Source organism: Kitasatospora sp. NPDC088861 (assembly GCF_044750105.1).
GTDB lineage: Bacteria > Actinomycetota > Actinomycetes > Streptomycetales > Streptomycetaceae > Kitasatospora.
The window spans coordinates 477,986-535,311 of sequence record NZ_JBIVJF010000002.1 but is presented as its reverse complement, the minus strand read 5'-3'; the positions used below and the strand labels follow the sequence as shown (position 1 = coordinate 535,311).

The 57,326-nt window shown below is 72.7% G+C and carries 46 protein-coding genes and 2 CRISPR repeat arrays (2 of these 48 running past the window's edge); of the genes, 23 read left to right on the top strand and 23 right to left on the bottom strand.

Going from position 1 to position 57,326, the window contains the following annotated elements; translation table 11 throughout:
- Together ACIP37_RS06075 and tdh are read right to left on the bottom strand one after the other, a co-directional pair.
- Window positions 1-200, bottom strand: partial view of a glycine C-acetyltransferase gene (locus ACIP37_RS06075; protein ID WP_400802855.1) — the start only. 994 nt of this gene lie to the left of the window's left edge; 200 of the gene's 1,194 nt are visible here — the first part of the coding sequence; its start codon is at window positions 198-200; the stop codon falls past the left edge of the window.
- 32 nt (window positions 201-232) lie between these two features.
- Window positions 233-1,261, bottom strand: coding sequence for an L-threonine 3-dehydrogenase (tdh, locus tag ACIP37_RS06070; protein WP_363586714.1), 1,029 nt, complete (start codon window positions 1,259-1,261; stop codon window positions 233-235).
- Window positions 1,262-1,728: 467 nt separating this feature from the next.
- On the opposite strand from tdh, the gene ACIP37_RS06065 reads away from it, so the two are divergent.
- Window positions 1,729-3,162, top strand: a complete 1,434-nt coding sequence (locus tag ACIP37_RS06065) for a serine hydrolase domain-containing protein (protein WP_363586713.1) — start codon at window positions 1,729-1,731, stop codon at window positions 3,160-3,162.
- Between the two features lie 80 nt (window positions 3,163-3,242).
- Here ACIP37_RS06065 and ACIP37_RS06060 read toward each other — a convergent pair whose 3' ends face one another.
- Window positions 3,243-4,304 carry an ATP-dependent DNA ligase gene (locus ACIP37_RS06060; RefSeq protein ID WP_400802860.1) on the bottom strand — a complete coding sequence of 354 codons (1,062 nt, stop codon included), beginning with the start codon at window positions 4,302-4,304 and terminating at the stop codon, window positions 3,243-3,245.
- A gap of 128 nt (window positions 4,305-4,432) precedes the next feature.
- Between ACIP37_RS06060 and ligD the strand changes: the two genes are divergently transcribed.
- Entirely contained in the window at window positions 4,433-5,440 is a 1,008-nt protein-coding gene (ligD, locus tag ACIP37_RS06055; protein ID WP_400802862.1) for a non-homologous end-joining DNA ligase, read from the top strand.
- A gap of 26 nt (window positions 5,441-5,466) precedes the next feature.
- On the opposite strand, the gene ACIP37_RS06050 is transcribed toward ligD, so the two are convergent.
- Together ACIP37_RS06050 and ACIP37_RS06045 are read right to left on the bottom strand one after the other, a co-directional pair.
- Complete coding sequence (locus ACIP37_RS06050; RefSeq protein ID WP_363586710.1) at window positions 5,467-5,988, bottom strand: hypothetical protein; 522 nt, start codon at window positions 5,986-5,988, stop codon at window positions 5,467-5,469.
- 83 nt (window positions 5,989-6,071) lie between these two features.
- Window positions 6,072-7,271, bottom strand: coding sequence for an 8-amino-7-oxononanoate synthase (locus ACIP37_RS06045; RefSeq protein WP_363586709.1), 1,200 nt, complete (start codon window positions 7,269-7,271; stop codon window positions 6,072-6,074).
- Window positions 7,272-7,442: 171 nt separating this feature from the next.
- Here ACIP37_RS06045 and ACIP37_RS06040 point away from each other — a divergent pair, with 171 nt between their 5' ends.
- Complete coding sequence (locus tag ACIP37_RS06040; RefSeq protein ID WP_400803799.1) at window positions 7,443-9,935, top strand: DEAD/DEAH box helicase; 2,493 nt, start codon at window positions 7,443-7,445, stop codon at window positions 9,933-9,935.
- A 61-nt stretch (window positions 9,936-9,996) separates the two neighbouring features.
- On the opposite strand, the gene ACIP37_RS06035 is transcribed toward ACIP37_RS06040, so the two are convergent.
- Entirely contained in the window at window positions 9,997-10,848 is an 852-nt protein-coding gene (locus tag ACIP37_RS06035; RefSeq protein WP_400802866.1) for a hypothetical protein, read from the bottom strand.
- Window positions 10,849-11,154: 306 nt separating this feature from the next.
- Between ACIP37_RS06035 and bioB the strand changes: the two genes are divergently transcribed.
- From bioB to ACIP37_RS06015, 4 genes are read left to right on the top strand one after another with little or no spacing between them, the layout of a single operon-like run.
- The gene (gene bioB / locus ACIP37_RS06030) at window positions 11,155-12,387 is read left to right on the top strand and encodes a biotin synthase BioB (RefSeq protein WP_400802868.1); all 1,233 of its coding nucleotides are present in this window, start codon (window positions 11,155-11,157) and stop codon (window positions 12,385-12,387) included.
- A gap of 22 nt (window positions 12,388-12,409) precedes the next feature.
- Window positions 12,410-13,714, top strand: coding sequence for an adenosylmethionine--8-amino-7-oxononanoate transaminase (locus tag ACIP37_RS06025; RefSeq protein WP_400802871.1), 1,305 nt, complete (start codon window positions 12,410-12,412; stop codon window positions 13,712-13,714).
- Window positions 13,711-14,469 (top strand): dethiobiotin synthase, encoded by a 759-nt coding sequence (gene bioD, locus ACIP37_RS06020; RefSeq protein ID WP_400802873.1) that lies wholly within the window; start codon window positions 13,711-13,713, stop codon window positions 14,467-14,469. The genes ACIP37_RS06025 and bioD overlap by 4 nt, the downstream gene beginning before the upstream one ends.
- Before the next feature lie 54 nt (window positions 14,470-14,523).
- Window positions 14,524-14,970, top strand: coding sequence for a hypothetical protein (locus ACIP37_RS06015; RefSeq protein WP_363586703.1), 447 nt, complete (start codon window positions 14,524-14,526; stop codon window positions 14,968-14,970).
- A 220-nt stretch (window positions 14,971-15,190) separates the two neighbouring features.
- Here ACIP37_RS06015 and ACIP37_RS06010 read toward each other — a convergent pair whose 3' ends face one another.
- Entirely contained in the window at window positions 15,191-15,418 is a 228-nt protein-coding gene (locus ACIP37_RS06010; RefSeq protein WP_363586702.1) for a hypothetical protein, read from the bottom strand.
- Window positions 15,415-15,753 carry a hypothetical protein gene (locus ACIP37_RS06005; protein WP_400802877.1) on the bottom strand — a complete coding sequence of 113 codons (339 nt, stop codon included), beginning with the start codon at window positions 15,751-15,753 and terminating at the stop codon, window positions 15,415-15,417. The genes ACIP37_RS06010 and ACIP37_RS06005 overlap by 4 nt, the downstream gene beginning before the upstream one ends.
- A gap of 107 nt (window positions 15,754-15,860) precedes the next feature.
- On the opposite strand from ACIP37_RS06005, the gene ACIP37_RS06000 reads away from it, so the two are divergent.
- Window positions 15,861-16,901: a Scr1 family TA system antitoxin-like transcriptional regulator gene (locus tag ACIP37_RS06000; RefSeq protein ID WP_400802880.1), complete on the top strand. Its 1,041-nt coding sequence runs from the start codon at window positions 15,861-15,863 to the stop codon at window positions 16,899-16,901.
- Between the two features lie 242 nt (window positions 16,902-17,143).
- Window positions 17,144-18,580: an aminopeptidase P family protein gene (locus ACIP37_RS05995; RefSeq protein WP_400802883.1), complete on the top strand. Its 1,437-nt coding sequence runs from the start codon at window positions 17,144-17,146 to the stop codon at window positions 18,578-18,580.
- Window positions 18,581-18,658: 78 nt separating this feature from the next.
- Here the strand turns inward: ACIP37_RS05995 and ACIP37_RS05990 are convergent, their stop codons facing one another.
- The 5 genes from ACIP37_RS05990 to paaK all read right to left on the bottom strand — a co-directional run bounded on the left by ACIP37_RS05990 (window position 18,659) and on the right by paaK (window position 23,286).
- Window positions 18,659-19,297, bottom strand: coding sequence for a hypothetical protein (locus tag ACIP37_RS05990; protein ID WP_400802886.1), 639 nt, complete (start codon window positions 19,295-19,297; stop codon window positions 18,659-18,661).
- Between the two features lie 127 nt (window positions 19,298-19,424).
- Window positions 19,425-19,892: a GNAT family N-acetyltransferase gene (locus ACIP37_RS05985; RefSeq protein ID WP_400802889.1), complete on the bottom strand. Its 468-nt coding sequence runs from the start codon at window positions 19,890-19,892 to the stop codon at window positions 19,425-19,427.
- A 66-nt stretch (window positions 19,893-19,958) separates the two neighbouring features.
- The gene (locus ACIP37_RS05980) at window positions 19,959-20,690 is read right to left on the bottom strand and encodes a 50S ribosomal protein L11 methyltransferase (protein ID WP_363586698.1); all 732 of its coding nucleotides are present in this window, start codon (window positions 20,688-20,690) and stop codon (window positions 19,959-19,961) included.
- Window positions 20,691-20,735: 45 nt separating this feature from the next.
- Window positions 20,736-21,761 carry a substrate-binding domain-containing protein gene (locus tag ACIP37_RS05975; protein WP_400802892.1) on the bottom strand — a complete coding sequence of 342 codons (1,026 nt, stop codon included), beginning with the start codon at window positions 21,759-21,761 and terminating at the stop codon, window positions 20,736-20,738.
- A gap of 268 nt (window positions 21,762-22,029) precedes the next feature.
- Window positions 22,030-23,286 (bottom strand): phenylacetate--CoA ligase PaaK, encoded by a 1,257-nt coding sequence (gene paaK, locus ACIP37_RS05970; RefSeq protein WP_363586719.1) that lies wholly within the window; start codon window positions 23,284-23,286, stop codon window positions 22,030-22,032.
- A gap of 431 nt (window positions 23,287-23,717) precedes the next feature.
- Here paaK and ACIP37_RS05965 point away from each other — a divergent pair, with 431 nt between their 5' ends.
- The 3 genes from ACIP37_RS05965 (at window position 23,718) to ACIP37_RS05955 (ending at window position 26,951) form a co-directional block, all read left to right on the top strand.
- The gene (locus ACIP37_RS05965; RefSeq protein ID WP_400802894.1) at window positions 23,718-25,355 is read left to right on the top strand and encodes a hypothetical protein; all 1,638 of its coding nucleotides are present in this window, start codon (window positions 23,718-23,720) and stop codon (window positions 25,353-25,355) included.
- A 20-nt stretch (window positions 25,356-25,375) separates the two neighbouring features.
- Window positions 25,376-25,525: a hypothetical protein gene (locus ACIP37_RS05960; protein ID WP_363586695.1), complete on the top strand. Its 150-nt coding sequence runs from the start codon at window positions 25,376-25,378 to the stop codon at window positions 25,523-25,525.
- 247 nt (window positions 25,526-25,772) lie between these two features.
- Window positions 25,773-26,951, top strand: coding sequence for an ROK family protein (locus ACIP37_RS05955; protein ID WP_363586694.1), 1,179 nt, complete (start codon window positions 25,773-25,775; stop codon window positions 26,949-26,951).
- A 187-nt stretch (window positions 26,952-27,138) separates the two neighbouring features.
- Here the strand turns inward: ACIP37_RS05955 and ACIP37_RS05950 are convergent, their stop codons facing one another.
- On the bottom strand, window positions 27,139-27,912 hold the full coding sequence (locus ACIP37_RS05950; RefSeq protein ID WP_363586693.1) for a GntR family transcriptional regulator: 774 nt from the start codon (window positions 27,910-27,912) through the stop codon (window positions 27,139-27,141).
- Window positions 27,913-28,188: 276 nt separating this feature from the next.
- On the opposite strand from ACIP37_RS05950, the gene ACIP37_RS05945 reads away from it, so the two are divergent.
- Both ACIP37_RS05945 and ACIP37_RS05940 read left to right on the top strand, forming a co-directional pair.
- Entirely contained in the window at window positions 28,189-28,995 is an 807-nt protein-coding gene (locus ACIP37_RS05945; protein WP_363586692.1) for an exodeoxyribonuclease III, read from the top strand.
- A 1,448-nt stretch (window positions 28,996-30,443) separates the two neighbouring features.
- Window positions 30,444-32,180: a CRISPR direct-repeat array (repeat unit 29 nt; unit sequence GTTCTCCCCGCACCCGCGGGGGTCAGCCG).
- Between the two features lie 159 nt (window positions 32,181-32,339).
- The gene (locus ACIP37_RS05940; protein WP_400843364.1) at window positions 32,340-32,576 is read left to right on the top strand and encodes a NaeI family type II restriction endonuclease; all 237 of its coding nucleotides are present in this window, start codon (window positions 32,340-32,342) and stop codon (window positions 32,574-32,576) included.
- 345 nt (window positions 32,577-32,921) lie between these two features.
- Here ACIP37_RS05940 and ACIP37_RS05935 read toward each other — a convergent pair whose 3' ends face one another.
- The 9 genes from ACIP37_RS05935 to cas3 all read right to left on the bottom strand — a co-directional run bounded on the left by ACIP37_RS05935 (window position 32,922) and on the right by cas3 (window position 43,609).
- On the bottom strand, window positions 32,922-33,683 hold the full coding sequence (locus tag ACIP37_RS05935) for a hypothetical protein (RefSeq protein ID WP_400843361.1): 762 nt from the start codon (window positions 33,681-33,683) through the stop codon (window positions 32,922-32,924).
- A gap of 349 nt (window positions 33,684-34,032) precedes the next feature.
- Window positions 34,033-34,353: a type I-E CRISPR-associated endoribonuclease Cas2e gene (gene cas2e / locus ACIP37_RS05930; RefSeq protein WP_400802902.1), complete on the bottom strand. Its 321-nt coding sequence runs from the start codon at window positions 34,351-34,353 to the stop codon at window positions 34,033-34,035.
- 43 nt (window positions 34,354-34,396) lie between these two features.
- Entirely contained in the window at window positions 34,397-35,320 is a 924-nt protein-coding gene (gene cas1e, locus ACIP37_RS05925; RefSeq protein ID WP_400803801.1) for a type I-E CRISPR-associated endonuclease Cas1e, read from the bottom strand.
- Window positions 35,321-35,385: 65 nt separating this feature from the next.
- Window positions 35,386-36,042 (bottom strand): type I-E CRISPR-associated protein Cas6/Cse3/CasE, encoded by a 657-nt coding sequence (gene cas6e, locus ACIP37_RS05920; protein WP_400328477.1) that lies wholly within the window; start codon window positions 36,040-36,042, stop codon window positions 35,386-35,388.
- Window positions 36,039-36,866 carry a type I-E CRISPR-associated protein Cas5/CasD gene (gene cas5e / locus ACIP37_RS05915; protein WP_400802906.1) on the bottom strand — a complete coding sequence of 276 codons (828 nt, stop codon included), beginning with the start codon at window positions 36,864-36,866 and terminating at the stop codon, window positions 36,039-36,041. Before cas5e ends, cas6e begins: the two co-directional genes overlap by 4 nt.
- On the bottom strand, window positions 36,863-38,032 hold the full coding sequence (gene cas7e, locus ACIP37_RS05910) for a type I-E CRISPR-associated protein Cas7/Cse4/CasC (RefSeq protein WP_400843358.1): 1,170 nt from the start codon (window positions 38,030-38,032) through the stop codon (window positions 36,863-36,865). Before cas7e ends, cas5e begins: the two co-directional genes overlap by 4 nt.
- A gap of 56 nt (window positions 38,033-38,088) precedes the next feature.
- Complete coding sequence (gene casB / locus ACIP37_RS05905; protein WP_400843355.1) at window positions 38,089-38,973, bottom strand: type I-E CRISPR-associated protein Cse2/CasB; 885 nt, start codon at window positions 38,971-38,973, stop codon at window positions 38,089-38,091.
- The gene (gene casA, locus ACIP37_RS05900; protein ID WP_400843352.1) at window positions 38,970-40,568 is read right to left on the bottom strand and encodes a type I-E CRISPR-associated protein Cse1/CasA; all 1,599 of its coding nucleotides are present in this window, start codon (window positions 40,566-40,568) and stop codon (window positions 38,970-38,972) included. The genes casB and casA overlap by 4 nt, the downstream gene beginning before the upstream one ends.
- A 215-nt stretch (window positions 40,569-40,783) precedes the next feature.
- Window positions 40,784-43,609: a CRISPR-associated helicase Cas3' gene (gene cas3 / locus ACIP37_RS05895; protein WP_400843349.1), complete on the bottom strand. Its 2,826-nt coding sequence runs from the start codon at window positions 43,607-43,609 to the stop codon at window positions 40,784-40,786.
- Between the two features lie 457 nt (window positions 43,610-44,066).
- A CRISPR array of direct repeats spans window positions 44,067-45,613; the repeat unit is 19 nt; unit sequence CCTCCCCGCACCTGCGGGG.
- Between the two features lie 378 nt (window positions 45,614-45,991).
- Here cas3 and ACIP37_RS05890 point away from each other — a divergent pair.
- The 9 genes from ACIP37_RS05890 to ACIP37_RS05850 form a co-directional block, all read left to right on the top strand.
- Complete coding sequence (locus ACIP37_RS05890) at window positions 45,992-46,309, top strand: hypothetical protein (RefSeq protein ID WP_400802919.1); 318 nt, start codon at window positions 45,992-45,994, stop codon at window positions 46,307-46,309.
- Between the two features lie 331 nt (window positions 46,310-46,640).
- On the top strand, window positions 46,641-47,471 hold the full coding sequence (locus ACIP37_RS05885) for a BTAD domain-containing putative transcriptional regulator (RefSeq protein WP_400802922.1): 831 nt from the start codon (window positions 46,641-46,643) through the stop codon (window positions 47,469-47,471).
- Between the two features lie 97 nt (window positions 47,472-47,568).
- Window positions 47,569-48,210, top strand: a complete 642-nt coding sequence (locus tag ACIP37_RS05880; RefSeq protein WP_400802925.1) for an NADPH-dependent FMN reductase — start codon at window positions 47,569-47,571, stop codon at window positions 48,208-48,210.
- Window positions 48,211-48,357: 147 nt separating this feature from the next.
- On the top strand, window positions 48,358-48,648 hold the full coding sequence (locus ACIP37_RS05875) for an ammosamide/lymphostin RiPP family protein (RefSeq protein ID WP_363586676.1): 291 nt from the start codon (window positions 48,358-48,360) through the stop codon (window positions 48,646-48,648).
- Window positions 48,649-48,662: 14 nt separating this feature from the next.
- A complete protein-coding gene (locus tag ACIP37_RS05870; protein WP_400802927.1) occupies window positions 48,663-50,450 on the top strand; it encodes a hypothetical protein in 1,788 nt (595 codons plus the stop codon).
- 4 nt (window positions 50,451-50,454) lie between these two features.
- The gene (locus ACIP37_RS05865) at window positions 50,455-53,001 is read left to right on the top strand and encodes a hypothetical protein (RefSeq protein WP_400802930.1); all 2,547 of its coding nucleotides are present in this window, start codon (window positions 50,455-50,457) and stop codon (window positions 52,999-53,001) included.
- Window positions 52,998-55,355, top strand: a complete 2,358-nt coding sequence (locus ACIP37_RS05860; RefSeq protein ID WP_400843346.1) for a lantibiotic dehydratase — start codon at window positions 52,998-53,000, stop codon at window positions 55,353-55,355. Before ACIP37_RS05865 ends, ACIP37_RS05860 begins: the two co-directional genes overlap by 4 nt.
- A gap of 8 nt (window positions 55,356-55,363) precedes the next feature.
- Window positions 55,364-56,845: a hypothetical protein gene (locus tag ACIP37_RS05855; RefSeq protein WP_400843343.1), complete on the top strand. Its 1,482-nt coding sequence runs from the start codon at window positions 55,364-55,366 to the stop codon at window positions 56,843-56,845.
- Window positions 56,842-57,326 carry the 5' portion of a lantibiotic dehydratase gene (locus ACIP37_RS05850; protein WP_400802937.1) on the top strand. The gene runs 1,849 nt beyond the window's last position, so the window shows 485 of its 2,334 coding nt (coding positions 1-485); the start codon lies at window positions 56,842-56,844; its stop codon lies off the right edge, out of view. The genes ACIP37_RS05855 and ACIP37_RS05850 overlap by 4 nt, the downstream gene beginning before the upstream one ends.

Below are 57,326 nucleotides of genomic sequence, written 5' to 3'. Positions count from 1 at the left end.
GCGGCGAGCACCTCGGGGTGGTCGGCCAGGCCGAGGTAGTTGTTGGCGCAGAAGTTCAGCACCTCACCGGGGCGGCCGCCGCCGGTGACGGTGACCGCGGCGCTCTGCGGGGTGCCGATGACCCGCTCGGGCTTGAAGAGCCCGGCCTCGCGGATCTCGTCGAGGGTGGTGGCGATGTCGGCGCGCACGTTGTCGAACACTGCGGGCTCCTAACGAGGACGAACGGGGGGGCTCAGGCGGTCCAGTCGAGGATGATCTTGCCGCAGCGGCCTCCGGCGGCCTCGTCGAAGGCGGCCGCGAAGTCGTCGGCGGCGTACCGGCCGGTGATCACCGGGGCGAGGTCCAGCCCGCCCTCCAGCAGCACGGACATCGCGTACCAGGTCTCGAACATCTCGCGGCCGTAGATGCCCTTGATGGTGATCATCGAGGTGACGACCGAGGCCCAGTCGACCGGGAACTGCTCGGCGGGCAGGCCGAGCACGGCGATCTTCCCGCCGTGGGTCATGTTGGCGATCATCGACTGCATCGCCTCGGGGCGGCCGGACATCTCCAGGCCGACGTCGAAGCCCTCGCGCAGGCCGAGCTTCTGCTGGCCCTCCTCGATGGTGTGCTCGGCGACGTTCAGCGCCAGCGTGACGCCGACCTTCCGGGCCAGGTCGAGGCGGTACGGGGAGACGTCGGTGATCATCACGTTGCGGGCGCCGGCGTGCTTGGCGACGGCGGCGGCCATGATGCCGATCGGGCCCGCGCCGGTGATCAGCACGTCCTCGCCGACCAGCGGGAAGGAGAGCGCGGTGTGGACGGCGTTGCCGAACGGGTCGAAGATCGCGGCCACGTCCAGGTCGACCGGCACCCGGTGCACCCAGACGTTGGAGGCGGGCAGGGCCACGTACTCGGCGAAGGCGCCGTCCCGGCCGACGCCGAGGCCGACCGTGTTGCGGCACAGGTGGCGGCGGCCGGCCTGGCAGTTGCGGCACTTGCCGCAGACCAGGTGGCCCTCGCCGCTGACCAGGTCGCCGACCGCGATGTCCGCGACGCCGGCACCGATCTCGGCGACCTCGCCGACGAACTCGTGGCCGAGCACCAGCGGGGTCGTGATGGTCTGCTGCGCCCAGCCGTCCCAGTTGCGGATGTGCAGGTCGGTGCCGCAGATGCCGGTCCGCAGCACCTTGATCAGCACCTCGCCGGGGCCGATCTCCGGCTTCGGGACGTCCACCAGCCAGAGCCCGGGCTCGGCCTTCTGCTTGACGAGTGCCTTCACGGGCGTCGGCTCCTGACGTGCGAGTGGGGCGGCCTTCGCGGGTGGGCAGGCCGAGTGGCCCCGGTGTGGCCGTTCCTGGCGGACGCGATCCGGGCAGGCAGAAATCTGCCTGGTGAGGGTGGGTTCGGTCCATCGAGGAATTCTTAAGGGCGGCCACAGCTGGGCTAAACGATCGTGCCCGAGCCGGGGCCGGGGGCGGGTGCGGCGTGCCGGTGCTCACCTGTTCGGCCGAGCGCGAGCCCGCTTTCGCGACACCAACCCCCCAGTGGGCAGTGGTCCTTGACAGCACGGGAGGCGATATGCGCCAGCCGGCTGGGGCAGTCGGCTGACCGCCGGTCCGTTCGGGTCAGCCCTGCGGCGGTCGACGAGCGGGGCCGCACCGGCGGTGCTTACGGTGGCGGCGCTCCCCCGTCGGCCTCGTGGAGCAGCGCTCCGGGGCCGTCCGCCGCAGAGAGGCGCCTCGACCTATGACCACGCTCCGACGGCCACATCCGGCCGCGTCCCGTTCCACCCGCCGAGCGGCCTGCGCCGCCCTGGCGCTGACCGGCCTGCTCGCGACCGCGGCCTGCTCCGGCGGGTCACCGCCGAAGCAGGCCGGCGGCGCGGCCCTCACCGCCGAGCCCGCCGCGCTCAGCCCGTCCGCGTCGGGCTCCAGCGCCGGTTCGGGCGCCGCGAGCGGCTCGGCGAGCGGCTCGGCCGGCGCGGTGGTGCCGCTGACCCCCGACGTCGCCAACCAGCTGGACGCCGCGATCAAGCAGGTGCTGAACCAGACCTCCACCCCCGGCGTGATCGTCGGGATCACCACCCCCGACGGCAGCTACCAGCGGGCCTTCGGCCAGGCCGACAAGTCCGCCGGCACCCCGATGTCGCCCGACCTGAACATGCGGATCGGCAGCGAGACCAAGACCTTCACGGCGACCGGCGTGCTGCGGCTGGTCGACCAGGGCAAGGTGGGCCTGGACGACCCGGTCTCCAAGTACGTGGACGGCGTGCCCGGCGGCGACAAGATCACCATCCGCCAGCTCGCCGGGATGCGCAGCGGCCTGTTCCCGTACACCTCCGACCCGGACTTCGTGAACGCGCTGATCAGCGACCCGAACCGGGTGTTCACGCCCGACGAGCTGCTCGCCTACGGGTACAAGCACCCGGCGAACTTCCCGCCGGGCAGCAAGTTCCAGTACAGCAACAGCAACTACATCCTGCTCGGCAAGGTCATCGAGAAGGCCGGCGGGGAGCCCGTGGACCAGTTCCTCAAGGACCAGGTGTTCAGCCAGGCCGGACTGAACGGGACGGTCTTCCCGACCGACGCGACCTTCCCCGACCCGCACGCCCGCGGCTACACCGACCAGACGCCCAACGGCCAGACCACGGACGCCACCGACTGGAACCCGTCCTGGGCCTGGTCGGCCGGGGCGGTCATCTCCAACCTCACCGACCTGCAGAACTGGTCGAAGTCCCTGGCCACCGGCTCCCTGCTGAAGCAGGACACCCAGTCCCAGCGGTTGAAGACCCAGCCGACCGGGGACCCCGGCGTCGGCTACGGCCTCGGGCTGTTCAACAACAACGGGTGGATCGGGCACAACGGCTCGCTGCCCGGTTACGAGACCGTGGCGGTGTACCTGCCGCAGTCCCAGGCCACCCTGGTGGTGCTGCTCAACACCGATGTGCCGTACCGGGGTTCGGAGCCGTCCTCGCTGCTCGCGAAGGCGATCACGCAGATCGTCTCGCCGAAGAACGTCTACTCGATCCCGCCGGTGAACAACACGGCCTCGCCGTCGGCCTCGTCCTCGGGGTCCGCGTCGCCGTCACCCTCGCTCTCGCCCTCGGGGTCGGCCTCGTCCCCGGCCTCGTCCGGCGCCCCGGGGTCCCCCTCCGGCGCGCCGTCCACGGTCAACGCCTGAGCTCCGGACCGACCGGGCGCCTGAGCGCCAGACCGCTTGAGGCCCGGCCCGGATCACCGGGCCGGGCCTCCGAGGTGTCGTCAACTGCCCAGCACGCGGGCCAGATCGTAGGAGACGGGCTCCTCCAGCTGCGCGTAGGTGCAGCTCTCCGGCGTGCGGTCCGGCCGCCAGCGGCGGAACTGCGCGGTGTGCCGGAAGCGGGTGCCCTCCATGTGGTCGTAGGCGACCTCGACCACCCGCTCGGGGCGCAGCGCGACCCAGGAGAGGTCCTTGCCGCCGGTCCACCGGCTGACCGCGCCCGGAAGCCGGCCCTCGGCGTGCGCCGCCTCGTCCGCCCAGCCGCCCCACGGGTGGCGGGAGAGGTCGGCCATCCGCAACGGGGCCAGTTCCTCGGCGAGTTCGCGGCGGCGGGCCATCGAGAACGCGGCGCAGACGCCGACGTGCTGGAGCCGGCCCTCGGCGTCGTTGATGCCCAGCAGCAGCGAGCCGACCACCGGGCCGCTCTTGTGCTCGCGGTAGCCGGCCACCACGCAGTCGGCGGTGCGCTCGTGCTTGATCTTGAACATGGTCCGCTCGCCCGGCCGGTACGGCTGGTCCAGCGGCTTGGCCACCACGCCGTCCAGCCCGGCGCCCTCGTACTCGGCGAACCAGGTCTGCGCCACGTCCCGGTCGGTGGAGGCGGGGGCGGTGAACACCGGGTCGCGGGCGGCGCCGAGCGCCGTCTCCAGGGCCGCGCGGCGCACCGACAGCGGCTCGTCCAGCAGCGCGACGTCACCGAGCGCGAGCAGGTCGAAGGCGATGAAGGAGGCGGGCGTCCGCTCCGCCAGCATCCGCACCCGGCTCGCCGCCGGGTGGATGCGCTCCAGCAGTTCCTCGAACCGCAGCCGGCCGTCCCGGGCGATCACCACCTCGCCGTCCAGCACGCAGCGCGGTGGCAGCTCACGCCGCAGCGCGGCGATCAGCTCGGGGAAGTACCTGGTCAGCGGTTTGCCGGTGCGGCTGCCGAGCTCCACCTCGTCGCCGTCGCGGAACACGATCGTCCGGAAGCCGTCCCACTTGGCCTCGTACTGCATCCCCGGCGGGATCTTCGCCACCGACTTGGCGAGCATCGGCGCCACCGGCGGCATCACGGGCAGGTCCATGGCTCCGATCCTCGCGCGCACGGCCGGAAGCCGCGCGGCGAAAGGGCCCACGGCGAAGAGGGCCCACCGCGGAAAGGGCCCACGGCGAAAAGACGCGCGCGGGACACGGCGCCCTTAGCGTGAGGGGCATGGGCTCAGCCGTGGAACTGGATGTCGCCGGGCGCAGCGTCCGGCTGTCGAATCCGGACAAGGTGTACTACCCCGAGCGCGGCTTCACCAAGCTGGACGTCGCGCAGTACTACCTGGCCGTCGCCGACGGGGTGCTGCGCGGACTGCGCGACCGGCCCACCACCCTGCAGCGCTTCCCGGACGGCGTGGACGGCGAGTTCTTCTACCAGAAACGCGCCCCCAAGGGCCTGCCGGACTGGCTGCCCACCGCCCGGATCAGTTTCCCCAGCGGCCGCTCCGCCGACGAGATCTGCCCCACCGAGCCGGCCGCCGTGCTGTGGGCCGCCAACCTGGGCTGCCTCACCTTCCACCCCTGGCCGGTCCGCCGCTCCGACACCGAGCACGTCGACGAGCTGCGCATCGACCTCGACCCGCAGCCCGGCACCGACTTCCACGACGCCGTCCGCGCCGCCCACGAACTGCGCGCCCTGCTGGAGGAGTACGGGCTGCGCGGCTGGCCCAAGTCCTCCGGCGGGCGCGGCCTGCACGTGTACGTCCCGCTGGTGCCCGAGTGGACCTTCACCGACGGCCGGCACGCCGTGATCGCCCTCGGCCGGGTCCTGGAGCAGCGGATGCCCGGGCAGGTCACCACCGCCTGGTGGAAGGAGGAACGCGGCAAGCGGATCTTCGTCGACTACAACCAGATGGCCCGCGACCGCACCATCGCCTCCGCCTACTCCCTGCGCGCCCGCCCGCGCGCCACCGCCTCGACCCCGCTGCGCTGGGAGGAGCTCGACGACGCCTCCCCCGAGGACTTCGACCTGCGCACCGTCCCCGCCCGCTTCGCCGAACTCGGCGACCTGAACGCCGAGATGGACGATCGGGCGTACCGCCTGGACGGCCTGCTGGAGCTGTACGACAAGCAGCTGCGCGACGAGGGCCTCGGAGAGCTCCCGTACCCGCCCGACCACCCCAAGGCGGCCGGCGAGCCGACCAGGGTGCAGCCCAGCCGGGCCCGCAAGACGTAGGCCCTGTCCGGCCGATCTCGCCGGGCTCACACCCCCGTCATGGCCAGCACGAACCAGAAGACGCCGCCCAGCACCATCAGGGTGAACAGCAGGACGCCCACGACCGCGCCGGAGAGCAGCAGCCCCCGGCCGACGCGCCGCGCGCGCAGGCCGACGCCGGTCAGCAGCACGCCCGCCACACCCGGTGCCAGGGCCAGCGCCAGCAGCATCACCGTCCGCGCCACCTCGGCGTCCGACACCAGGTGGCACTCGTCGCCCTCGCACACCGCCCAGACGCCCTCGCCGACCGGCGCGCCCGCCCGCATCCTGGCGTGCTCGTGCGCCGGGCCGCCGCCGTCCGGGCGGAACACGCCCCGGCAGTCCGAAGGAGGCGGGCCGTCCCCGTTCGCCGGGATCAGACACCGCTCCGCGCGGAACGTCCCGGGCGCCCCCACCAGCCCGGCCGCCTGCCCGAACTGCCGCACCGGCCCGCCCACCAGCCATCCTGCCAGCAGCACCAACAGCACCCCGGCCGCCACCGGCCCCCACCGCCGCACCGCCACCCCCATCGGCTCACCCCCGCTGGGGTGACGCCACCGACGGCCGGACGGTTGCACGGGCGGCCTGGCGGGCGGCCCTCCCGGCCCAGGTGTCAGCCGACCCGGGCGCCCTCCGGCGCCAGCTCGGCGATGATCCGGACCGCCTCCGCGAGCTGCGCGTCCGTCAGGTCCCCGCGCGCGGTGAGCCGCAGCCGGGACACCCCGTCCGGGACGGACGGCGGGCGGAAGCAGCCGACGGCGAGCCCGGCCCGCCGGCAGTCGGCGGCCCAGGCGACGGCGGCCTCCGCGCCCGGGGCGCGCACCGACACCACGGCCGCGTCCGGCTCGCAGGCCCGGAGCCCGGCGGCGGTCAGCCGGGCCGCGAGGCCGCGGGCCACCTCGCGGGTGCGGTCGGCGCGGTGCGGCTCGGCGCGCAGCAGGCGCAGGGCGGCGAGGGCGGCGGCGACGGCGGCCGGGGCGAGGCCGGTGTCGAAGATGAAGGTGCGGGCGGTCTCGGTGAGGTGGCGGATCACCCGGCGCGGCCCGAGCACGGCGCCGCCCTGCGAGCCGAGCGACTTGGAGAGCGTGACGGTGGCGACGGTGTCCGGCTGCCCGGCGAGCCCGGCCGCCGCGAGCGCCCCGGCGCCGCCGGGGCCGAGGACGCCCAGCCCGTGCGCGTCGTCGACCAGCAGCGCGGCGCCGTGCGCCCGGGCGGCGGCGGACAGCCCGGCCAGCGGGGCGGCGTCGCCGTCCACCGAGAACACCGAGTCGCTGACCACCAGCGCCCGCCGCTGCGTCCGGCGCTCCAGCGCCTCCCGGACGGCCTGCGGGTCGCTGTGCGGGGCCCGGTGGACGTCCGCGCGGGCGAGCCGGCAGCCGTCGATCAGCGAGGCGTGGTTGTAGGCGTCCGACACGATCAGCGTGTCCGGGTCGGTGAGCGCGGTCAGCGCGGCCAGGTTGGCGGTGTAGCCGGAGGAGAACACCAGCGCCGCCTCCACCCCGCAGAACGCGGCGAGCTCCTCCTCCAGTTCGGTGTGCAGCGCGGTCGTCCCGGTCACCAGCCGCGACCCGGTCGACCCCCCGCCCCAGCGCAGCGCCGCCTCGGCGGCCGCCTGCGTCACCGCCGGGTGCCTGGTCAGCCCCAGGTAGTCGTTCCCGGCCAGGTCGAGCACCGGGTCCTGCGCCGCGCGGCTGCGCAGCCGACGCGTCAGCCCGGCCTCGGCCCGCAGCTCGGCGGCCTCGTCGAGCCAGTCGAAGACGGCCGCCGGGGCGAGGTCGGTGGTGTGCGTTGCGGACGCGAGCGGTTGGACCATGCCCGGCACTCTGGCACGGCGCCGCCGCCGCGATCAATGGGCGGCCGCGCACAGCTTCGCGGCCGCCGGTGCAGCGATCCGGACAGTCCCGGGGCGGGTGCCGGCGGAGGGCGGGCTTTGCCCGGGGTGGCGGCGAGCAGGCAAGATAGCCGGGTGACCCTCCTTGATCTGATGCCGAAGCCCGCCACGCCCGATGCGCTGTACGAGACCTTCGCCGCGTGGGCGGAGGAGCGCGGGATCACGCTGTACCCGGCGCAGGAGGAGGCACTGATCGAGCTGGTGTCGGGGAACAACGTCATCCTGGCGACGCCGACCGGGTCGGGCAAGAGCCTGGTGGCGGCGGGCGCGCACTTCGCGGCGCTGGCGGAGGGGAAGCGGACGTTCTACACGGCGCCGATCAAGGCGCTGGTGTCGGAGAAGTTCTTCGACCTGGTCAAGATGTTCGGCACCGAGCAGGTCGGCATGATGACCGGCGACGCGAGCGTGAACCCGACCGCGCCGATCATCTGCTGCACGGCCGAGGTGCTGGCGCAGATCGCACTGCGCGACGGGCTCCGGGCGGACGTCGGCCAGGTGGTCATGGACGAGTTCCACTTCTACGCGGAGCCGGACCGCGGCTGGGCCTGGCAGATCCCGCTGCTGGAGCTGCCGCAGGCGCAGTTCCTGCTGATGTCGGCGACGCTCGGCGACGTGCGCCGCTTCGAGGAGGACCTGACCCGCCGGACGGGCCGCCCGACGACGGTGGTGCGCAACACGACCCGCCCGGTGCCGCTGTTCTACGAGTACCGCCGCACCACGATGCACGACACCCTGGAGGAGCTGCTGCAGACCGGCCAGGCGCCGGTCTACGTGGTGCACTTCACGCAGAAGGAGGCGGTGGACCGGGCGCAGTCGCTGATGAGCATCAACATGTGCTCGAAGGCGGAGAAGGACGCCATCGCCGACCTGATCGGCGGCTTCCGCTTCACCACCAAGTTCGGCCGCAACCTGTCCCGTTTCGTGCGCCACGGCATCGGCGTGCACCACGCGGGCATGCTGCCGAAGTACCGCCGGCTGGTCGAACGCCTGGCCCAGGCGGGCCTGTTGAAGGTGATCTGCGGGACGGACACGCTGGGCGTCGGGGTGAACGTGCCGATCCGTACGGTGCTGTTCACGGCGCTGTCCAAGTACGACGGCAACCGGGTGCGGATCCTGCGCGCCCGGGAGTTCCACCAGATCGCCGGCCGGGCCGGCCGGGCCGGGTTCGACACCGTCGGACAGGTGGTGGCGCAGGCGCCCGAGCACGTGATCGAGAACGACAAGGCGATCGCCAAGGCCGGGGACGACCCGAAGAAGAAGCGCAAGGTGGTGCGCAAGAAGGCGCCGGAGGGCTTCGTCGGCTGGACCGAGGAGACCTTCGACAAGCTGATCGGCGCCGACCCGGAGCCGCTGGTCTCCCGGTTCAAGGTGAGCCACGCGATGCTGCTGTCGGTGATCGGCCGCCCCGGCAACGCCTTCGAGGCGATGCGCAAGCTCCTCACCGACAACCACGAGGACCGCACCGCGCAGCGCCGGCACATCCGCACCGCGATCGCGATCTACCGCTCCCTGCTGCAGGGCGGCGTGGTCGAGCGGCTGCCGGAGCCGGACGCCGAGGGCCGGATCGTGCGCCTCACCCTCGACCTCCAGGAGAACTTCGCGCTCAACCAGCCGCTCTCCACCTTCGCCCTGGCCTCCTTCGAGCTCCTCGACCCGACCTCGCCCTCGTACGCGCTGGACGTGATCTCGGTGGTCGAGGCGACCCTCGACGACCCGCGCCAGATCCTCGCCGCGCAGCAGAACAAGGCGCGCGGCGAGGCCGTCGGCGAGATGAAGCGCGACGGGATCGAGTACGAGGAGCGGATGGAGCGGCTCCAGGAGATCACCTACCCGAAGCCGCTGGAGGAACTGCTCACCCACGCGTACGAGGTGTACCGCCGGGCGCACCCGTGGATCGGCGACCACGAGCTGAGGCCGAAGTCGGTGGTCCGCGACCTGTACGAGCGGGCGATGACCTTCTCGGACTACGTCGGCTTCTACGAGCTGGCGCGCACCGAGGGCATCGTGCTGCGCTACCTGGCGAGCGCGTACAAGGCGCTGGAGCAGACCGTCCCCGAGGACGTGAAGACCGACGACCTGAAGGACGTCATCGCCTGGCTCGGCGAGCTGGTCCGCCAGGTCGACTCCAGCCTGCTGGACGAGTGGGAGCAGCTGGCCAACCCGACGGACCCGCAGGCCCCCGAGGTGACGCTGGACGACAAGCCGGCACCGGTGACGGCGAACGCGCGGGCGTTCCGGGTGCTGGTGCGCAACGAGTTGTTCCGCCGGGTCGAGCTGTGCGCGCTGGAGCACTACGAGGAGCTCGCCGAGCTGGACGGCTCGTACGGCTGGGACGCGGACCGCTGGGCGGACGCCATGGACGGGTACTGGGAGGAGTACGACGACCTCGGCACCGGCCCGAACGCGCGCGGCCCCAAGATGCTGATCATCGAGGAGGAGGACTCCGCCTGGAAGGTCCGGCAGATCTTCGACGACCCGGAGGGCGACCACGACTGGGGCATCAGCGCCGAGGTCGACCTGTACGGCTCGGACGAGGAGGGCCGGGCGGTGCTGCGGGTCACCGCGGTGGACCGGCTGGGCGGCTGACGGACCGTCAACCCCGGCTTCGAAGTCGCCGGCTCCCGGAGCGGGGGGGGCCGGCGAGGCGTCACATCCAGACGAACGGCGCGCCCGCCGCGTAGGAGAGCGCGCGGGTCGCCTCCTCCAGGGTCTGCTCGGCGCTGGGCGCCGGGCCCGACGATGTCGCGGCCGGGGTGGACGGGGCGCCGGGGCCGGGCGTGCGGGCCTCGCTGAGCCGGGAGCCGGTCACCGTCACGTAGTGCCCGACCGCCTCGACCCGCGGCTCGGCCGACTTGGGCGCGCCGGACGACGGCGCGGGGGCGGTGTTGGCGTCCGGAAGGATGAAGGCGAGTGCGCCGGGCTTGCCGCGCAGGGTGTCGGCGGCCCGGGTGGCGGCGGCCTGGTCGCCGAAGCGCAGGACGGTGACGCTGCTGAGCACCGGGCGGTCGACGCCGGAGAAGCTGACGATCAGGTAGGCATGGCAGCCGCTGTCCCGGAACAGCTCCTGGGTGCGGTCCTGCAGGACCTCGGCGCAGTTCTCGCCCTGCCGGATGGCGCCACGCCGGGCCTTGTACCCGGCGGCCTCGACCGGCCGCTGGGCGGGGAAGAGGCTGTCGGCATTGAGGCCCTCGGAGTCGGTGTGCGGCGGCGGGGTGCCGACCACCGGGGGCGTCCTGGCCGCATCCTTGGTGGACGGGCCGAGCCCGGGTATGTAGTCGCCGGGCATCGGGCGGGTAATGATCCATCCGCCGGCGGCCACCACTCCCACCACGACGACCCAGCCCACCGCCCGGCGGGCCGTCAACCGCCTGCCCCTGCCGCCGCCCCGACCACCGATCAGGTCCGTGCCCGCGCCGGCGGGGGCCCCGCCGGTCCGCCGCACTGCCTGGCCGTTCTGGCCCTCTCCCGGAGTCGGGGTGCGCTCCCCCTGCGTGGTCATGGCGCAGATTCTAAGCAACCGTCGGGTGGCGTGGATCACTGGGTGGGCGGTTGCCGGTCACCGCCGCGCGCGGGTGTCCGCGACCGTCCGGCGCGCGTACCGACGACCGCCCCGCGCCGGCCTCCCCGGCCCCTCGCCACGACTACCTCCTACCGGTCGGTAACCTCCGATTCGCCCCGGCGTCAAGCTCGTGACCAGCGGCGACACCGTGAGCTTCGACACTGTGGCAAGTGGCACATCCTTCCGCCGATCTTCTGGCGGGTTCCCTCTGGCGCCATTCGAGCGCCACCAGGCAGGATCGGCCCCATGGATCTGCTCGATACCCTCACCGCCAAGGGCCTGCGCGGCGAAGTCCCGACCCGCGAGGAGGCGCTGGCCGTCCTCGCTACCACCGACGACGAGCTGCTGGACGTCGTCGCCGCGGCCGGCAAGGTCCGCCGGAGGTGGTTCGGCCGACGCGTGAAGCTCAACTACCTGGTGAACCTCAAGAGCGGGCTCTGCCCGGAGGACTGCAACTACTGCTCGCAGCGGCTGGGCTCCAAGGCCGAGATCCTCAAGTACACCTGGCTCAAGCCCGACCAGGCCGCCGAGGCGGCCCGGGCCGGGGTGGCCGGCGGCGCCAAGCGGGTCTGCCTGGTCGCCAGCGGCCGCGGCCCGACGGACCGTGACATCGACCGGGTCACCGACACCATGGCCGCCATCCAGGAGGCCGACCCCGAGGTCGAGATCTGCGTCTGCCTCGGCCTGCTCTCCGACAACCAGGCGGAGCGGCTGAAGGCGGCCGGCGCCGACGCCTACAACCACAACCTCAACACCTCCGAGAAGACCTACGGCAACATCACCACCACCCACACCTACGCGGACCGGGTGGACACCGTGAAGAAGGCGCACGGCGCGGGCCTGTCCGCCTGCTCCGGCCTGATCGCCGGCATGGGCGAGAGCGACGAGGACCTGGTCGACGTGGTGTTCGCGCTGCGCGAGCTGGGCTCGGACTCCGTCCCGGTCAACTTCCTGATCCCGTTCGAGGGCACGCCGCTCGCCAAGGAGTGGAACCTCACCCCGCAGCGCTGCCTGCGCATCCTGGCGATGGTCCGCTTCGTCAACCCGGACACCGAGGTGCGGATCGCCGGCGGCCGCGAGGTGCACCTGCGCTCGATGCAGCCGCTCGGCCTGCACCTCGCCAACTCGATCTTCCTCGGCGACTACCTGACCAGCGAGGGCCAGGCCGGGCAGACCGACCTCGACATGATCAAGGACGCCGGGTTCGAGGTCGAGGGCGCCGGCGAGGCCACCCTGCCCCGCCACCGCGCGGACGTCGCGGCGGCCTCCTCCGCCGCGTCGGCTTGCGGCACCGCCGCGTCGGCCTGCGGCAGCGGCGGCGGCTGCGGCCCGTGCGGCGGGCACGCGCACGCCCCGGCCTCGGAGGACACCCCTGCGTCGGCCGCGGAGGACACCGACGCCTCGGACGGGGAGCTGCGCAGCGACCTCGTCAAGGTCCGGCTGCGCGGCGCCGGCACCGAACTCGCGCCCAATGCCTGATAGTTCTGGAGACTGACGCATCATGCCCCAGCTGTCCGCGGACACGCTGCTCGCCCTCGACCGCGCCCACGTCTGGCACCCGTACGGGCCGATGCCCGGCACCGCCACCCCGTACGTGGTCGAATCCGCCTCGGGGGTCCGGCTGCGCCTCGCCGAGCCCGTCGCGGGCGGGCGGCGCGAGCTCGTCGACGGGATGTCGTCCTGGTGGGCGGCCATCCACGGCTACCGGCACCCGGTGCTGGACGAGGCCGTGCGCGAGCAGCTGGGGCGGATGAGCCACGTCATGTTCGGCGGGCTCACCCACGAGCCCGCCGTCCGGCTGGCGGCGACGCTGGTCGAGATCACGCCCGAGCCGCTGCAACACGTCTTCCTCGCCGACTCGGGCTCGGTGGCCGTCGAGGTCGCGATGAAGATGTGCCTCCAGTACTGGCAGTCCACCGGCCGCCCGGCCAAGCGCCGGCTGCTGACCTGGCGCGGCGGGTACCACGGCGACACCTTCCACCCGATGTCCGTCTGCGATCCGGACGGCGGCATGCACCACCTGTGGGGCGGGGTGCTGCCCGGGCAGCTGTTCGCCCCGCAGCCGCCGGCCGGGTTCGACGCCCCGCTCGACGCCGGGTACGCGGCCGAGTTCGAGGAGTTGATGGCCCGGCACGCCGACGAGCTGGCCGCCGTCATCGTCGAACCGGTGGTGCAGGGCGCCGGCGGGATGCAGTTCCACTCCCCCGCCTACCTGCGGATGCTGCGCGAACTCTGCGACCGGTACGGGGTGCTGCTCGTCTTCGACGAGATCGCCACCGGATTCGGCCGCAGCGGCGCGCTGTTCGCCGCCGACCACGCGGGCGTCTCGCCGGACGTGATGTGCCTGGGCAAGGCACTCACCGGCGGCTACCTGACCCTCGCCGCCGCGCTGTGCACCGGCGAGATCGCCGACGGCATCAGCCGCGGCGAGATGCCGGTGCTCGCGCACGGGCCGACCTTCATGGGCAACCCGCTGGCCTGCGCGGCCGCCAACGCCTCGCTGGAGCTGCTGCTGGGCCAGGACTGGACGGTCGGGGTCAAGCGCATCGAGGCCGGACTGGCCGACGGGCTCGCGGCCGCCGCCGGCCTCCCGGGCGTCCGGGACGTCCGGGTCCAGGGCGCCATCGGCGTCGTCCAGTTGGACCACCCGGTGAACGTCCCGGCGGCCACCGAGGCGGCCGCCCGGGCCGGCGTCTGGCTGCGGCCCTTCCGGGACCTGATCTACACCATGCCCCCCTACGTGACGGAGGACGAGGACGTGGCACGCATCGCCGACGCCGTGACCGCTGCGGCGGTGGCCGGATGAGCGCCCGCATCCTGTTCGTGACGGGCACCAACACCGAGGTCGGCAAGACCGTCGCCACCGCAGCCCTCGCCTCGACGGCGCTGCGCGGCGGGCAGAAGGTCGCCGTGCTCAAGCCCGGGCAGACCGGCGTCGCGCCGGGCGAGCCCGGGGACGCGGCCGAAGTCCGGCGCCTGGCAGGCGATCTGACGATTCGTGAACTCGTCCGCTACCCGGAGCCGCTGGCGCCCGACACCGCCGCCCGGCGGGCCGGGATGCCCTTCCTCTCCCCCGCCGAGGTAGCCACCGCCGTCGCCGAACTGGCCGCCGCGCACGACCTGGTCCTGGTCGAGGGCGCGGGCGGGCTGCTCGTCCGCTACGACGACGAGGGCCGCACCCTCGCCGACCAGGCCCGGGCCGTCCTGGACGCCGGGCTGCCGGCCGAGGTCCTGCTCGTCGCCTCCGCCGGGCTGGGCACGCTGAACATCGTCGCGCTCTCGGCGGAGGCCCTGACTTCGCGTCAACTCCCCCTTGCGGGCGTGGTCGTCGGCTCCTGGCCCTCCTCCCCCGGGCTCGCCGAACGGTGCAACCTCGCCGACCTGCCGCGCTCGGCCGGCGCCCCGCTGCTCGGCGCCCTGCCGGAACGCGCCGCAGCCGCCGCGGACTTCGCCGCCCTCGCGCTCGCCTCGCTGGCCCCGGAGCTGGGCGGCAGCTGGGACGCGAAGCACTTCGCGCACACCCATCGGCCCGAACAGGCCCCGCTTCGCTCGAAGGGGTGATTCCGGCGCCCGAACCCTGGGTTCGGACGCTACGGGCTCAATACCGTTCCTCCCATGACAGACGGGATGACGGTAGACGAGTCTCTTCGGGCCCTGGCCGCCCTGGAGGCTGCGTGGAAGGACGACGACGAGGCGCTGTCCGCCCTCGCCGCGGGCGGTGCGGACGAGCGGTCGCTCCCGGCGCTGGTCGCCGCGTACGGCGAGCACGCGATGGACACCCTGATGGCCCTGGCCTTCGGCCTGCGGTCCACCATGAGCGACGAGGAGATCGCCGAACTCTCCGACGCGGTGAGCTCCAACATCGGCGCCCGGATGAGCGCCCTGCTCACCCAGGCCCTGAAGACCTGGGGCGCCCTCGCGCCCCCGGACGACCTGGCGGTGACCAAGGCCATCGCCCGCGCGGTGATCGACTCCATGCGCGCCGTGACCGAGGACCCGAGCCAGACCGAGGTCCTCCCCCTGCTGGCCACCTTCCGCACCTACGCCCTCAACGGCGCCTGACACCGGAACCTCGGCGCGGGCTTCGAGACCTCTCGAAGCCCGCGCCGTCATGTCTGCACCCTCATCCACCCTGCGGCAAGCGCGAATCCCCCCGTCGAGGAGGCGAAGAGGATAAGGACGAACACCAAGGCACTCGCCTCCGTGGGAACACGCTCAGGAATCGCGAGGAAAACCACACCCGCGAGCGCGAAGCTCCCGATGGCGATGGCGCCGGAGGCGATTACGGTCGCATTCCCCTGCGGAGGACGACGACCAGCCGCTCGATGACGTCCGGCCGAGCGGCTCCGAGGTCGATCAGGATGACTCCGGTGGCTTTGGCCGAGCGCCAGTCGATGCCGAGGGAGGGCAGTTTGACCTCGGCGGCGCTCAGGACGGCCTGGAGGTCGTCGAGGATGTCGGCCGCGGCGCGACGGTCCTCGGCCGTGACCTTGTCGATCATGCTGCTCATGGGGCATCGCACTCTTCGCTGTTCGTGATCCAACGCGCTTCGGTGTCCCACTCCACGCCACCTCCGACGGGCCGGAGGAAGGCCAGCCCGTGCTGCCACCCCATGAAGACGGCCCAGCACCCGGAGCGGACGTCGTAGACCCGCTCGCCGACAACGGCCGGCCGGTAGGGCTCGGACGGCGGCGTCACCCGCCGCACGGGCGGCGCCGCCGGGGCGATGGCGCCACTGCCCATCCGCGCCTCGGGAACGGAATCGCCGCACTGCGGGCACCGGCAGGGCGGAAAGTTCCGCCGCAGGACGATGCTTTCGCCAGATTGAACGTTCGTCATATCCACGGAATAACTCCTCTCTGTTGCTAACTCCTCACCAAGAGTGGCCAATCGCGGCTAGCATCGGAAGAGCTTCACTTTGACAGCGAGCACTGTGGAAATGGGTGGTTGCCATGCCTCAGCGGGAAGTAGACCCAACCTCATCTCCGAACGCAGCCATCGGCGTTCAGCTCCGGCGCTTCCGCAAGGCGAGAGGGCTCACTCAGATCGAGCTCGGGCGGCGGACCAACTACAGCGATTCACTCATCTCCATGATCGAGAACGGAGACCGTCCCGCGCCGCTGAACCTCGTCCGGCGATGCGACAAGGAACTCGACACCTGCGAGGCGCTTGAGCTCCTGTACTGGACCGCCAAGAGCACCACCTTGATCGGCGGGTACCTCGCGTACATCGAACACGAGGCCAAGGCCACCGCCTTCAAGATCTTCCAGCTGAACGTCATCCCGGGGCTGCTCCAGACGCGGGGCTACGCATCGGCGCTCATCAACGCCGCAGCCCAACGAGGTGAGATCCCCGAGGACAAAGTCATCGAACGCCTGAATGTCCGCATGGCGCGGCAGGCCCTGCTGTACCGCGAACCACCCCCCTCCATCCACATCGTCATGGAGGAGAGCTGCCTGCGAACCGTTGGCGGCCCCTTCGTCATGGCCGAGCAGCTTCGCCGGCTCGAGAGCGTGGCCGGCCTTCCGCACGTCATGCTGCAGATCGCGCCGTCCAGTCTCGGTGAAGGCCTCCCGGCGACCACGCCGTTCACGCTGCTGACCCGCCCGGACGAGAAGTGGATGGCCTACCTCGAAACCATCCAACGGGGCTACGTCGAGCGCGAGGACGAGAACAAGATCCGTTCCCTCGCAAGGACTTACCATTGGCTCCAGGCCCAAGCCCTCTCATGCGAGGACTCGTTGGCCCTCATCCACGCCCGTCTCAAGGAGTTCCACGCCATGTTCCCCATCGCGACGGTCAAGCCCACCTCCTGGCTGAAGTCCTCGTACAGCAACGGTGGCGGCGAATGCGTCGAGGTCGCACCCGGACTCCCCGGCATCCTCCCCGTCCGCGACAGCAAGGACCCCGAGGGCCCTCAGCTCGCCTTCGGCGCCGACGCCTGGCAGTCCTTCGTCGCCGGCGTCAAGTCCGGCGACTTCGGCACCGTCTGAGATCCTCGGCTGCCGACCAGCCGGGTCCGGTCGGGGCGCCGTACTTGATCCAGGCCGCCGGGTGGCGTTGTCGTTGCGCAGGTGGAAGGCCTGGCCGCCAGGCAGGTCGGCCGGTTCCGCGAGGCGCCTACCCCTTCTCTTCGAACTCTGCTCGATATACCGTACATAACGCTTGTTACGTACCGGGCAGGTCAGCGTAGCGAAGCACCTTGCATCCACCACCCTCACCTGGAGAGTCTGCTGTGACCGAACCCGCCGAGACCATCAAGTACCGCAAGAACGGCCTCACCCGCGGCGTCACGGACGAGCTCGCCGAGAACATGAAGCAGGGCTGGGCCGACACCGAGCGCAGCGCCCTGGAGCCGATCCCGCAGGCCGCGCACACGGCCCGCCGCCGCGCCGAGCTGTCCGCGGCCTTCCCCGGCGAGCTGCTGGTGATCCCGTCCGGCAACCCGAAGGTGCGGGCCAACGACACCGACTACCCGTTCCGCCCGTCCTCCGACTACGTCTACCTGACCGGCGACCAGTCCCAGGACGCCGTGCTGGTCCTGGAACCGACCGGCGACGCCGGCCACCGGGCCGCCGTCTACCTGCGCGACCGCTCCCGGACCGACAACGGCGAATTCTGGCTGGACAACCACGGCGAGCTGTGGGACGGCCGCCGCAACAGCCTGACCGAGAGCGAGCGCCTGCTCGGCCTGCCCTGCCGGGACGTCCGCACCGTCCACGCCGATCTGCGCGCGGCCACCGGCCCGGTGCGCGTGCTGCGCCGCCACGACGCGGGCGTGGAGCAGTCCCTCCAGGGCCGGGCCGTCGCCGAGCGGGACGCGGAGTTCGAGGTCTTCCTGTCCGGCCAGCGCCTGGTCAAGGACGAGTTCGAGATCGCCGAGCTGCGCTTCGCCTGCGAGGCCACCGCCCGCGGCTTCGAGGACGTGGTGCGCATCCTCGGCACCGACACCGAGACCCCCGAGCGGCTGATCGAGGGCACCTTCTTCGTCCGGGCCCGGATCGAGGGCAACGACATCGGCTACGGCAGCATCGCCGCGGCCGGCCCGCACGCCACCACCCTGCACTGGGTGCGCAACAACGGCCACGCCAAGCCCGGCGACCTCCTGCTACTCGACGCCGGCGTGGAGACCAACCGCCTGTACACCGCCGACGTCACCCGCACCCTCCCGGTCAGCGGCCGCTTCACCGACCTGCAACGCAAGGTCTACGACGCGGTGTTCGCAGCACAGGAAGCCGGCATCGCCGCGGTGAAGCCCGGCGCCGACTTCCGCGACTTCCACCACGCCGCCCAGCGCGAGCTCGCCGAACACCTCACCTCCTGGGGCCTGTTCGGCGACCTCACCGCCGACAAGGTGTACGAGCTGGGCCTGCACCGCCGCTTCACCCTGGCCGGCACCGGCCACATGCTCGGCCTCGACGTCCACGACTGCGCCCACTCGCGCACCGAGGAGCACGTCGACGGCCCGCTGAAGCCGGGCATGGTGCTCACCGTCGAGCCGGGCATCTACTTCCAGCAGAACGACCTGACGGTGCCCGAGGAGTACCGCGGCACCGGCGTCCGGATCGAGGACGACATCCTGGTCACCGAGGACGGCAACGAGAACCTCTCGGCCGGCCTCCCCCGCACCTCCACCGAGGTCGAGGCCTGGCTCGCCGAACTGCGAGGCTGAGCCCCCGGAACGACAGCTGCGGCACCCGGGAACGCCCGGGTGCCGCACGTCGCAGTGCCGCGTGCAGAGCGTGAGGCGTCAGAGTGTCGGCAGCGGTTCGTCGAGCCCCGGCTCGCGCCCCTCGGTCAACCAGAAGACGTAGCCCCGCAGGTAGTCCTCCAGCCCGTCGTCCAGGTACGCCGCGTACCCGCGCAACGCCTCGGGGTCGTTGCGCCCGTCGGTGTCGGCCAGTTCGGCGGCGATCCACTCCCGGACGGCGTCCCGCCCGTGCCACCACGCCCGGACGGTCTCCGGCGTCCAGTAGTCGCCGCCGTCGCAGTTGAAGCCGCCGATCGGCTCCATCTGGGCGACCCCGACGAGGGCCGCCAACTCCCGGAGTCCGCCAGGCTGGCGGTAGACGAACTCGCAGTGCTCCTCGCCGGAGAGGACGTGCGCGGGCAGGTAGAACGGCCCGTTGAGGCCGGTGTCCGTCATACCGGCGTAGAACGGTCCGGGCACGCCCAGCCGGCTCCGGTCCTCCCAGCGCCCGTCACCGACCCCGCCGCCGGAGAGCCGGACGGCCGACAGCGGGTCCCAGTAGGCGACTTCGTCCCAGGGCCCGTCGGCGGGGTAGTTCAGCAGGTCGCCGTGGAACCGCTCCAGCGACCTCTGGAGCCCGTCCTGGAAGGCCTCCTCGCCGTGGTCCGGCCGACGGAACCACCGCCTCGGCATTCGCATACGTCCCACGGTATCCGGCCGTCGCGCGCCCTCCCGCCGCCGGGGCACGTCCCGGCGGGCTGCGGCTACTTCAGCTTCCCCAGCGCCGTCCCCACCCGCTGGACGGCGTCCACGGACGGGGGCGGGATCAGGCGGTCAGCGGCTTGACCCAGCGGCTCCACTGCGGTTCGGGACGGTAACCGGCGGCCGCCCAGGTGCGGTGGCCGAGGGCGTTGTCGTCCAGCACCATGGCGTCCGCGCGTCGGCCGCCGAGCGCGGCGAAGCGCTCCTCGGCGGCGGCGAGCAGGGCGGCGCCGATGCCCCGGCGGCGGTGGTCGGGGTCGACGGCGAGCCGGTAGAGGTGACAGCGCCAGCCGTCCCAGCCGGCGATCACGGTGCCGAGGACGGCGGCCGGGTCGCCCGCCGGGGTGGCGACGATCAGGCACTCCGGATCCCGGGCGAGCAGCGCGGCCACGCCCGGGGCGTCGTCCGTGATGCTGGCGCCCTTCGCCGCCCGGGCCCAGAGGGCGAGCAGGGCGGGAATCTCGTCGGGGGTGGCGGTGCGCAGGGCGATCCCGTCGGGGGCAGCGGTGCGCGGGGCGATCTCTTCGGTCATGGCGGCCTGTCTAGCAGGCGGTTCCGCCCGACGGCCGGGAATTCCGCAGCCTGGACGGACGGGCCGTCAGCCCAGCCGCCACACCGTGGTGGTCTTGACGGCGGTGTCCTCCAGGTCGGCGACGACCGGCACCTGGTAGGCGGCGAGCGCGGTGAACCGCTCCCGGGGCAGGTAGGCCCGGCCGGGGTCGCCGACGATGACGGTGGCACCGCGCGCGGCGGCCCGTTCCAGGAAGGGCAGGAAGCGGGCGGCCATGGCCCGTTCGTAGAAGACGTCGCCGGCGAGCACCACGTCGGCCGGGGCGCCGTCGCCGTCCACCAGGTCCACCAGCGCGGCCTCCACGCGCACGCCGTTGGCCTCGGCATTGAGGCCGATGGCGGCCACCGCGTAGGCGTCGATCTCGGCGGCACGCACGGACGCAGCGCCGCTCAGCGCGGCCGCGACGCTGACCACCCCGCCCCCGGCGGCCACGTCGAGCACCGCCCGCCCGGCCACCAGCTCGGGGTGGTCCAGCACGTGGCGGGCGACGGCCACCCCGCCCGCCCAGGCGAACGCCCAGAACGGCGGCGGCAGTCCGACCTCCCCCCGCGCCCGCTCGGTGGTCTCCCACAGGGTGATCGCGTCCTCGGCCATGTGCAGGCCGACCTCGGGGACGAACGGGACGGGCTTCAGCTCAGTCTCGCGCCGGATGAAGGCGAGGTCGGCCTCCGACGGATCGGCCTCCGACTGGTGGGTCTCCGACTGGTGGGTCTCCGGCTGATCGGTCTCCGGCTTGAGAGTGCGCAGCTCACTCGGCATCTCCGCAGCATAGGGCCCGCACGGGGGTGCTCACGCCCGCCGCAGCTACTGGAGGCCGGCCGCGGAACAGGCGGCGGCGTAGTCCGGCGTGCAGATCTGGGCGACGGTGAAGAGGCCGTCGGCGACCACGGTGGCCTTGATGTTGTCCTTGGTGAGCGCGACCGGGGCGATCAGGCCGGCCGGCACCTTGTCGCTGCTGCCGCTGGTCACCGTGGTCGGCACGAGGGCACCGCCGATTTCCTGGCCGTAGGCCAGGTCGACGGCCAGTTGCGCGGCCACGTCGGCCTCCGACTTGAAGGGCTTGTAGACCGACATGGCCTGGGCGCCCGCCAGGATCCTTTGCACGCCGTCGAGTTGGAAGTCCTGGCCGGTCAGCGGGACACTCCGGCCCGACACCTCGGAACCGGACGCGCTGGAGTCGACCGCGCTGGGTGCGGCAGCGTTCGGATCAGCCGTGTTGGGGTCGGCCGCGTTCGGGTCAGCCGTGTTGGGGTCGGCCGCGTTGGGATCGGTGGGCGAGCCGTTGGTCGTGATCGTCTCGCCGCCGTCCGCCGTGCCGTCCACCGCCGCCGCGGCCTGGCCCCGCAGTTCGACGACCTTGCGGTTGTCGAAGGACACGTAGGCGTCGACCGGCCCCTGGGCGAGGCGGTCGTAGGCGACCACCTTGACGCCCGCGTCGTGCGCCTTCTGGATCGACGCCTGGATCGACTTGGCGTCCACCGCGTCCAGGATCAGCACCTTGGCGCCCTTCTTCACGGCGGCGTCGATCTGGGTCTGCTGGACGGCGGCGTCCTGGCCGGCGTCGTAGTAGTCGATCTGCGCGTCCGGCGCCAGCTCCTTGATCTTCTTCTCGATCAGCGGCCGGTCGAACTGCTCGTAGCGGGTCGTCGTGGCCTCCGGCAGCAGCAGGGCTATCCGCCCGGCTCCCCTCCCGGCCGCGGCCGGGAGGGGAGCCGGGCCGCCGCCGGAGCCGCCGCTGGACGACTGCGTCGCGCTGTCGCAGGACGCCGCGCCCAGGCCGAGGGAAATCGCTGCGGTCACCGCGAGGACGCGGCGCAGCCCGATGCTCATGAGGATGCCTTTCCGATTGGTTGGGTCCACCCCTCTTTCGTTCGAGTCTGGGAACCTTCGGCCGCGACCACGATCCCGGTGCGCCGAATGGGTCTCAAGCTTCCGTCGGCGGGTGTCCGTCAAAAGGCGTCCGCGAGGCGGAGGCTGGCGGGACAGCAGGCAGCGGCCGGGGGCCGGCGGGACGGCGATAGACGCCGGAGGCGTAGGGCATCCCCCCGGACAGCCCTACGCCTCCGGCAGGCCCCAGGGCTGCGGGCCCCCGTCGGCCTCACCCCCGTTCGTCGACCACCCGCCGGATCTTCCCGACCGAGCGCTCCAGCGCGTACGGCTCCACCACCTCGACCGCGACCGTGACGCCCACCCCGTCCTTCACCCCCCGGACGATCGCCTCCCGCGCCGCAGCCCGCTGCTCGGCCGGGGCGTCCGGCCGCGCCTCGACCCGGACGGTCATGCGGTCCAGCCGTCCCTGCCGGGTGAGCCGCAGCTGGAAGTGCGGCGCGACGCCCGGGGTCCGCAGCAGGACCTCCTCGATCTGGGTCGGGAAGACGTTCACCCCGCGCAGGATGATCATGTCGTCGCTGCGGCCGGTGACCTTCTCCATCCGTCGGAAGGCCGGCCGCGCGGTGCCGGGCAGCAGCCGGCTGAGGTCGCGGGTGCGGTAGCGGATGACCGGCAGCGCCTCCTTGGTGAGCGAGGTGAAGACCAGTTCGCCGCTCGCACCGTCGGGCAGCACCTGGTCGGTGAACGGGTCCACGATCTCCGGGTAGAAGTGGTCCTCCCAGATGTGCAGCCCGTCCTTGGTCTCCACGCACTCCTGCGCGACGCCGGGGCCGACCACCTCGGAGAGGCCGTAGATGTCGACGGCGTGCAGGTCGAGCCGGTCCTCGATCTCGCGCCGCATCTCCTCCGTCCACGGCTCGGCACCGAAGATGCCGATGCGCAGCGAGGTGCTGCGCGGGTCGACGCCCTGCTTCTCGAACTCGTCGAGCAGGGTGAGCAGGTAGGAGGGGGTGACCATGATGATCTCGGGACGGAAGTCCTGGATCAGCTGCACCTGCCGGGCAGTCATGCCGCCGGAGGCCGGGATGACGGTGCAACCGGCCCGCTCGGCGCCGTAGTGCGCGCCCAGGCCGCCGGTGAACAGCCCGTAGCCGTACGCGATGTGCACCTTGTGCCCGGGCCTGCCGCCGGCCGCGCGGATCGACCGGGCGACCACGTCGGCCCACATCGAGAGGTCGTGCTCGGTGTAGCCGACGACGGTCGGGCGCCCGGTGGTGCCGCTGGAGGCGTGGAGCCGGCGGACCCGCTCCATCGGGACGGCGAACATGCCGAACGGGTAGCCCTCGCGCAGGTCGGCCTTGGTGGTGAAGGGGAAGCGGGCGAGGTCGGCCAGGGTGCGACAGTCCTCGGGGCCGACGCCGGCCGCGTCGAACTTGCGGCGGTACAGCTCGACGTTGTCGTACGCGTGGCGCAGGGTGGCCCGGAGACGGGTGAGCTGGTGGGCGCGCAGCTCGTCAACGCCCATCCGCTCGCCGGCGTCCAGCAGCGCGGGCGGGATCGGCTCACCCAGGCGCCGGGCGGGCACTTCGCCGCAGGCGGGCGCTTCACCGTAAACGGGCGCTTCGCCGTAGGCGGGCTCATCGCCGTACGGGCGCGGGGCGGGTGCGCTGCCGGTCATCGTCGCTCCTCCGCAGGTCGGCCAGGACGGGCGCACCGACCGATCGTTCGGTCAGGACGACCCCCACGCCAAGTAACCCAGCGCCCGCACCGACTGTCAAGGGGTCGCACACCGGATCCGGAATGTGAAGTTCCGACCACTTCGGGTGGAGATCGGACCCCCACCTTGGCTGTCCGATATGAAAATCATTACAGAAGTTTGACCCGTGCACGGCATCACCCGGCCCGACCGCGTGGTTCAGTAGTGCGGCTTCTCCCCCGCACCCCGGAGTGATCACCGTGCCCACGACTCCAGCCCTGGTCAGCGCGCTGCGCGAACTCGGCGACCGACCCGCCGTCGTCGCCGACGGGCGCGCGATCAGCGGCATCGGCCTGCTGCTCGGCGTCTCCCCGCCGGGCGGCCTGCCCCGGGCCCTCGCCCAGCGCGTCGCCGCCCACGCCGCGCTGCCGCCCTCCGCCGCCCGCACCGCCGAACAGCGGCTGCGGCACTGGGCGGGCGTCCTCGGCCCGCCGCCCATCCGGCACACCGTGCTCCACCCCGCCACCGACCTCGCCGTCGAACTGGCCCTCGCCACCCTGCTCGCCGGCGGGACCGTCCACTGCGGCGACCCCCGGCAGGACCCCGAGCGGCAGCTCGTCGACCTCGCCGCCAGCGCCACCACCCACCTCAGCCTGCCCTCCACCCTGCTGTGGCGACTCAGCCGCCGCCCCGACCTGGCCGACCACGACCTCGGCGCCCTGCGGCTCGTCCTGCACGTCGGCCCCGAACCCCGACAGGACGACGTGTACGCCGCCGTCGACGCGCTCGGCGCCGTCCTCGCCCACGTCCGCGCCCCGCACAGCCACGCCGAAGCCGCCGACCGGCGACTGCGTACCGCCGCCGACGCCGCCGACGCCATCGCCTGGAAGCACGCCATAGGCGTCACCGCCGAACAGGTCCAGGCCTTCGGGACCCACCTCGACCACGCCGTACTGTCCGCGCTGCTGCTGACCCTCCAGCAGAGCGGCGTCCTCACCGACCCCGGGCGCGGACACACCGAGGCCGAGATCCTCGCCGCCGCCCTCGTCACCCCCGCCCAGCGGCCCCGGGTCGGCCGCTGGCTCGACGCCCTCACCCGGCACGGCCTGATCACCCGGCACGGCGACGTCCACTACGGCCGACCCGAGCTCACCGCGGCCGAGGTCCGGGAGGCCTGGCGGCCCGCCGTCGAGGCCTGGAACGACGGACTCGGCCCGGTCTCCGCCCTGGACCGGATCCGGCGCGGCGCACTACGGCTGCCCCGGCTGATCACCGGCGAGGAGGCCCCCCGCCCGGCCGCCGCCCCGATCCGCTGGACGGCCGCTCGCGGCTACCTCGGCGCCGCCCTCGGCGCGCTGGTCCGCGGCATCGCCGAGACCCACGACGGGCCGCAGCCGCTGCGCATCCTCGAACTCGGCCAGGACGACGCCGACTCCACCGTCACCCGGGCCCTCGCCACCCGGCCCCGCCCCGGCGCCGACCACCACCAGCTGCCCGACGGCGGCCGATACGACCTCGTCGTCGCCACCGTGACCGGCCACCCGGACACCGTCGTCCCGGAGGTGGTCGACCAGCTCGCGCCCGGTGGGCAGCTGCTGCTGCTCGCGCCCACCGGCGAACAGCTCGACCTGCTGATCACGGGGGACGCCGAGGCCCGCACCGACTCCCCGGCCTTCCCCGCCTCCCCTGTCCACCCTGCCGCTCCCGTCCACCCTGCCGCTCCCACCTTCCCGGTGTCCGCCGCTGCCCCCGGCTTCCCCGCCTTCCCGGCGCTCCCCGCCGAGCGCTGGCGGGCCGCCCTCACCTCCGCCGGCTGCCCGACCGTCCTCGCGCTGCCCGAGGACGGGCACCCGATGGGACTGCTCGGGCAGCGGCTGTTCGCGGCGCGGATGCCCTGAGCCGCCGCTACCATCGGGCCGTGCCCGACTCCCCCGTGGCGGCCGGCTCCGTGCTCAGCGCCCTGTCGGCCGGCTCCCGGCTGAGCCTCGGCTCGCTGTTCTCCGCCCGTTCCCGCTGGTCGGTACGGTCCCGGCGGCCCGGCGGCGGGCGGCCCGTGGCCGGGCCGTGAAGCCCGGGTCGTGCACCACCACCCGATGCGTACCATTTCGATACCGAAGCCTGGATGAGCTGCAGGGATTCTCGCCCAGCGGGCCCACCCCCGGGTAGGCTCCGCTTGTCCTCCGGCCCTGGCGCAGGCGGCCCCGCGCCGCCGTGCCGCGTTCCGGGGGTGGCACACCCCCGCGGGCCATTCGGTGGGCACCGCGCACTCGACACCGCGCGCCAGGGCAGTCGCGCGAACGGCGAAGGGCATCGCATTGGCGGATCGGCTCACCGGAGGAGACTCCTCGCTGCTGCGGCGGATCAACGCGGCGGTCACGCTTCGGGCGCTGCGGACCGGCCACTCCGTGACCCTCACCCAGCTCGTCGGCGAGACCGGGCTCTCCCGCCCGACCGTCGAGGGCGTCATCGAGGGTCTGGTCGAAACCGGGCTGGTCGCCGAGGTCGACCAGCCCAAGGAGGACGGCCAGCCCGGCACCGGCCGGCGCGGCCGACCGGCCCGCTGGTTCCGCTTCCGCGCCGAGGCCGGACACATCCTCGGCATCGAGGTCGGCGTGCACGACATCCACGTCATCCTCGCCGACCTCACCGGCGAGGTGGTGGGCAGTCACTTCAAGCCGGTCGACGAGACCCTGGACGCCGAGGACCGGCTCGCCGCCGTCCGCACCGCCGTCGCCGAGGTCCTGCGCAAGGCCGGCATCTCCCGCGACAACCTCTGGGCCGTCGGCATCGGCACCCCCGGCATCGTCGACCGCGACGGCACCATCCAACTCGGCACCGCTATGCCCGGCTGGACCGGCCTCGACCTCGGCGCCCGGCTGCGGCGCTCCTTCCGCTGCCCCGTCCTGATCGAGAACGACGCCAACCTCGCCGCCATCGCCGAACACTGGCAGGGCGCGGCGGTCGGCGCCGGTGACGTCGTCTTCGTCATGGCAGGCCTCAGCCCCGGCGCAGGCTCCCTCATCAACGGCAGGCTGCACCGCGGCTACGGCGGGGCGGCCGGCGAGATCGGCGCCCTCCACCTGCTCGGCCAGGAGGTCACCCCCGAGCGGCTCCTCTCCACCACCGGCAAGCCGCTCAACCCGCTCGACGAGGCCGCCGTCGCCCGCGTCCTGCGGCTCGCACGGGAGGGCGACGAGGTCGCGAAGGTCGCCATGGACCGCTTCCTCACCCGCCTGGTCCAGGGCGTTGCCGCGCTCGTCCTCGCCATCGACCCACAGCTCGTCGTGATCGGCGGCTGGGCGGCCGGCCTCGACGGCGTCCTGGAGCCGCTGCGCGAGCGCCTCGCCCAGTTCACCCTCCGCGCGCCCGAGGTGGCGCTCGCCGCGCTCGGCTCCGAGGTCGTGGCGATGGGCGCGCTCCGCGTCGCCCTCGACCACGTCGAGGACCAGCTGTTCGCCGTCGACCCGCCGACCACCGGCAACGGCCGCGCCTGACGGCCCCGGACCGCCCCGCCCTGGGTTGAACCCGGGGCGGCGGTCCGGACTCAGCTCCGCCCGGGCAGCGGTCCGGACCCAGCTCCGCCCGGACCACTCCGCCCACACAACTCAACCCACACAACGGCCGAGGCCCGGACGCCAGTTGGGCGTTCGGGCCTCGGTCTGAGGGTGTCGGAAAAGTGGTTCAGGAGGCGGTGCGGACCTCGGCCGCAGCCCCGACCGGGGTGACCTCGACCAGCCCGGTCGAGCCGAAGGTCAGCTTGCAGGTGTCGGCCCGGTAGGTGGCGACGGCGAGCGCCACCAGGCGGCCGGCCGACGCGTACTGGGTGGTCATCACCAGCACCGGCGAACCGGGCGGGCGCTCCAGCAGGGCGGCCTCGTCGGCCTCGGCGACACCCAGCTCGACCGCGCGGGACTCGCCGTCCACCTCCAGCCGCTCCAGCTGGCGCAGCACCGAGCGGGCCCGGTCGCTCTCTGCCCGGAAGCCGGGCAGGTGCGGCAGCGCGGCGGCCGGCACGTGCAGCGACTCGGTGGCCACCGCCCGGCCCTCCACCAGGCGAACCCGGCGAACGGTGTGCACGGTGGCGCCCTCGGCGATGCCGAGGCCCTTGGCCAGCTGCGCCGGGGCGGGGGCGGTGGTGCAGTCGACCGTCCGCCAGGCGTGGCTGCGGCCGACGCCGGGCCAGCCCTCCTCCTGCCGGTTGACCGGGACGCCGACCCGCGGGGCGGCGATCAGGGTGCCGATCCCCCGGCGACGCACCAGGCGACCCTCCAGCTCCAGCTGGTCGAGGGCCTGCCGCAGGGTCGCCCGGGCGACTCCGAAGCGGGCGGAGAGCTCGCGCTCGTTGGGCAGGACCTGGCCGGTGGAGAACTCCGAGTCGATGGCCCGCAGCAGCACCGTACGCAGGTGCCAGTACTTCGGTTCCGGCACCGCCGAAAGCTGTCCAGTCGTCCCCACCGTGTCCTCCACCCTGCTTCGTCCACCCTGCGGTAAGGAGGGCGGATCCCGGGCCCGCTGTCCGCGGATGCGGCAGGTGGGAGAGCGGGCTTTTATCCGTCCTTCTTTATTAAAGGTCTTTGCAGTAAGCGACCCTAGGGGCATCGTCCGGAGATGGTCAAGACCAATGGCGCGGCTTGGTGCGACTGTCGCACACATTCATGCCGCGTTCACGTCATCCCGCGGCGGCGCGCGTCACGCTTCGGCGCAGGCCCCGGCACTCGGTAGGCTGCCCGGGTGATCGTGGTGACGAGTGTGAACGTGAACGGAATCCGGGCGGCGGCCAAGAAGGGCTTCGTCGAGTGGCTGGCCGGCACCGAGGCGGACGTGGTCTGCCTCCAGGAGGTGCGCTCCGAGCCGGAGCAACTGCCCGTCGAACTGCGCGACCTCGACGGCTGGCACGCGGTCTGGGCCCCCTCCGTCGCCAAGGGCCGGGCCGGCGTCGCCGTCCTGTCCCGCCAGGAGCCGCAGCGGACCGTCATCGGATTCGGGTCCGAGGAGTTCGACAACACGGGCAGGTACGTCGAGATCGACCTGCCGGGGCTGACCGTCGCCAGCCTCTACCTCCCCTCCGGCGAGGTCGGCACCGAACGCCAGGACGAGAAGGAACGCTTCATGGCGGAATTCCTCGTCCACCTCACCGCCCTCCGCACCCGCGCCGCCGCCGACGGCCGCGAGGTCGTCGTCTGCGGCGACTGGAACATCGCCCACCGCCCCGAAGACCTCAAGAACTGGAAGGCCAACCAGAAGTCCGCCGGCTTCCTCCCCGAAGAACGCGCCTGGCTCTCCCGCGTCTACGACGAAGCCGGCTACGTCGACGTCGTCCGCACCCTCCACCCCGACCGCACCGGCCCCTACTCCTGGTGGTCCTACCGCGGCCGCGCCTTCGACAACGACTCCGGCTGGCGCATCGACCTCCAGGTCGCCACCCCGGGCCTCGCCGCCCGCGCCACCGACGCCCGCGTCGAACGCGCCGCCACCCACACCGAGCGCTGGTCCGACCACGCGCCCGTCACCGCGGCCTACGACCTGGGCGACAACTGACCCACAGGCAGCCACAGTTGAGCAGAGCCCAGGGGCGGCCTCGACCGACGGCGCCTCCCCGGGTTCAGGGCCGCTCGGATCACCTGACGAGGCCTGCCAGCTCGCCCGGGCCGGTTTGACAAGTCAGTTCGTTTCACCGCTTCTCGACGATGGCAGCTTCAGACCGCCCGTCGTCCGACAAATCTCCCGCGCTCCGGACGGCGCCGCCGAACGGTCTACCCGGGTGCATCCGCCTGTCCGGGGTCGTCGCGGGGCCAGGTGCCGCGGGCGTGAATGGTGGCAGGCGGGGAGTTCGGCGGCGAGGACACCGACGTGGGGCGCGCGGTCGCCGATGACGTAAAAGCGGCGTTTGACGCGGCTGGCGGCGACGTCGAGGAGGTCGGTGGTCCAGGCGCTGAGGCTGCGGCAGGTTCCGCGGGCTTCGCGGCCGAGGGCGCGGAAGGGGCGATGACGCGCAGGCGTTCGGGGGTGGCGCCGTGGCAGTCGAGTTGCCGAAGGGCGGACGGCGTCGGCGTCCTCGTCGTCTCCACGCTCGGGGCGTCCCACAGGGCGGATTCGTAGCGCAGGTCGGAGATCAGCTCGTCCAGTCCCCTGTGGGGCAGGCCGGCGGCGCGTTCGACCGCGATGTGCAGGACCAGGGACAGGGACAGGGACAGTTTGGCCCAGACCCGGGCGAGTTCGGCGAGCTGGGCGGGGTCGCCCTACGGCCGGTGACCCGCGGTGACGGTGCGCAGCAGGGCGACGGCTTCAGGCTCCGGCAAGGTGCCGGGGATGAGGCGGCGGGCGCCGTCGCACACGGCGAGGCCGGAGAGCCGGCTGCGGCTGACAACGACTATCCGGCTGCTGGCGCTGCCGGGTAGCAGGGGGCGAACCTGGCTGACCGTGGCGACGTTGTCGAGGACGACCAGGACACGGAGTTCGGCGAGCAGGGAGCGGCAGAGGGCGGCGGCTGCGTCAAGGTCCTGTGGGGGGGGGACTGGGTGCGGCCCCCGAGGGAGGTGAGGAGGCGGTGGCGGCCCGGACAGATCCTTTCACCACGCCTGGCGCACAGCCGGCCCACCTGCCGAAGGCGCCAGCCGCAACAACCACTTCCGAAACCGCCACGGGAAGCACGAACTGTTCCCGATCGGACCCACGCCAACCCTGGTTCCGCGCACCTCACGTCACCTCCTCCACGGCCTCGCGCACCCGCTGCGCCCGGATCCCACTCGGCCCAGCAGGCGCAGTCCACACCTCCCAGCGCTTACGAAACTGGGCGGTCCGCGGGCCCGGCGGCAGCGAACCGTACGTATAGGGCGATCGGCCCCGCACGTCACCGACACGTGGGATGATTCGCAAGCCCTTTGACACCTCAACACCTCGCCAGCGACGTTGAGACGTCCCCACAACAACGCGCCAAGCCACGCAAAGAAATGGCAAAGCCGCCACAACGTCCCAGGTCGCGAAGGGTTCTCCCCGCACCCGCGGGGGTCAGCCCTTGCCCTTCTCCCGCTCCCCCCATGCCTGCAGGTTCTCCCCGCACCCGCGGGGGTCAGCCGTATCTCGGACTTCTTCCCGGCGCCGAAGCGGGGTTCTCCCCGCACCCGCGGGGGTCAGCCGGCGTCGGCCGGGAAGATGAGGGTAGGACCCTCGTTCTCCCCGCACCCGCGGGGGTCAGCCGTACTCCCACGAGGCATTGCGGATGGCGTCGAGGTTCTCCCCGCACCCGCGGGGGTCAGCCGGGCCACCTCCGGCGGACGGGTCCCGACCCTGCGTTCTCCCCGCACCCGCGGGGGTCAGCCGCTCATATAGGCCCGGTAAACGCCAGCCTCAGGGTTCTCCCCGCACCCGCGGGGGTCAGCCGGTGCCCGGTGGTTCGGATGTTCTTGGTGATCCGTTCTCCCCGCACCCGCGGGGGTCAGCCGCCCTTGCCGCGTGAACACCCTTGATCCATAGGGTTCTCCCCGCACCCGCGGGGGTCAGCCGGCCGTACGCCCGGGACTACAAGGACCGTCCGAGTTCTCCCCGCACCCGCGGGGGTCAGCCGGCGCCCAAGAGCGACCCGCCGCCGAACCCGCCGTTCTCCCCGCACCCGCGGGGGTCAGCCGTCGGGCAGCGTCGGGCGCAGCCCGTTCTACGAGTTCTCCCCGCACCCGCGGGGGTCAGCCGGGGTGACGGGCTGGGCGTGCGGGTCTTCGGGCGTTCTCCCCGCACCCGCGGGGGTCAGCCGTCGAGATCGCAGCCGGTGCCGCAGTCGGGGCAGTTCTCCCCGCACCCGCGGGGGTCAGCCGGCCGCCATCGCGGTGCCGAAGGCCTTGCCGGAGTTCTCCCCGCACCCGCGGGGGTCAGCCGAATCTCGGCGGGAACGCCCGCGAGACGGCCGGGTTCTCCCCGCACCCGCGGGGGTCAGCCGGCGACGACCCCCGCGGCGTCTAGCGCTCGGGCGTTCTCCCCGCACCCGCGGGGGTCAGCCGAGGTCCAACTGCATGACCTCGCCTGTTGCCCGGTTCTCCCCGCACCCGCGGGGGTCAGCCGTTGTGGGCGTTGCGCATCACGTCGCTGACCTTGTTCTCCCCGCACCCGCGGGGGTCAGCCGGTGCTCGACTGGCACCTGTCCCGGTACGCGGCGTTCTCCCCGCACCCGCGGGGGTCAGCCGACGCTCGGCCCGGTGGGGATCGGCTCACGGGCGTTCGCCCCGCACCCGCGGGGGTCAGCCGCCCCGTGCGCGGCCAGGACCGGACCACCAACGGTTCTCCCCACACCCGCGGGGGTCAGCCGTGGTCGTACTCGGACCGGGGCCGGTTAGTCATGTTCTCCCCGCACCTGCGGGGGTCAGCCGTCCCCGGCGAGGTCCCGCGGGGCCCGCGGCAGGTTCTCCCCGCACCCGCGAGGGTCAGCCGTCGTCGATCTCGTTCTTGAGGTGGGTGATCTCGTTCTCCCCGCACCTGCGGGGGTCAGCCGCAGAGCCAGCCGGCGACGTTGGCACGGGCCGCGTTCTCCCCGCACCCGCGGGGGTCAGCCGGTCGCCGACGCCCTCGGGTCCTGCGACTTCGTGTTCTCCCCGCACCCGCGGGGGTCAGCCGACGCAGTTGGGGCGGGGGCACCGGTTGAAGCTGTTCTCCCCACACCCGCGGGGGTCAGCCGGATCCGGCGCGCGCGGGTCAAGAGCGGCATGAGTTCTCCCCGCACCCGCGGGGGTCAGCGGTCATCGGGATCGCTCGGAGCGATGTGGACGCCCGTACCGAGGCAACGACCGTCATAGCTATCGAGCCGCCACCGAGAGCGGTGATGAATCTCGCCACCACAGCCGATACTGAGGATAGGAGAACTCAACCCATACGGGAGGGTCTGACTGCTACTGCCGGTGCTGGAGCCCTTCGCCCACGGGCTTGATGTGGCGTGGAAGTTCAGCTTCAGTTCCAGAGGTTGGACGTTCCCTTCGGAGGCTGTGGGCCACATCTGTCTCATGCTCTGGGCTGGCGACAGGATGCCTCGGTGGAGCACAGGGCCCTCTCGTGAAAACTCCCTGGACTTGACTAACAATCAAAACTTGCCTGTTAACAGGGCGTTGGCGTCCCACGGTCGTCTCGGCGCGGCCTGAAAGCGGCGCGAACCGCCCCTCCGGGAGGACAGGGAGGCGGTGATGAACACCAGTTCCTCCCGCGAGTCCGCGTCCGCCTGCGTGACGCGGACGGGCGCGGTGCCGAATCCTTGGGGCTCTCTGTCCCCAACCGCTCGGAGCAGGTGAGTGCAGGCCTCCGCGCCCCTCGCTCAGAGACTGGCACAGCCGTGTGTCGTTCGAGGCGGCCAACCTGCCGGCCGAACTGCAGGAGGCACCCGCCGGAGGCGGGCAGGGCGAAGCGGGCGACCGCGCAATCGCGCCGGGACTCGCCGTCGCGTGTGGCGTTCTCCGGTTCCTCGTGGCTGCGGGTGGGCTCGGTCCGGTTCAGGTGTCAGTGGGCAGCCTCAGGTAGCCGATGCCCGCGCTGGTGATCCACTCGGCGGTGGCGCCGTCGAGCTCCCACGGCGCCCTCAGGAGCGTCGCACGCAGGGCGCTGCGGTCCTGGAGGGCGGGCGGTTCTGGTGGCAGTCGTTCGCGGTACTCGACGTTGGGGCCCCAGTGGTGGTCTCCGGGCCGGTCGAGAACAGCGGTGAACTGGTCGACTCGTGCGGGCCAGGACGGGTGGCCCCACCACTGCGGGCACGCCAGTGCACCGTGGCCGGCCGTGTACAGCAGTCCGAAACGGACGCCCTTGTCCTCGATCTGCGCGACGAAGCCGCGCAGGCTTTGGTCGGCGTGCTCGATGTAGTCGTCGAGGTCGGCGTCGGTCTTGACGAGATCGCCCAGCGTCGTACCGGTCGCCAGCTTGCGTGCGGGGTTCGTCAGCCAACGGTGGAGCCGGAAGGCGAGCGCGTCGGCGTCCTCGATCGTGAGTGCGGCCAGCCCTTCACCGGTGCCGGACCTGACGCCGTGTTCCCTGGCCCATCCGCGGAGCCGCTGCCGCACCCCGTGGGTGGTGTGGCTGTTGATCCGCATCATGTCACCGTCGGACAGGCGCCCTTCGGCATGCCAGTTCTCGACGCAGCCGTTGCGCCAGGCACCGTTGGTGAGGCCGATCGCCAGGAGGTCCAGCAGGACGGCCAGGTCGGCGGGATCGGCTCCCGCCTTCGACCGCAGCATCTCCTCGAAGACCTCTTCGGTCATCATGGCCCGGGCCTCGTCGACACGGCGTTGGACCTCGACACGGCGTTGGACGTCGCCGGGGTGCTGCTTGCGTCGGTCATCGACTTCCTTTCGGCGTGATCGGTACTCTGCTCACTGATACCAGACAGTGCAGAACAGCTGGGTGCCGCCTGTTGTCACAGGCTGTTGTGTGCCGCCATGTGCCAGCCGTCCTTCCATGCGCTCGTGCCGTCGGGGCTGGCCGCGGCCCCGCCCACCACCTCCGTGCCAGTGCCCACCACGGGCCGAAGCAGTTCACCCGGGGCAGAACCGGGCACGACGTTGTCCGGGGAGGACCCGACGGCCGGCCCTCACTGCCCGAACTGCGACGTTCCTACGGCCTTGCCTCTTCCTGACCGTCCGTGAGCTGTGGGCGGACCATCGCGACCAGCGTCATGCCGTCGAAGTCGACGGGCTTCCTCCGTTGCTCGCCGGCTGTTCGCAGCTCGAAGCCCTGCTCGTTGGCGGCGGGGTGGACCAGGACGGCAACGCCGGTTCCGATGCATCCGCTGACGGCCTGCCACAGTTCCTCGCGTACCTTCGCAGAGATGGTGCCGACGTAGAGCTGGGGTGTGACCTCAAGGAGCCAGCGGGTGAGAGCGCCTCGTACGTGGTCGGGGACGGCAGTGGCGGACAGGACGGTCATGGTCGCCATGGCCACTCCTCGGCGAAGCGCGAGCGGAGAGTACGGAAGCGCTTCACGGCAGTTCCTCTCCCGCGTAGTTGACCCCGCCCGGGATGGGGCCGGAGACCGGGTCCCACAGGTCGACGAGTTGTTCCTCCGGGTCCGGGACGGTGATGTCCTGGTCCGGAGCGAGCAGGCGCTGGATGTCGGTGACGATGCGCGGCAGGAGGCGGAACAGGCGCAGGCCGTCGCGGAAGCCGCGGCGGGCGTCGGCTTCCGGTTGTGGGGAGGCGTGGAGGGAGAAGGCGAGCGGGATGGTGAGTTCGGCCTTGTAGAGGTCGGCGACGTCGTAGACGAAGGCCTGCTGGTTGCCGCTGTGGACGAAGCCGAGGGCCGGTGAGCAGCCGAGGGCGAGGATGGCCGCGTGGACGATGCCGTAGAGGCAGGTGTTGGCGGAGGAGAGGGCGAGGTTGACGGGGTCCTGGGTGTCCCAGGAGTCCGGGTCGTAGTTGCGGCGGAAGCGGCCGATGCGGTGTTGCTGGGCGAGGAGGCGGTAGTGGGCCTTGATGCGTTGGCCTTCGAGGCCTCGGAGCTTGTTGAGGTTGCTGCCGGCCGGGACGGTGCCGCGGCCGAAGCGTTGCTCGTACATGGCGGTGGCGACGGCGAGGCGGGTGCTGTCGTCGGCCCAGGTGCGGGCCTGGCGTTCGAGCCAGGTGGTGGTGAGCGAGTCGGGGAGAGTGGCGGCGTAGCAGCGGACGCCGCCGGATCCGGCGATGACGACGGTGGTGCCGTGGCGGGCGAGGGTGGCGAGGGCCCGGGCGGTGATGGAGGTGCCGGGACCGAGGAGGACACAGCTGAGGGCGGCGGTCGGGAGGTAGACGGTTTCGGTGCCGCGGTGGGGGCTGGTGACTTCGGCGCAGACTCCGGTGTCGTCCTGGACGATGCGGACGATGTCGAGGTAGAGGAAGGAGAGGGAGTCGGCGACCCGGGGCAGCATGGCGACGGTGGGGGCGGCCAGCTTGCGGCGCGCGGCGCCGGGGTCGGGGTCGGGTCGGCGGCCGGTCACTGTGGCCCCCGGTGCGGGGCGATGCTGAGGAGGCCGCAGCCGTAGGCCTTGCCCTTGCCGATGCCGTCGGTGAGGCGGGTGCGCAGGCGGTCGGCGTCGGTGATGACGGCCGTGCCTTCGAACAGGACGCGGTCGTGTTTGACGGGCCGTTGGTCGCTGCGCCGGTCTCCCCGGGCGGCGTCGAGCGGGGTGGAGTGGAGGGTGCCGAGGTTCAGTCCCGACGACTCCGCTTGGCGGGCCCACCAGTCGTCGGCGGCCGCGCCCCGGAGGGGGACGACGGCCTTGAGCTGGTAGAGCTCGCGGGTGGTGCGGCTGGGCTTGCGGATGGGGTTGGCGGCGATGCGGTAGCGGAGGTGCAGGCCGGGCCGGAGAGCGTCCAGGAGTGGTGTGAGGGACTTGGCCGCGGCCTGGCCGTATCCGGTGGGGAGGCGGTTGAGGTCGGGCGCTTGCGCACTCTGCAGGAGGATCTGGTCGCCGACGGGCGTGGACTCGCTGCGGAAGAGGACCCCGAGTCGGCGGCGCGGTTCATCGGCGGCGACGCGATCGGGGAAGAGCGACATCATGCGGTGGTGCAGGTCGACGGCGCCGGCGTTGTCGCGACGGGCCTCGCGGCTGCGCGGGTCGGGGATGATGCGGGTCAGCCACAGGGTCATGCGGGGACGCTTTCGGGACGGATGGTGTGCTGGTCGAGGTAGTCGCCGAGGGCGGTGAGGTAGCCGGCGGCGAGGCCCTTGCAGCGGCTGGCGGGCAGGATGAGGGTGCGCTGGTAGCGGGGGCGGGCGCGGTAGGTCCGCCGCCGGGGGTGGAAGGTGAGCGGGTCGTCGGTGACCTCTCCGGCGGCGGCGCTGCCGTCGTCGTCCCCGGGCTGGGAGTGGTCACCGAGGCGGTCGAGCGGCTGGTCGCCGTGGAAGACGGTGTCGACGGTCTCGGTTTCCGTAGGGACTCGTCGGGCGATCGGCAGGTGGACGAGGTGGTACAGGGGGTCGTCGACGAGACCGAGCAGCAGCGGCCCTTCGGGCGGGCAGGAGCGTCGGCCGAGGTAGGGGGGCCAGTGCGGGTTCCGGAGTGCTTCCGCCCACTCGGCGAGCTGCCCCGGGTCCGCGGTGATGACGGCGGTGAAGGCCGCGTCGGCGAGGTAGTAGCGGTGGGACAGCAGCGTGGCGGTGGCGCCGGAGCGCTTCTTCCCCTCTGCGGTGGTGACGGTCCGCGCCGCAGGCAGCCCGCCACCGACGGTGTGCAGGTCGCGCAGGACGACGCCCGCGCGGTCGGTGCGCACGGTGAGCGAGAGGGTGGCGAGATCGCTGATGTCGTCGCCGCGCTTCCTGCCGAGGGCCGCCGCGAGCAGGCCGATGACGCCGGAACGGGTGGGGAATGGCGCGGTGTCGCGTTCGTTGAACTGGCTGGTCTCGCCCCAGGACTGCAGCGGTGCGGCCAGACGCAGCAGCAATCCGCAGGTGTCGGTGGCCGCGGGGTTCATACGCCGGCCTCGGCGGGGGCGGTGGTGAAGGCGGCGTCAACGGCGGTGTCGATGAGCTGCGGGAAGGAGTCGACGCGGGCGCCCAGGCCGTCGAGGTCCTTGTCCTCAAGGCTGGCCCAGGCGGCGGTGACGGTGCCGCGGTTACCGAGGAGCTTGTTGGCGGCGGTGGCGTAGCGGGCGAGGGCCGCGCGGGAGGCGGGGGCGTAGCCGCCGTTCTCCTGGGAGGGGACGGGCTGTTCGAAGGCCGCGGCGTAGGAGAGGGGGCGGTCGCTGCGGACGGCGATGTGGACCAGGTCGGGGATGGTGTGGGGGGCGGTGGCGGTCTTCTTGGCGCGCGGGAGGGAGAGGATGAAGGCCTCGGCGAATCCGGCTGCGAGTTCGCGGGCGGCGTCGTGGTCGCCGCCGAGGTTGCGTTCGAGGTCTGCGAGGTCGACGGTGGCGTAGCGGTAGAAGACGCCGGCGCTGAACTCGGCGTGGCCCATGTGGGCGCTGCCGGTGGCGTCGCCCCAGGCGGAGGTGACGTCGTCCACTGCGGAGAAGTAGTCGAGTTCGACGTCGGTGCCGTGGGTGGTGAGGGCGTGGGCGACCTGGACGGCGCCGTCGACGCCGGCGTCGTCGACCTCGGCCAGCATACGGCCGAAGAGGTTGATGACGCCGTTGCGGCTGCGCAGGATCGCGTCGATGGCGTCCTTGGGCAGGACGCTCTTGTCGCTGGTCTTCTTGATGTCCTTCGCGTTTTCGAGGTCGGTTCGGTGCTCCTCGGCGAGGTCTGCCAGTTCGGCGACGGCGGTCTCGGGCACGTAGACCATGGCGTTGGTGGTGATGACGGGCGAGTCCTTGGTCTCGAACTTGATGCTGCTGCCGGCGGCGACGTGCTGGCCGGCGCGCTGGGCGAGCTCGGCGAGCCAGCCGCGCTCCTCCTGGAGGAGGCGGGTGACGCGGGCGCCGATGCGGCGGGTGCGCAGGGCCTGCTCGCCGAAGCTGTCCTGGAAGTACTCGCGAACGGCGCGCTTCCAGGACTGGCTGCTGACGCGGGTGCGTTCGGTGCCGCCGTAGCACACGGTTTTGACGGAGTTGTTGTCGTCGCGGTTGAGGTTGGCGAACGGGACGCTCTGGACGACGTGGATGTCGAGGAAGCGGGCGGTGGTGCGGTCGGGGCCGGGCATGCTCTGCTCCTTGGGGTTGGTGTGTGTTGGGGGTGGGGGGTAGGGGGTCCGCCCGGTCAGGCCTCGGGCTCGGGCTCGGGCTCAGCGCTGTCCGGGCCGACGGCATCGGCCTGGTCCGCGTCGTGCTCGCGGGCCCTGCGCTCGCCGTCCGCCTGCAGGGCCCGGTAGTAGTCCTGGAGCCAGGTCCGCTTGATGGCGCCGGACCGGTGCCGCCACTGGCAGAGGTCGACAAGGAGCTGGGCCCAATCGATCTCCACGTCGCAGCCGCGCAGTTGCCGAACGGCTCCGGGCAGGTGGCGGTGCAGTCCGTCGACGCTCTGACGGGTCAGCAGGTTGAGGCGGGTCTCGGCCGAGGACTCCCGCAGGCCGGCTCCGTGGCCTCCCTTGAGGACGCCGTCGGCGAAGGCGTGGCCGAGACTGCGCGACGGGATCCGCTTGGCGGTGGCGGGCTCCGTGCCCTCCGCGCGGCCGACCGGGTCGCCGAGGAGGTCCGGCGCCGCCGCGTCGTTCCTCGGTTCTTCGCTCTTCGGCTCCTCGTTCTTCGGCGCCTCGTTCTTGCCCTCTTCGTTCTTCGGCTCGGCCTTCTTCGGCTCGGCCTTCTTCGACGTCTCGGCCTTCGCGGCGGCGTACTGGTCGCGGCGCTGCGCGGCGATCAGCGACGCGACGGTGTAGAACGCGCGCTGGACGTCGAGGCTGCGCGCCTGCTCGTCGGTGAGCCAGGAGGCCACGTAGCGGTGCATGAACGGCACAGCGTCCAGGTCCTTGCCCACACCGCGGCGCAGGGCCGCGCGGACGCCGGGGTCGTCGTGGCTGCGCTGGTCGATCCGGGCGGTGAAGGTACGTGCCCGTCCCAGCGAGGGAATCAGGACGAGTTCCTTGGGCCAACGGACCTCGTCGTCCGCGGGTTTGGCGGGGCCCGGGATAGCGGCGGTGTTGCTCACGTGTCCTCCGTGCTGGTGCTGCGGCCTCCGGTGCCGATGCCGGTGCCGCCGGTCTTGGCGGGGCGCTTCACCGGCCCGCCGTACAGCTCAAGGCGGGCGGTGGTGCAGGCCTTGGCTCCGCGCACGGTTCCCAAGGCTCCGTAGGTGACGGTGTCGTAGGCCCGCTCGGCGAGGCTGCGGAAGGCCACGGCGGCCCCGTCGAAGTCCCGTTTGTCGAGGCGCTTCCAGAACTCGGCCTCGGCGGTGGGCCAGTAGCGGGCGGCGGCGTCGACGGCCCAGGTGCAGTCGCGGATCCTGGGGGCCTCGGTGAAGTCGGCCCAGGCCTTCTTGACGGCCCGGTCGAGGTGCTTGCCGTACCGCTCCCCCAGCAGACGCAGGCGGCCGATCTCGACGGCGATCGCGGGTTCCCTGTCCTCCGCGAGGCCGAGCACGGGCGGGGTGACGGCGTCGACGAACTGGACGTCTTTGGCCTGGCCGTCCTGTTCGAATCCGAGCGCGCGCACCCTCAGTTCCTCCGAGACTTCCAGCGCGGTGACGAACACTTCGGGACGACGTGGTTTCGTGCTGCCTGCAGGATTCTTGAGCAGCAGTGCGTCCAGATCGCGCCACAGCGCACGGCGGGAGTCAGCAGGGCGCGGGTAGGGGTTGCCCTCCTTGCTGGTCTGCCAGATCAGGTACGGATCGCCCTCGCGGGGGATCTTGAACTGGTTGGCCCAGGTGATGAACGCGTCCTCGACGTACTGGCCGGTGGCGTCGGGCATGAGCAGCAGCGCGTGCTGGGAACGGGCCGTGAGTGCGGAGCACGGACCCTTCAACGGCGGCGGGACGGCCGCAGGATCGGGCAGTTCCTCGCGTTCCCACGGGCACAGGTCGCTGTCACGACGGACGTCACGGCCAGGCCGGGGCAGTCCGGCCAGGAGGGTCTCGAAGAGGGTGTCGCCCTCCGGGTGGTAGGAGAGCGTGCTGCGCAACGGGCCCGCCTTGCTTCCGGCTGCTTTGGTGGCACCGACAGTGCGGCTGGAGCAACGGCCGGAGGGACCGTAGTAGTGCCAGACCAGCAGGTGCAGGACTGCTTGGGCCGGGGTCGGCAGGTCAGGAGCAGTGCTGTTGACGTGCTGGAACCAGGAGTGGTTGTTGCCCGAAGGGCGGGTGGTGATGAGTTTGTCGACGCCGGCGGTGTTCGCGGGGTCGCACTGCTCGGCCAGCCGCGGGTCCTGGAGGAACGGGCGTGCGGAGTCGAACAGGTCGAAGCGGTGGCGGTGGCGTTCGACGAACGTCGCGATCTTCTCCAGGTCGAGGCCCGCCCGGTCGACCAGGTCGGCGCGGCGCTCGGACCAGTCGCCCGGTCCGGCTTCGTCGAGGCCGGACACCCGGGCGGTGATCGCGTACAGGACGCGGTACAACGCGGAGAGGGCCGGCGGGGTCGCGATCGCGATCTGCTCGATCTCGTTTGCGCGCAGCAGGAGTTCGCGCAGGCCGACCGCTGGCGGGTAGGCCTTGTTGTGGTCCGCGTCGCCCTCCTCCCTGTGGGGGATCCAGCGGACGGGGATCCACGCCTCGTCGAAGAGGTTGTAGGCGGGTGGTGCGGATGGCATGCGGCCTCCGGCGAGGCGGGTACGGGTGATCACAGAGTGGGTAGGCTCTGCCGCGGTCCCCGCAGCGAGCGGGGGTGAGCCGTGCGGTGCCTAGGAAACGGCCGCGTTGGCAGTCCTGTCCCCGCACAAGCGGGGGTCACGCTGATCTCGGACGGGCGACAAGCCTGTCCGGGACCGGCACAGCCAACTTAGTGTCAAGTGCGGCGCCTAGGACGTCATTTCTCGGAAATTCCCACGTTCGAGTACACGAGCCGCCTCTCCCCCATCAGGCCCGTCCACCAGTCACCGTCACGGCGCATGCGCAGCAGCGCCAGGCCGGCCAGCAGGGGCCGGTCACTCCAGGCCCTCGGCACGGCGTTATCGCCGGTGCGGCCGGCGAGCCAGCGGCCGGGCAGCGGCACGGTGTGTCGCATGATCAGCGCGATGTCGTCCCGGTTCGCTGCGGCCGTAGGCAGCGGCACGTCATGGTCGGGAGCGAGGCTCCACCCGCCCTCCCGCGCGAAGACGCACACAGCCCGTCCGCTGTCCGCCCCCAGTCGGGTGGTCAGCAGGTCCTCGGTGATGCCGAGGCCGCGGTCGCTGAGCGGGGAGAGGTCGCCGGTCACGTCGTACGGCGGGTCGATGCCAGTCAGCTTCGCGAGCTGCTCCTCTGCGGTGGCCGAGGCGATGCGCTCGGCGTCCATTCGATCGAGCTCCGCCGAGGCGGCCTTTTCCAGATCGGCTCCGAAGTCGTCCGCGTAGACCTCGTCCACGAGTCGTTGAATGTCCTCCGGCACCCTGACCACGCCGCTGGACAGCTTCTGGAGCAGGAGGCTGGTGCGGCGCAACAGGGAGGCGTCGTAAACGGTGCCCCAGGTACGGGGCGCGGCCACGCGGCCCTTGTCGTCGAGCGGTTCCAGCACGATCAGGCGCGGCTCGGTCGGTTTGCCGGTCCACGCGGGGCGGTTGGGGCGCTCGTGGCGCTTGCCGCGGCCGGCCCGCTGGAGGAGCTGCGCGAGCGGGGCGAGGTCCGAGACGATCAGGTCGAAGTCCAGGTCGAGGGACTGCTCGACGATCTGAGTGGCCACCAGGATCGACCCCTCGCGCGGTGCGCCCGCCGCTGCGTCGTTCGCGGGCTTCCCGTAGGCGACCTCGCACTCGGCGGTGATGCGCTGCCGCTCGTGGGCGGGGAAGCGGGAGTGGAGCAGCCTCAGGCCTCCCTCACGCGCGGCGAGTTCGGGCAGGACGGACCGCAGGTAGCGGTAGGTGCGCTGGGCCTCGTCCACGGTGGTGCAGCAGACGAGGACGCAGCCGCCCTCGGTGGTGACGGAAGCCAGGATCTCGCGCAGGGCCGCGCGACGCCCCTGCCGTCCGGGCTTCTGCGCGACGCCCTCTTCCTGAACGTCCCAACGCACCTGGCGGGTCTCCACCTGCAAGGTGCGGGCCCGACTGCTGCCGACCTCGCGCGGTTTGGACACCGATCCGCCGTCCGCGTCCACGAACAGCCACCCCGGGTAGCAGGGCTTCACCGTGGTGGGCTCGGGAAAGCCGGCGCCGCGCCGGTACGCATCGACGAGCGACGAGGCCGCCTTCCCGGCCAGGGTCGCCGACAGCAGCACGACCGGGGCGCCGAACGCCCCGAGCCACTCCAGCAACCGCACCAGCAGACTGTGCATCCACGGGCCGTAGGCGTGCGCCTCGTCCACCACCAACACCTTGTTCGAGAGGCCGAACAACCTCAGGAATCCGTACCGGACCGGGAGCACCCCGGTGAGCGCCTGGTCGATCGTGCCGTTGGCGAGCGGCGCGAGCAGGCCCCGCCGCCCGGTCCGCAGCCACTGCCCGGCCTCGGTGTCCGCGAGCACGGCCGTCCCGTCCGCCGCACCCTCGCCGAGGGCGTAGTCCGGACTCAGCCAAGCCATGCTGTGCAGCAGGGTGAGCGCGCGGTCACCCTCGACGTTCTGCTCCGCGAACCTGCGGACCCGGGTGAACATCGCGTCCGCCGTGGCCATCGTCGGCAATGCGAAGTAGACCCCGGACGCGCCGGAAGCCCTCGCCATCACGGACGCCGCATGCAAGGCGGTCTCGGTCTTACCGTCCCCGGTCGGGGCGGTGACCAACAGCAGCCCGGGCCCCTTCACCACACCGGGCAAGTGCTTCGCGACGTCGGCCTGCAGCGCGTTCGGAGGAAACGGGAACTGCTCGACGAACGGCTTGTCCGGGAACGCCGCACAGCCGAGCCCGGCCTCGCGCACCCACCTCGGCGAGGCCTTCACCGCCACCCGGAAGTGCTCGCCGAACTCGGCGTCGCCGGCCTTCCACCCCTCCCCGGGCATCCGCGGCTCGATCACGTCGACCTGACTGGCCAGCCAGTCCGCCACCACGACGAGCCCCGCGACCACCACCGCCAACTCCCCCGGCAGCACCGACTCCAGCGCCCTGGTGGCTCCGACCGTCCGACGGACCGCGTGCGCATGGGCCAGCCGCTGCTCCAGCCACCCCTCCGCGGTACCGAGGCCGGGCTGGTAGCCGGACGGGGTGGCGATCTCCTTGCGCAGCAGCGCAGCGGCGAAGCAGCCGTGATGCCCGCCGAGCAGCTGAGCGATCTGGTGGGCCGGTGACCGCCTGACCCACTTGCCGAGCGGGTAGCCGCACTGTTCGAAGAACTCGACCAGGCCCCAGTGCGTCGCCGTCTCGTGCCTCAAGTACCCGCTGCGCTCCGCCGCCGGGTTGTCCTCCGCGTACTTCGGGTCCCCCACCAGCTTCGCGAACTCCTCCGCGACCTGCTGCTGGAAGTGCAGCGAGACCTTCCCGATGTCGTGCAACCCAGCCCACAGCGCCACCATCCCCCGGGCCTCGCCGTCCGTGACGCCCATGGCCTCGGCGATCCGATTCCGCACGCGCTCGCTCAGGACGGCGTCCCACAGGGCACCCGCGACGGCGGCGGCGTCCAGGAGATGGCAGATCAGGGGGTACGGGCCGGGCAGGCCTGCACTCTTGCCCCACATCCGGGAGTCCGGAGCGACGGATCCCGGATCACCAAAGGCTGTTCCGTCAGTCATGCCTGAATAGCTATCAGCTACCACTGACAAACCCGACGGCCGCGACATCAGGGCCGACGGAGCATCAGGAGCCAACGGCGACCCTCTCGGCGTATCAGTCGAGGCCGCTGACGCCGGAGCCACGCGCGGGCAAGTCGTGTAACGATTCCGCACCCCCAGTCGGCATCAACTGCACCGTAAGTTGGACCCTTTGGCCTCCTTAAGGCCCGAGTGAGCTGGTCCCTCACGCCGGGCACAGCCACTGATGGCGCGGATCCCCGCACGGCGAAAGGCGGGCGAGCCTCAACAGCGAACGCACCAAACGAACCAGGCGGACGGACTCGGGTTCTGATTGCCCGTGACATCATGTGAAGGCTCTTTGACATCTCAAGAACCCGACGGCGACCGGAGCAATCGGCACGCCACCCCACATGGTCAAGAAATAGCAAAGCCCCTGCTTCACCGCAGGTCACGAAGCCTCCTCCCCGCACCTGCGGGGGTCAGCCGTACGGCACCGGCGTCGTTGAGTAGCGAGGGGACTCCTCCCCGCACCTGCGGGGGTCAGCCGCCGCGTGGCCGCAGGTCGCACAGCCTGGGGGTCTCCTCCCCGCACCTGCGGGGGTCAGCCGTGCCTGGCCTGTTGCGACGCCTACGCCGCCTACTCCTCCCCGCACCTGCGGGGGTCAGCCGCGCATCCGGGCGGCGGTGGACTGCGGGATCGGCTCCTCCCCGCACCTGCGGGGGTCAGCCGGAGTGAGCGGGGTAGCGGGCCCAGCGGATCAGCTCCTCCCCGCACCTGCGGGGGTCAGCCGCCGCCGGGCCCGTCGGGGTAGTACTCGCGGACCTCCTCCCCGCACCTGCGGGGGTCAGCCGCGGACCCGCTTGCCGTACAGGTCGGGCCAGTGCTCCTCCCCGCACCTGCGGGGGTCAGCCGGTCAGTGGATCCCGGTCAGGACCAGTGCCACACTCCTCCCCGCACCTGCGGGGGTCAGCCGTCGTGGCGGCATAAGAAGAGTTACGAATCGATCTCCTCCCCGCACCTGCGGGGGTCAGCCGCCACCCGGCCATCTGGGCCACGGTGTCGTCTCCTCCTCCCCGCACCTGCGGGGGTCAGCCGAGGGATAGCAGCCGTTGGGTGGCGGCGTGAACCTCCTCCCCGCACCTGCGGGGGTCAGCCGCAAGCCGCCCGCCCGGACACCGCGGAGGAACCCTCCTCCCCGCACCTGCGGGGGTCAGCCGCAAGCCGCCCGCCCGGACACCGCGGAGGAACCCTCCTCCCCGCACCTGCGGGGGTCAGCCGGCGCTGGCCAGGGTGCGGGGGCGGAGCACGCCCTCCTCCCCGCACCTGCGGGGGGTCAGCCGCTCATCGGCTGCCGGAACGAGTACGCCGTCCGCTCCTCCCCGCACCTGCGGGGGTCAGCCGGAGCTGGACTCCTGGCCGGCCGCGCTCTTCGGCTCCTCACCGCACCTGCGGGGGTCAGTCGGCGAGGATGGCCAGGTCGACCGCGACCGGGGGCTCCTCACCGCACCTGCGGGGGTCAGCCGGCCGTCGTCAACGTGGAGCGCGGAACCGCCCCCTCCTCCCCGCACCTGCGGGGGTCAGCCGTTGCCGAGGTTGCCGATGGCGTTGCTGATCCACTCCTCCCCGCACCTGCGGGGGTCAGCCGTCCGTGACGGCCGGCAGGGCGCTGGTGCGGATCTCCTCCCCGCACCTGCGGGGGTCAGCCGAACTCGATGCGGCCCAACAGCAGGAGGGACTCCTCCTCCCCGCACCTGCGGGGGTCAGCCGCCCTGGCACTGGGCGGCGAAGAAGCGGCGCTGCTCCTCCCCGCACCTGCGGGGGTCAGCCGCATGGATCCTCCAGTCGTCTGCGATGCGGGCCCTCCTCCCCGCACCCGCGGGGGTCGGCCGCAGATCCGGGCGCTGGGCCGGTGGTTCACCCGCGCCTCCCCGCACCCGCGGGGGTCAGCCGTTCACCGCCGAGGAAGCGCAGCGCGTCGACGACTCCTCCCCGCACCCGCGGGGATGGCCCGACCGGTGTGACGGGGGCCAGGCATGCGGCCGTTCCCGGGGCGGGGCGCGGTGACGTAGGCGGGCGGGGTGGTAGGGGCGGGTGTGGGGCGCTTCGGCGTGTGGGTGTCGGGGCGGGGCGGCGAGGGTTCATCCTTCGGGGGGTGTGCTGGAGCGTCGTGGCGCGTGATCGTACGGGGGCGAATGATGGGCGAGGGCGATTCGGGCTTCGGGATGGTGTAGTTCGTTCACCCGGCGAGTCGAAACGGACGGGTGCCGGGGCCGTATCTGCTGTTCATTGCTTGTTTATTGCCAGGAGCCAGAGTCATTCCCGATCTTCCTGACTCGGGCGGCCGGACGGTGCCCGGCAGGCAACTCTGGAGAACGTACATCATGCCGCGCACGCTACTTGGAGCCCTGGTCGCCGCCGCTCCGGCGGCCGCCGGGCTCTCGCTCGTCACGCCGGCCCGGGCCTCCGCCGCCGCCATGGGGTGGGACGTGTCGACGGAATCAGCGCGCCGATCGTGCGTACACCGACCCGGGTTCGGCGGCCGGCGGCGCCTTCTCGGAATCGACTTCGTGAAGCCGCCGATCGACGAGGCCGGAAAGAGCGCCGAAGTTCGCGGAAAACCGGCCGAATCGCGTGAGGGCGTGTCCGAATCGCCGCGACACCTCACCATGAGCGAGTACACCATCAGCGCCTTCCGGTGAGACGAGGGCTTCCCGTCGCGTCGCAGCCGAGGCGGAGCACCGACGCCAGGCCGATCGGGCCGACCCGCGCGCGTGAAGGGCCGTGAACCGGCCCCGGAAGCCCTCCGCCGATTCCCCGAGCCGAACCGGAGACTCCGCTTCCCGCCGTCCGTCTGACCGGCATTCTCCGAACGACCACGACGTTCCCGTACGTCAACACAGATAAGGCGACCGGCCCTCACCCCGGTCGTACCACCGGTCGACCGGGTTGCCTCCCCCACAGGCCTGGCCCGACCGACCGCGCCAGTGTGTTCGCATCCTGTTACCCCCACGAAGAAGGAGGGTTTCCAACATGACCGAGATTTCCACGCTTGCCGTCGTACGCTGCCTCGGCGGCTTTTCACTGGACTTGGGGGGACTCCCGGTCAGACGCTGGCGGGCCGGCAAAGCGCGCACACTGTTCCTTTACCTCCTCATCAACCGGGGCCGCACGGTCGACCGCGACGAACTGCACGCCGCGCTGTGGCCCGACCGCACCCGGTCGGCGGGCTCCAGTTCCCTCAAGGTCGCCAAGCACGCGGTGCACCAGATACTCAGCGGGCAGCAGGCCGCGGAGGAGCAGCCGGCCGCGGAGATCGTCTGCAGCGAGTACGGGTACTCCCTCAAACTCCACGACGCCTGGCTGGACTTCGAGGAACTGGAGCGGCTGTGCAACGAAGGGCACCGGGCGGCGGCCCGAAGTGATCCGCGCGCGGCAGCGGAGCACTACCGCAGCGCGCTGGATCTTCACACCGGGGACTTCCTGCCCGGTGAGACCGCCGACTGGGCCAGGGAGCAGCGGGACTGGGTGCGGTCCCTCGCGCTGGGAGCGGCGGACTTCCTCCTCCAGGAGGCACTGGACCGGGGCGAGCTGCCGAAGGTCATCGACATGTGCCGCCGCGCGCTGGACATCGACCCGTACCAGGAGGACGTCTACCGGACCCTGATCCAAGTGCACGGCGATCTGGGCCAGTTAGCGCAGGCCAGGTCCTGGTACAAGCTGTGCCGGGCCCGGATGTCGGACGGTCTGGACATCGATGTCAGCCCTGACACCCAGCGGCTCCTGGACCGGGTTCTGCGCACCCAGGACGCGCCCGCCCGCACTGCGGACCAGACCTCCGGCCCAGGCGTAACCAATGCATAACCAATGCATAACCCACGCATAACCAGCTCATAACCAGCGCATAACCGCCCTGTCTAGACTCCGAAAACCGCGACCGGTCAAGGAGATTGGTGTAACCGTGCTGGAGACGAACCAGGGTTCCGTTCTTTCGGTGGAGAATCCCGGTGTTGGTGCCCCAGCCGATGCCGGGCCCCTGATCGTCGGCATCGGGGGCACCGTGCGCTCCGGTTCCTCGACGGAACGGGCGGTCCGGGCGGTACTCGCGGCCTCCGCGGCGGCGGGGGCCCGGACCCTGCTGCTGGGTGCCGAGGAACTTCAACTGCCGCTCTACGCCCCGGGGGAGTCACTGCGCACCCCGGCGGCCCGGCGGCTGGTCGAGGCCGTCGCCCTCGCCGACGGCCTGGTGATCGGCACGCCCGCGTACCACGGGGGCGTTTCCGGTCTGGTGAAGAACGCCCTCGACTACCTGGAGGACCTGCGTGAGGACGCGCGTCCCTATCTGCACGGCCGCGCCGTCGGCTGTGTCGTCACCGCACGCGGGACGCAGGCTGCTTCGACGCTGGCGGGGCTGCGCTCCGTCGTGCACGCCCTGAGGGGCTGGCCCACTCCCCTGGGCGTGGCCATCAACACGGAGAGCGTCACCCTGGCGTCCGACGACAGCGCCGGCGGCAGCACCGGCGACCCGCATCTCACCGCGCAACTGGCCACCGTCGGACGGCAAGTGGTCGAGTTCGCCCGGATGCGCACGCCGGCCGGCTGAGCGTCCGGGGGCCTACCTCCGACCGCTGCCGCCCCCGTACGTCCGCCGTCACGATCCCCGCCCACCCCTTTGGTTCCGGCTGCCCTGACACCGGATCCTTCGCATCCGCATTCCCACGTCCGACCGTGATTCCGAATGGAGCGCGCCATGGAAGACACCGCGAAGTCCACCGCGAAGTCCACAGAGCCGGAGGAGACCGCCGAGGCTCTCGCCCTCGAAGCGGAAGCCCCCGAGGTGCAGGCCCCCGAGGTGGAAACCGCCGGGACGGAAACCCCCCAGGCGGAAACCCCCCAGGCGGAGACCGCCGGGACGGAATCCGCCGAGGGCACCGAACTGGACGCGCTGGACGAGCTGGACGACGTCGACTTCGACCTCGACGAGGTCGAGAACAAGATCGCGCCGCTCGCCCTCGCCACCACCGAGCCCTCGCGATGGTGACGCGGGCGGCCGAGGTGAGCCGCGCATCCACCGACTCCGTCCTGGTCGACGTGAACACCGGCCCGGCCGCCTCGTACACGGGGCTGCGGGCGGGCATCGACGCCCTGCGTGCCGAGGGCGCCGACTTCACCGGCCTCGCGGCCGGGCACCCGTCCGAATGGGCGGAGCTCTTTCCCGCCGAGACCGCGCCCGGCACCGCGCCGCTGGAGGAGATCGCGCTCGCGCCGTCCGAGCGGCGGCTGCACCGGGAGAGCGAGCAGGTCTACCGCGTGCTGACGGTGGCCGCGACCGCCCTCTGCACGGGCACCGCGCAGTTGGGCAGGCCCCTGCTGCTCAGCGGGATGGGCGGCACCGACCTGTCCTCGCTGCGCGGTTTCATGCGGGCCGTCGAGCACGCGCAGCTCGTCGAGGGCGCCGAACTGCTGCTGGACGCACCGACGTCCGTGCGCGAGCCGGTCGGCCGGTACGCCGACTACCGCGGGGAGCGGGTGCGCTGTCTGCGCCGCATGGGGCTGCCGGTCACCGAGGGCGACCTGGCCGTGGACCTGGGTACGGCTCCGGACGCCGAATTCGAGCCGGTGTCCGAGGAGGGCGAACTCTTCCTGCGGGCAAGGGACTCCGAGGGCTCCGCCGTGGACCGGGTGGCCGCCGCGCTGGCCTACTGCCGCCGGGCGTTCTTCTCCACGAACTGGGAGGGCATGGCGGTCGTCGCCGACGAGGCGATCGGGCTGCTCGCCGGCATCCCCGAGTCGGGCATACCCGGGCTGCTCGCCGAGGCGGAGCGCGAGGAGGAGCTCGTCCACGCCATCGAGTTCGAGACGGCGATCCTGCGCGGCACCGCCGACGTACGCGGTTTCCTGCTCAAGGTGCTCGGCATCCAGGCGGGCTTCCGCGGGGACCAGGACACGGCCCTCGCCTGCTTCCGGGCCATCCGGGAGGACGCCGCCGGCCTCTCCCCGGAGCTGCGTGCCCAGTCGCACCTGTACTCCGCGCTCACCCTGTCCAAGCGCAAGAACCGGCTGGCGGAGGCCGTCGCCGAGGTGGAGCAGGGCTTCGAGGTCGTCGGGGAACGTCCGGGCGAGGCCGAGAGCGTACGCCGCGAGCGCGGCTGGCTGCACAACCTGCGTGGGCTGACCCTGTTCGCGGAGCGGCGCCTCGGGGCGGCCTTCGAGCACGAGAAGCAGGCGCTGGCCTGCATGGCGGGTCTGACCGACGCCAGTGCCGCGCATCTGCGGATCAACCTGTACTCGAACATCAGCGTGCTCCAGGAGAAGGCGGGCAAGCACGCCTCGGCCCTGGCGACCTGGGAGAAGTTCAAGCAGGCCGCCGGCTCGTCGAACGCGGGCTTCCGCAAGCACCACGCGTACCGCAGCGCCGGGCTGCGGCTGCTCGTCGGCGAGCGGGACGCCGCCCTGGCGGACCTGGACACCACGCTGGAGAACGCGGCCGAGCTCGGTGACCGCTTCCACGAGACCGAGGTGCGTCTCGAACTGGGCATGCTGCACGCCTCCGGCGGTGACGCGAGGACGGGCGCCGAGCAGTACGAGCGCGCCGAGTCCGCGGCGCGGCTGCTGGGCGACCCGTACCGCATCGCGCTGGCCCAGGCGGGTCGGGTGATGACGACCGGCTCCGTGGCCGCGGCCGGGTCGGTGGCGGCCATGGCGCCGCTGAGCCTCACCCGTCCCGGTGCGGCGGACGCCCTCGCCAAGGCCGTCGCCGACGGCGGTGACCTGCAAGGGCTGCTGCCCAAGCCGCGGACCAAGCTCAACCGCCCGTTCGACCTGATCAACTTTCAGGACTGAGGCCATGACCGACCATGCGACCCAGGGGGAGACGGGACAGCGGGCCAGGTGGCAGCTCTACGATCGGCTGCTGCTGCGGAGGGCGGGCTTCGGCATCGGCCTGCTGACCGCTCTCGGTGACGGGCCGGCGGGTGCCGCGGCCGCGGAGTACCGGGAGGCGGTGGCGCGGTTCGAGCGGAGCCGCGCCCGGCTCCAGGAGGCGATCGCCAAGTCCGTCACCGGCGCCGACCGCGAGCGGGACCGGGCCGGACTGCGCGAACTGTCGAAGCTGCGCGGCCGGGTGGGCCGCCGGCTGCCGGTGGAGCCCGACCCGCGCGGCGGCGACGTGGCATCGGCAGTGGCGTCGGCGGTGGCATCGGCGGTCGACGGCTACCGCGCGGCGCACTCCGCTCAGCAGCAGGCGGGCGAGCGGCTGACCGCCGCGCTGGGTGAGGAGGTGCTGCGGCGGCCGGAGCGGGTCCGCGACCTGCTCCGCGACGAGCGGGTGTGCGACGCCCTGCTCCAGCTGTCGCCGTCCTTCCACACCGAGGCGGTGCGCTGGGTCGACGGCTGGCAGCAGCAGGACAGCGCGACGGGCCGCAACCGCGCCAAGGACCGATCCTTCTACCGCCGGGTCTACCTGTACGGCCAGCGGCTCGGCGCGAAGAACGAGACGACCAGCTTCTTCGGTCCGCTGGTGCACGGCCGGGTCGACCGTGGGGCCCAGGGCACCGTCCTCGGCCCCGAGACGGCCTGCGGCTACCACGTCCTGGAGGCGCAGACCGCGTTCTGGGCGGTGTGCGAGCTGGCCAAGCTCATCGGTACGGACCCGCAGGTGCGGGACCGCCCGCCCGTGGCCTGGATGCCGTCCTGCCGCAGGACACCGGGCAGGACACCGGGCAGGACACCGAGCGGGACACCGGGCGGGACACCGGGGTCGGGCGAGGTGCCGGGGACGGCGTCGGGGACGATCCAGTCCGCCGACGGCCGCCGGATCACCCTGTCCGGGGTGCGGTGGCAGCTCGCCGAGGCCGTCGACGGGCGACGTTCCCCCGTCGAACTGGCGGCGCTGGCGGGGCTCGACCTCGCGGAGACGCGCCGGGTCCTGGACCGGCTGCGGCAGGCCGGGGCCGTCCGGCTCTGGCCCGAGCCGCCGTCCACGGCGGCGCGGCCGCTGGACTGGCTGGTCTCCTGGGCCGACCGCTACGCGGAGGGCACCGCCTGGCCGGTGCGGCTGCGGGAACTGCGCGACCTGGGCGACGCCTACGCGGCGGCCGACGGCCACCGCGCCCGGGCGGCCGCGCTGGAGCGCGTCGAGGAGTGCTTCACCCGGCTCACCGAAGTCGACGCACGTCGCGCCGGCGGCCGGATGTACGCGGACCGGCTGGTGGTGTCCCTGGACGCCAAGGGCGACCAGAGCCCGGTGGTGGTCGGTGGCGACGTGGCCGGGCGCTGGGAGTCCGAGCTCAGCCCGGTGCTGGACGTGGCCGCCCGCTACGGCGAGCTCCAGCAGCACGCGGCGGCCGAGCTGTGCGCGGGGATCCTGCGCGAGGCGGGCGGCGGCGCCATGCCGTACGACGAGCTGATCCGCCGGATGCGCGCCTCGGTCGAGGCGGGCGGTCTGGACCGGCTCGCCGGGCCACTGATCGGGTTCAAGCGGGACTACGCGGCACTGGTGGAATCCGCCGTGCGGGGCCAGGAGGCCCGGCTCTCCCCCGCCGAGCTCGCGGGGTTCGCGCCCGAGCCCGGCCGGCCCCGTTTCGTCAGCCCTGACCTGATGCTGGAGAGCCGGGAGGACGGCGGCGGACTGCTGGTGCTGGGCGAGCTGCACCCGTACGTCTTCGCCTGGGGTTCACAGGGGCTGTTCAGCGACGAACAGGACCGGATGCTGGGCGACTTCGCGGCGGGTCTCGAACCGTGGGGCGGCCCCGAGCGGCTGGCCACGGTGATCCGCCGCAGGCGCCACAAGGGCCTGGTGGCCGACTGGTTCCCGGGCCGCTTCATCGAGATCACCTCGGTGGCCACCGACGACCGGGAGCGGACGGTGCCGCTGACCGATCTGACCGTCGTCCTGGTGGACGGCACGCCCCGGCTGCGCACCCCGGACGGGGAACTGACCCTGTACGCCGGCGAGGACGACCACGTGCACCTGCGGGCCTTCGCCGCACCCGGAGTGGGGCTGCCGCTGGTGCGGATCGGGGACTTCGCGCCGAGGATCGTGGTCGGGGACCTGCTCGTGCAGCGGGCGCGCTGGTGGTTCGACCGGGCCGACCTCGGGGTCGACGCGGCGCGCGACCCCGCCGCCGCCTTCCTCGCCGTCCAGTCGCTGCGGGCCCGGCATGGAGTGCCCCGGTTCTGCTTCGCCTCCCTCGCGCACGAGCCGAAACCGGTCGGAATCGACCTGGACAGTCCGCTGGCCGTCGACGCACTGGTGGCGATGGTGCTGGCCGGTGACAGTGCGACGGTGTCGCTGGCCGAGATGAGGCCTGCGCCGGACGCGCTGTGGCTGCGCCACGGCGGGGCCCCCGTGACCTCGGAGTTCCGGATCGCCATGAAGAGGGCATCGTCATGACCCACCGATCCGACCGATCCGACCGGCCCCACCGGCCCCACCGGCCCGACCGATCCGACCTGTCGCCGCAGGAGTCGGCGCCGGCGCCGCGGCGGCACGGCTGGGAGCTGCTGCCCACGGTCGTCCTGCGCAGCGCCGGGTTCCCCTGGCAGATGGTCGAGCGACTGGCCTGCGAACGGACCCGTCTGCTCATCGAGGAGCTGTTCGCCCTGGAGGCCCGGTCGGCCGACGTGGCGTCACGGCTGCACCCGGCGGGGCGGCTGTCCCGGGGCCAGCAGGCGAAGTTGCGCGGTCTGCGGCCGCTGCCCGCGTCGGACAACCTGCCCGCCGACTGGCTGGCCGAGTGGAACGCCGCGGCGGAGCGGGTGAGCGCGGCGCGGGAGCGGCTCGCCGCCACCGTCGAGGCCGACACGGCGGCGGTCGACGAGGCGCTCGCCGCCGTCCGCACCGATCCGCGGGTCAACGACGCCATCGTCTGCTCATCGCCCGCCGTCCACCGCGATCTCGCACGGGGTGCGACCGGCGGCCGGATCCGGCGCCAACTCGCCTCCTACGCACAGCGGCTGGCGTCCAAGAGCGAGACGATGAGCTTCTTCGGGCCCATCAACTACGGCAGGCTCAGCCCTGGCTCCGACGCCGCCACGGCGCTGGACTGGGAGGGCCACACGGCGATCCGGGTCCGCCAGGCGCACACCGCGGCCCGGGTCAACGACGCCGTGCAGGACCTGCTGCTGGGCGACCCGGCGCTGGCCGAGCGGCTGGCGCCGGTGCGCAAGACGATGACGGGGCCGCCCCGCGGCACGGGCGTCGGCGCGGCGCTGCTGCGGGAGGCCGACGGCGTACGGACGGTGGCCGGGATCGCGTCCGGGTGCGGCGCCGGTGCCCTGGAGGCGGTGGAGGCGTTCGCGGCCGCCGTGGCGAAGGGGACGCTGACGCACACCCTGTGTCCGCCGGCGACCGTGGTCGACCCGCTGCGCTGGACCCTGGAGCGCATCGACGCCTCGGACACCGAGACGGCCGCCCGCGCGGCCGGGGTGCGGGCCCTGCTGATGAAGGTGCTCGAACTGCTCGACGGCTACCCGTCGGCGCCGCCCGAGCGGAAACTGACCGTCCAGGCCGAACTGGAGTCGCTGCTGCCCGTCACCGACCGCTCGGCGGAACGCGGACGCTTCTACAACGACCGGGTCATCATCCACGAGGCCGCCGTCGGCACGGCTGGGCTGGAGGTCCGTGGACCGCTGGCCCGCGACATGTGCGACGCCGTCGCGCCGGTGCTCGACCTGCTGGCCCACGAGGCCGAGGCGACCCGCGTACGCACCAACCGGGCGGTCGCGGCCCGGCTCGGAGCGGGAAGGATCCCGCTGCTGCGGGCGCTGCGGGAGTGCGCGGACCTCGCCATCGAGCCGGGTGGAGAGCTCGGCGCCGAGCTGAGCCGGGTGGTCGAGGCCGAAGGCGCGGACCGGGCCGAACTCGACGTGGCGGGGCTGCTCGCCGCACCGCCACCGCCTGCCGCCCCGGTGCTGTGCTCCATCGACGTCCTGATCGCGGCGCCCGACCTGGCCGGGTACGAGCCGGGGGTGACCCCGCTCGTGCTCGGCGACATCCACGACGCGGCGCTGCTCACCCCGTGGGCGCTGCAGGGCCATCCGGACGCCGCGGCGCTGCTCGCCGAGCGGGACGCCGGGGTGCGCAGGGCCCTGGGCGACCAGCTGGCCGTCAACGTGATCTCCCGTCGTACGACCGGGCTGCCGCCGCTGGAGTTCCCCGGTGTGGTGCTCGAACTGGGCGGCAGGGCCGGCGCGGACCGGGAGCGGATCGGCCTGGACCAGCTGTGGCTGGAGAGCGACGGCGAACGGGTCGTCCTGCGCGGCGAAACCCACCCCGGCCGGAGCCTGCTGTTCCACAACGGCGAGCTCGACACCGCCGTGCACACCGCGCTGGCACTGCCCCGGATCCGCCGCCCGGTGCTGCCGGACCTGCCGCACGTGCCGCGGCTGCGCTGGGGCAACGTGGTGTTCTCGCGGCGCCGCTGGGCGCTGCCGAGCGCGGCGCTGCTGGAGGCGCACGGCAGCCGGCAGGAGGCCGAGCGGCTGCTCGCCTCGGCCCGGCTGCTCCGGGAACGGGGCCTGCCCGACCGCTTCTTCGCGAAGTCACCGGCCGAACGCAAACCGGTGTACGTGGACACCGCGAGCCCCGAACTCCTCAAGGGCATGGCCCGGCTGGCGGGCACGGCGGAACAGCTCCTGCTGTCCGAGACGCTGCCCGCACCCGAGGACGCCTGGCTGCGGGACGGGGAGTTGCGCTTCGCCTCCGAGCTGCGCTGTGTGTATCTGCGGGGCGGTGGTGAGCGGTGACGCGCCGGGTGGTGCTCCCTCCCCTGTTCGATCCGAGTCTGGAACCGGAACTCGGGCCGGACGACGAACTGATCGACGTGAACGCGCACTTCGTCGCACGCCTCGCGGGCACCGGGGCACTCGCCGCGCTGGCCGACGACTACGCCCTCGGCAGGCGCGGCGGGAGCGACCCCGCGGAGGACCGGACCAGGGCGCTGTTCGCGCGGGCCGCCGCACGGGTCACCGCGCTGGTCACCGCGCGGGGCGGCCATGGCGCGGGCCGGCTGCGCGCCATGGGCATGGCGCTGCGGCTGGCGGGCGAGGCCGATCCGGCCCTGCGGCTGGCCGCGGACGACGTGGAACTCGTCGACGGCACCACCGAGTGCGGGGCCGATGTGGTGCTGGCCGCGCAGCGGACCGAGCTGCTGGGGCCCGAGGCGCGGTGGACACGTGCGGCGGCCCCGGACGGGCGGGTGCACCTGGTGATCGAGACCGACCAGCAACTCCCGGCGGCCGCGGTGCTCCTGGAGGCGCTCGGCCCCGGAAGGGTCGTGCTGTGCGGGCGTTTCGCCACCGCGCACCGGGAGGCGCTGCGCGCGCTCGCCCCGTTCTCGGCGGCGGCGGGCTTCGACGACTGGGCTCCGGCCTGGCGGCTGGGCAAGGAGTGGTCGGGGGACGACACGCCGGTCCGCTGGGTCCGCCGCGCGGCCGACTGGCAGGCCAGCGCCCCCTGGGCGGGCTGGCTGACCCCGGACGAGGCGGCGGCGCTGCCCGCCGGGGCGTGGCGCGAGTGCCGGGGCGCGGCGCTGACCGTGGCACGGCTGGCGTCCTGGGCCGAGGTGACGGGGGCGGACGGCAGCCGTACCGATCTGCGGGCCGTCCTGGACGCTGCGGACGCGGTGGACGGGGCCCTGCTCCGGGTCGAACTGCTCGTCGGGGCGCCCGGGGTGGGTGCCGAGGAGACCGGCGCCGCGGTGCGGAGCCTGCTGTCCGGGCCGGGACCCCGGCTCGCGGGGCTCAGCCCGTTCCGACTGCCGACGGCCGGTGGCGGTGCGGCACCGCAGGCCTGGGACGGCGTGCCGCTGATCCGGCACCCGGCCCCGGGGCACGATCTGCCCCGCTGGGACCGGTTCAGCGGGCCCGGGACGCTCGACGAAGCGGCGCGCGCCGCGGCGATCGGCGCACTCAACGCCGAACTCGGTGCCGTGGCCGACCTGTTCCCCGGCCGGTTCGCCTGCTGCGTGCTCGCCGCACCGGACGGGACCGCGGTGTGGGAGCCGTCGGCCGCCGTCGTGGCCGGGGAGGGACCCGGCCCGGACGGCCAGGGCCCGGGTTCGTTCGTGGTGAACCTGCGGACGGGCAGCGCGTTCCGGCTGCATCCGAAGCTGACGCCGGTCGTGGAGCGGCTCTCGTCCGGCGACACCGCCGTCCTGGACCGGATCAGCGACGGTGCCCGAAGGAAACTGACCGACCGGCTGGTCCAGGCCGGTGTGATGCGGAGGAGCCAGTGAGCCGACAGTGGCGCATCGGGCGGGAGTTCATCCTGCGCCATGCGGGAATGCCGTTCGACTGGCTGGAGGAGCTGGGCGCGCCCCACTCCCTGCTGGAACTCGCGGACGAGCTGCTCGACCGCGAGCGGACCGTACTGGAGCTGGTGGAGGCGCAGTTCAGCGGGCCCCGCGCCGAGTCGCTGCGCTCCGACGTGCTGCGCGGACGGGCGCGGCAGCTGCCGGCGTCCGGCGGGGCGCAGTGGAGCCGGGCGGTGAGCGCCTGGGCCGACGCCTGGGAACGCTACGCGCTCGCCTGCCGGCAGGCCGACGACGAGGCCGGCAAGCGACTGCGGGACCTGCTGGCGGATCCGGGGGTCTCCGAGGCCGTGTTCCTGTCCAACCCGGACGCGTACCGCAACATGCTGCTCCCGCTGCTGGCGTACGAAGGCCCGCTGACCTCGCGCTGGCGCCGGGTGCGCCGGCAGATGTTCACGTACGTGCA

Excerpts from the sequence above, each read along its gene's own strand:
- ACIP37_RS06065 (WP_363586713.1), top strand. The coding sequence starts at position 1,729 with ATGACCACGCTCCGACGGCCACATCCGGCCGCGTCCCGTTCCACCCGC.
- ACIP37_RS06060 (WP_400802860.1), bottom strand. The coding sequence starts at position 4,304 with ATGGACCTGCCCGTGATGCCGCCGGTGGCGCCGATGCTCGCCAAGTCG.
- ligD (WP_400802862.1), top strand. The coding sequence starts at position 4,433 with ATGGGCTCAGCCGTGGAACTGGATGTCGCCGGGCGCAGCGTCCGGCTG.
- ACIP37_RS06050 (WP_363586710.1), bottom strand. The coding sequence starts at position 5,988 with ATGGGGGTGGCGGTGCGGCGGTGGGGGCCGGTGGCGGCCGGGGTGCTG.
- ACIP37_RS06045 (WP_363586709.1), bottom strand. The coding sequence starts at position 7,271 with ATGGTCCAACCGCTCGCGTCCGCAACGCACACCACCGACCTCGCCCCG.
- ACIP37_RS06040 (WP_400803799.1), top strand. The coding sequence starts at position 7,443 with ATGCCGAAGCCCGCCACGCCCGATGCGCTGTACGAGACCTTCGCCGCG.
- ACIP37_RS06035 (WP_400802866.1), bottom strand. The coding sequence starts at position 10,848 with ATGACCACGCAGGGGGAGCGCACCCCGACTCCGGGAGAGGGCCAGAAC.
- bioB (WP_400802868.1), top strand. The coding sequence starts at position 11,155 with ATGGATCTGCTCGATACCCTCACCGCCAAGGGCCTGCGCGGCGAAGTC.
- ACIP37_RS06025 (WP_400802871.1), top strand. The coding sequence starts at position 12,410 with ATGCCCCAGCTGTCCGCGGACACGCTGCTCGCCCTCGACCGCGCCCAC.
- bioD (WP_400802873.1), top strand. The coding sequence starts at position 13,711 with ATGAGCGCCCGCATCCTGTTCGTGACGGGCACCAACACCGAGGTCGGC.
- ACIP37_RS06015 (WP_363586703.1), top strand. The coding sequence starts at position 14,524 with ATGACAGACGGGATGACGGTAGACGAGTCTCTTCGGGCCCTGGCCGCC.
- ACIP37_RS06010 (WP_363586702.1), bottom strand. The coding sequence starts at position 15,418 with ATGAGCAGCATGATCGACAAGGTCACGGCCGAGGACCGTCGCGCCGCG.
- ACIP37_RS06000 (WP_400802880.1), top strand. The coding sequence starts at position 15,861 with ATGCCTCAGCGGGAAGTAGACCCAACCTCATCTCCGAACGCAGCCATC.
- ACIP37_RS05990 (WP_400802886.1), bottom strand. The coding sequence starts at position 19,297 with ATGCGAATGCCGAGGCGGTGGTTCCGTCGGCCGGACCACGGCGAGGAG.
- ACIP37_RS05985 (WP_400802889.1), bottom strand. The coding sequence starts at position 19,892 with ATGACCGAAGAGATCGCCCCGCGCACCGCTGCCCCCGACGGGATCGCC.
- ACIP37_RS05980 (WP_363586698.1), bottom strand. The coding sequence starts at position 20,690 with ATGCCGAGTGAGCTGCGCACTCTCAAGCCGGAGACCGATCAGCCGGAG.
- ACIP37_RS05975 (WP_400802892.1), bottom strand. The coding sequence starts at position 21,761 with ATGAGCATCGGGCTGCGCCGCGTCCTCGCGGTGACCGCAGCGATTTCC.
- paaK (WP_363586719.1), bottom strand. The coding sequence starts at position 23,286 with ATGGGCGTTGACGAGCTGCGCGCCCACCAGCTCACCCGTCTCCGGGCC.
- ACIP37_RS05935 (WP_400843361.1), bottom strand. The coding sequence starts at position 33,683 with ATGATGACCGAAGAGGTCTTCGAGGAGATGCTGCGGTCGAAGGCGGGA.
- cas2e (WP_400802902.1), bottom strand. The coding sequence starts at position 34,353 with ATGGCGACCATGACCGTCCTGTCCGCCACTGCCGTCCCCGACCACGTA.
- cas1e (WP_400803801.1), bottom strand. The coding sequence starts at position 35,320 with ATGCTGCCCCGGGTCGCCGACTCCCTCTCCTTCCTCTACCTCGACATC.
- cas6e (WP_400328477.1), bottom strand. The coding sequence starts at position 36,042 with ATGACCCTGTGGCTGACCCGCATCATCCCCGACCCGCGCAGCCGCGAG.
- cas5e (WP_400802906.1), bottom strand. The coding sequence starts at position 36,866 with ATGAACCCCGCGGCCACCGACACCTGCGGATTGCTGCTGCGTCTGGCC.
- cas7e (WP_400843358.1), bottom strand. The coding sequence starts at position 38,032 with ATGCCCGGCCCCGACCGCACCACCGCCCGCTTCCTCGACATCCACGTC.
- casA (WP_400843352.1), bottom strand. The coding sequence starts at position 40,568 with ATGCCATCCGCACCACCCGCCTACAACCTCTTCGACGAGGCGTGGATC.
- cas3 (WP_400843349.1), bottom strand. The coding sequence starts at position 43,609 with ATGACTGACGGAACAGCCTTTGGTGATCCGGGATCCGTCGCTCCGGAC.
- ACIP37_RS05890 (WP_400802919.1), top strand. The coding sequence starts at position 45,992 with ATGCCGCGCACGCTACTTGGAGCCCTGGTCGCCGCCGCTCCGGCGGCC.
- ACIP37_RS05885 (WP_400802922.1), top strand. The coding sequence starts at position 46,641 with ATGACCGAGATTTCCACGCTTGCCGTCGTACGCTGCCTCGGCGGCTTT.
- ACIP37_RS05875 (WP_363586676.1), top strand. The coding sequence starts at position 48,358 with ATGGAAGACACCGCGAAGTCCACCGCGAAGTCCACAGAGCCGGAGGAG.
- ACIP37_RS05865 (WP_400802930.1), top strand. The coding sequence starts at position 50,455 with ATGACCGACCATGCGACCCAGGGGGAGACGGGACAGCGGGCCAGGTGG.
- ACIP37_RS05860 (WP_400843346.1), top strand. The coding sequence starts at position 52,998 with ATGACCCACCGATCCGACCGATCCGACCGGCCCCACCGGCCCCACCGG.